Origin of the sequence: Pseudomonas sp. 2725 (genome assembly GCF_050434585.1) — a bacterium.
GTDB lineage: Bacteria > Pseudomonadota > Gammaproteobacteria > Pseudomonadales > Pseudomonadaceae > Aquipseudomonas > Aquipseudomonas jessenii.
In genome coordinates, this window is the sequence record NZ_JBNDIV010000007.1 from 1 (window position 1) to 56,174 (window position 56,174).

Consider the following 56,174-nt stretch of genomic DNA (forward strand, 5'->3'; position numbering starts at 1 on the left):
CTCCACAGCTACAACAACTATCTGTCGCCAATAGCCATGGAGCAAAAAGCGGCATAAACACCGTAACCGGTGTCCGGGATTACTTGACCAGTTCAGCTTGCTCGCGATGAGGCTGGCACATTCAACATTGATGGCGACTGACACACCGCCATCGCGAGCAAGCTCGCTCCCACAGGGAACTCAGGACCTGGCAGGGCTACATCCATCCGCTGAATGTTGCTCATCACAGGAATAAATTTCAAAAAAAGCCGGTGGCTGACTATGGTGGTGGCTGTCTTCGGATCGCCAACAAGAGAACAAAACATGAGCCAGACACCGTCGAATATTCAGCGCGCCGCCGTCATCGGCGCGGGCACCATGGGCCGTGGCATTGTCATGTGCCTGGCCAACGCCGGAGTGGCCGTGCAGTGGGTCGACAACAATCCGCAAATGCTGGAGCAAGCGCTGGCCACCGTGGCGGACACCTATGCCCACAACGTGCGCCAAGGCCGGATTGAGCAGAGCGAAGCCGATGCCCGTGTCGCGCGCGTTACGGCGGCAGATGGTTATGTGGACATCCGCGATGTCGACCTGGTCATCGAAGCGGTGTACGAAAACCTTGAGCTCAAGCAGAAAATTTTCCGCGAGCTCGATGACCTGCTCAAACCTGAGGCGATTCTGGCCAGCAATACTTCGGCGCTGGACATCGATGCCATCGCCGCAGTCACCCGCCGGCCGCAGCAAGTGCTGGGCCTGCACTTCTTCAGCCCGGCGCATATCATGAAGCTGCTGGAAATCGTCCGTGGCGCGCAGACTGCACCGGCGGTGCTCGACGCGGCACTGGCGCTCGGCCAACGCATGGGCAAGGTCAGTGTGGTGTCGGGCAATTGCGACGGTTTCATCGGCAACCGCATGCTCAATACCTATGTGCTCGAAGCGCGAAAAATGCTGCTCGAAGGCGCTTATCCCTACCAGGTGGACGCAGCGCTGCAAGCCTTCGGTTTTGCCATGGGGCCGTTCCGCATGTTCGACGTGGTGGGCGTCGACCTGCAATGGCGCGCCCGGCAACTGTCGGGTGTCGGGCAGGACGCGCCAGAGGTTCAGGTGGATAACCGACTGTGCGAGATGGGGCGCTTTGGTCAGAAGAGTGGTAATGGCTATTACCACTATGAGCCGGGCAGTCGCCAGGCCGAACATGATCCGCAGGTGGATGCGCTGGTGCTGGAAATCAGCGAAAGGTTGGGGTTCCACCGTCGCGAGATTGGCCCGGAGGAGATTCTCGAGCGCTGCTTGCTGGCACTGGTCAACGAAGGCGCGAAGATCCTTCAGGAAGGCATCGCCGGGTCGGCTCACGATATCGATCTGGTCTACCTCAACGGATACGGTTTCCCGGCGGACAAGGGCGGGCCGATGGCTTGGGCGGATCAGCAAGGGTTGGCAGACATTCACCGGCGCTTGATCGACCTTGAGACGCGTCAGGGTGATCACTGGAGTCCGGCGCGGGTGATTGGGGAGCTGGCGGCGGCTGGTAAAGGCTTCGCTGACAAGTGATTGATGCGGCGCCTGCAAGGGCGCCTTCGCGAGCAAGCCCGCTCCCACATTGGATATCGGTTGTACACAAAATCTGTGTTCACCGAAGATCAAATGTGGGAGCGGGCTTGCTCGCGAAGAACGATAACGCGGTTTTCGCCTTAGACTGGCGAACCCACTCCAGGAATCAACGCTGATGCCCCAACGCACCGACTACCCCCACTTCCAGCCCATCACCACCCGCTGGCACGACAACGACGCTTACGGTCACGTCAACAACGTTACCTACTACAGCTTCTTCGATACGGCGGTGAACACTTACCTGATCGAAGTCGGCGGCCTGGATATCCATGACGGTGAGGTGGTGGGGTTCGTGGTGAGCTCCTCCTGTGATTACTTTGCTTCCATTGCTTTCCCGGACCGCATCGAGATCGGTCTGCGGGTGGGCAAGTTGGGCAACAGCTCGGTGCAATACGAACTGGCCGTGTTCAAGCAAGGGGAAGACGAGGCCTGCGCGGCGGGGCGCTTCGTGCATGTGTTTGTCGATCGTGCGTCGAATCAACCCGTGGCGATTCCTGCAGGGTTGCGCGGGGCGCTGGAGCGTCTGGTGGTTCAGTAAGGCAAAAAAAAATCGCAGCCCATGGGCTGCGATTTTTGTTGTACTTACCAGCGAGGCGCTCGAGGCCTTAGTCGCGGTAGTACTTGTGGTGCTTCTTGCGATGGCCATAGGCATGACCGCGGCCCGGATGGCCGTCACGGTAGTAACGACGATCACCATGGCCGCGATACGAACGACGATCGTCGTCGTCATCATGATCGTACTCTTTGCCCATGTAGTTACCCAGCGCGCCACCGGCGCCGCCGCCTGCTGCAGCGCCGATCAAGCTGCCGGTGGTGCCGCCCATGCTGCGGCCGACCACGTTACCGCCTGCTGCGCCCAACGCACCGCCAAGGGCTGCTTCGCCACGGCTGTGTTTGTTTGCGCCGACGGCGCTACCACCCGCGCCACCCAGGGCCGCGCCGATGGTGGAACCTGTGCTGCCGCCTAACGACTGACCGACGACCGAGCCTAGAACCCCGCCCAATGCGCCGCCTACACCGGCTTCGGTGGTGCCGCCAGCAGATGCGATACCGCTGACCAGGCCAAGGGACAACAAGAGAATCGAGGAGAACTTCATGGAGGAACCTCAAGGGGATGACGGCGCGATCCTGAGGCTCTGGAATGGGCGTGACAATCGAAATCCGACGAATAACACGACTTGTATACAATATTGCAAGTTACTGTTTTTTGGACGGAACTTAACGTTTTTTTGCCGGTCTTTTACTACTTCGCAAAGGCCGTTTTCATGAGGAAACGGCCTTTTTTGTGGGCGATTGGAAAGTGCTGGATCCGGAGTTTTTGGTCATTGGTCTGGCCTCATCGCGAGCAAGCTCGCTCCCACAGGGATTTCAGTCGAACGCAGATTATGTGAACAGCAGAAAAAAACTGTGGGAGCGAGCTTGCTCGCGATGGGGCCAGTTCAGACAACGTATTACGCCGACCTGGCCATGATCAACCCGGTCTCACTCGCCGCTTCCAACCGGATCGCCACAAATTTGGATGTCGGCGTATGGCTGTCATCGCCGGTGCTTTCCAGCGGCACCAACGGGTTCACTTCCGGATAGTAGGCCGCCGCTTGCCCGGCCGGGATATCAAACGCCAGCAGCGTGAAACCTTTTACCCGACGTTCAACGCCATCGTCCCAGAGCGAAACGATGTCCGCCTTTTGCCCCGGCTTGAAGCCCAGGCGAATGAGGTCGGCTTCGTTGACGAACAACACATCCCGCTGACCCTTCACACCGCGATAACGGTCGTTGAGGCCATAGATAGTGGTGTTGTACTGATCGTGGGAACGCATCGACTGCATGATCAGGTCCGGCAGTACCCCGGTGGCGCGGGTGCGTTCGTGCACCAGGTCTTTGGGCAGCGCGTTCGAGCGGAAATTGGCCCGGCCCGAAGCGGTGTTCCACTTGCGTGCGCCGGCACTGTTGCCCAGGTAGAAACCGCCAGGGTTCTTGATCTTCTCGTTGAAGTCCTTGAAGCCGGGAATGGTCTCGGCGATCAGGTCGCGGATGCGGCTGTAGTCGGCCACCAGCCAGTTCCAGTCCACCGGGTGGCTGCCCAGGGTCGCGGCGGCGATGCCGGCCAGGATCGCCGGTTCCGAGCGCATCTGGTTCGACAGCGCCTGCAGCTGGCCATTGGAGGCGTGGACCATGCTGAACGAGTCTTCGACGGTTATCGCTTGCGGGCCTTGGGTCTGGATATCGATGTCGGTGCGGCCCAGGCACGGCAGGATCAGCGCGTCCTTGCCGTGGGTCAAATGGCTGCGGTTGAGCTTGGTGCTGATCTGCACGGTCAGGTCGCAGTTTTGCAGGGCCTGGAACGTGCGCGCGCTGTCCGGCGTGGCCTGAGCGAAGTTGCCGCCCAGGCCGATGAAGACTTTAGCCCGGCCTTCAGCCATCGCATGAATCGCTTCGACCACGTTGTGGCCGTTGCCGCGTGGCACCTTGAACTGGAAGCGACGCTCCAGGGCATCGAGGAACGCGACAGGAGGGCGTTCGTTGATGCCCATGGTCCGGTCACCCTGCACGTTGCTGTGGCCACGGACCGGGCACAGGCCTGCACCCGGCCGGCCGATGTTGCCGCGCAGCAGCATCAGGTTGGCGATTTCCTGGATGGTCGCCACCGAATGACGATGCTGGGTGATGCCCATGGCCCAGCACATGATGACGTTCTTGCCCTTGACGTACATGCGCGCCGCTTGCTCGATTTCTACCAGGCTCAGGCCGGACTGCTTGACGATCTGCTCCCACGGGGTGTCGTCGATGACGGCCAGGTAATCCAGCACGTTGACGCTGTGCTCGTTGAGGAAGTCGTGGTCGAACACCGCCGGGTCGCCGGTTTTCTGCGCGTCGCGCTCCCACAGCAGGAGGAATTTCGCCATGCCGCGCATGATCGCCATGTCGCCGCCCAGGGCCGGGCGGAAGAACGCAGTGTTGGTCGGCTCGGAGCCGTTTATCAGCATTTCGATCGGGTGCTGTGGATGCTGGAAGCGCTCCAGGCCCCGCTCCTTGAGCGGGTTGATGCACACCACTTGAGCGCCGCGTTTCACCGCTTCGCGCAGTGGTTCGAGCATCCGTGGGTGGTTGGTGCCGGGGTTCTGACCCCAGACGAAAATTGCATCGGCGTGTTCGAAGTCGTCGAAGGTCACGGTGCCTTTGCCGACCCCGACGCTTTGCGACAACGCGACACCGCTGGCCTCGTGGCACATGTTCGAGCAGTCGGGGAAGTTGTTGGTGCCGTAGGCGCGCACGAAAAGCTGATAGAGGTACGCCGCTTCGTTACTCGCCCGGCCCGAGGTGTAGAACTCGGCCTGATCGGGGCTCGACAGGCCGTTCAGATGCCTGGCGATCAGGGCGAATGCGTCGTCCCAACTGATCGGCTTGTAGCGATCAGTCTCGGCGTCGTAGCTCATCGGCTCGGTCAGGCGGCCTTGGTATTCGAGCCAATAGTCACTTTGTTCCAGCAGCGAAGTGACGCTGTGTTTGGCGAAGAATTTGGCATCGACACGGCGTTTGGTCGCTTCCCAGTTCACCGCCTTGGCGCCGTTCTCGCAGAACATCACCATGCCCTTTTCCGGAGAATCGCCCCAGGCGCAACCCGGGCAGTCGAAGCCGCCGTTCTGGTTGGTCTTGAGCATGATGCGCAGGTTCTTCAGCGCGTTGTCGCTGGTCAACCAGGCCTGGGCCACGCTGATCAGTGCCCCCCAGCCACCGGCCGGGCCTTTGTAGGGCTTGAAGCGAGGGACGGGTTTCTGGTCGGCTTGACGGTGTTGACTCACGCTTGATTCTCCAACGTTGGGCTGTAGACCCGCGGCGCATTCTTCTGTGGCAGATGGATGAGATTGAGGTTGTGGCGACGGGCCCATTGCACGGCAAGGCCCGTGGGCGACGACAGGCTGACCAGGGTCTGGATGCCGGCGCGCAATACTTTCTGGATCAATTCGAGGCTGCAGCGGCTGGTGACAATCGCCAGCCCGCCAGCGGTGGGGATTTTCTGGCGGATCAATCCGCCGATCAGCTTGTCGAGGGCGTTGTGCCGGCCGATGTCTTCGCGGCCCAGCAACAACTCACCTTTGTCGTTCATGAACACTGCCGCATGCACCGCACCGCAATGCTGGCCCAAGGGCTGGAAGGCGCCGATGCGCTCGCGCAGGCCATCAAGCCATTCGACCGGCGGCAACGGGGCGCCGGGCAATACCTGAAGGTCCGGCAACGCCTGCTCGACCGCTTCCACGCCACACAACCCGCAACCGCTGGTGCCTGCCAGTTGTCGGCGCTGCTGCTTGAGGTTCCAGAACGCGCGGTTGGCGATGGTCACTTGCGCGTATTGCGCCGACCCCGAGCCGCTGAGTTGCAGGTCGTAGATGTCCGTGGCGTCCTGGATGATGCCGCTGCCCAGGCTGAAGCCGACGATGAAATCTTCCAGGTCCGTGGGCGTGACCAGCATGACCGCCTGGCTGATGCCGTTGAAGGCAATCGCCAGCGCGACTTCTTCGGCCAGCGCGGTGCTGGCCGATTCGGAGTATTCGAGATTGCTATAGCTGTACGTCTGGCTTGCGGCGGGCGCGGGCGTTTCGAGGGCAGGCGCCGCGCATGCAGGGCGCTTGGTGTTCATGGCATCACCGACGGTTTGATCAGCTTTAAGACTAGGCGCGGCAACTTGTCGCGTCTAATCGCTAATACTGATCTGCCGATAGATGCCGTCGATCAACCGCCAATCAGCGATTGCTGATAGAGGGCAAAACAGGCTTCTGCCAGCGCCGAGCGCGGTGCGCTGCGACGCATGATCAACCCCAGGCGGCCAAGGGTCTGGGCGTTTTCAATCGGCTGCAGGCGCAAATGCTCGGTCAGGCCTTCGAGGCCGCCGTCCAATGGCATCACGGCGCAACACAAGCCGCCGTGCACGGCTTGTAACAGTTGGTGCACGGCATCGGTCTGCAACAACGGCTGCGGGGTCAGGCCACGGCTGTGGAAGTTATGGTCGATGGACTGGCGAAAGTGCATGCCACTGGTGAGCATGCCCAGCGGCAGTTCGATCAACGATTCCCAACTCAATGGCGCTTCGCCAAAGGTGAAGAAGCGTTGATCGTAGAGCAGACCCATGCGGGTTTCGCTGAAGGCCAGGGAGTCGAAGTGTTCGGCATCCAGGCGTTCCAGGTATGACACGCCCAGATCCAGGCGATTGTTCGCCAGTTGCTCGAGGATCTGTTCGGAACTCAGGGCCGAGAGTTCGAAGCGCAGGTTCGGGTGTTCGGCGTGCAAGCGTTGCATCAGTGGCAGCGGATCGAAGCTCGACAACGGCACTACGCCCAGGCGCAAGGTGCCGACCAGATTGCCGCGACAGGCGGCTGCCTCGGCGTACAAGCCGTCATAGGCCGCCAGTACGGTGCGCGCCCAGGCCAGCACCCGTTCGCCCGGTGCGGTGAAGCCTTCGAAGCGTTGGCCGCGATTGACCAGCGGCAGGTCGAGTTCTTCTTCGAGGCTGCGCAGGCGCATGGACAGGGTCGGCTGGGTGATGTGGCAGCGTGCGGCGGCCTGGCCGAAATGGCGGGTTTCGTCGAGCGCGATGAGGAATTTCAGCTGCTTGATGTCCATCTGCGCTCCAGGGGTTGGGAAGGTGCGGATTCTATCGCAAGCGGGGTCATTGGTCGGGTTGGATTCGTAGGTGACGACCGTGGTCTAGGCTCTGATGTCTGGAACCCGAAACCCAAGGAGAGTGCACCATGAGTCTTTTGAGCTTTGTGAAGGAAGCAGGCGAAAAATTGCTGGATTTGCTGACGCCAGGTAACGCCAATGCCAGTGAGCAGTTGAAGGAGCACATCAGCAAGGTCGGCCTGGGCAACCCGAATGTGCAGGCGACGGTCGATGGCGACAAGGTCACGGTGACCGGTGAAGTCGCCAGTCAGGAAGAGAAGGAAAAGATCCTGCTTGCGGTGGGCAACATCGCCGGGGTGGGCAGCGTGGATGATCAGATCACCGTGACCGGACCGGTAGTGAAGGCGGCAGTGTTTGTCACCGTGGTGAAGGGCGATACCCTCAGCGCGATTTCCAAGCGCGTGTACGGCGATGCCAACAAGTACAACAAGATTTTCGAAGCCAACAAACCGATGCTGTCGCACCCGGACAAGATCTATCCGGGGCAGTCATTGCGGATTCCTGAGTAAGTCGTCAAACCGCGTGATGGCCATCGCGGGCAAGCCACGCTCCCACAGGATCTGAGTCGATCACGAAGGTTGCGAACGACGCAGATCCTGTGGGAGCGAGCTTGCTCGCGATAGCAGGCAACTCGGTCTAGAGCCCTGCAATCAAATCCCGATAATCCCCAACCGCCGCGAACTCCGCCGTATCCTTCGGTCCCTTGCGGCTATCCGGCTCTCGCACTGCCAGCAAATGCGCCACGCCAAAGTCCCGTGCGCTGCGCAGGATCGGCAAGGTGTCGTCAATAAACAGGCTGCGCGCCGGATCGAAATCGATATCGGCTTGCAGCGCATCCCAGAACTGCGGATTTTCCTTGGGGAAACCGTAGTCGTGGGAGCTGATCAAACGCTCGAAGTAGGGCGCCAGTTCGATTTTTTCCAGCTTCAACGACAGCGCATCCCGATGAGCATTGGTGATCAGCACCACGCGCTTGCCGGCCCGTTTGATCGCCGCCAGAAAGGTGTCGGCATCCGGGCGCAGGGCTATCAGATGCGCGGTTTCCAGTTTCAGGTCGCGCACCGACAGTTTCAGTTCGGCGCTCCAGAAGTCCAGGCAGTACCACTGCAACTGGCCGGCATTGCGCTCGAACAACGGCTGCAATTCCATCTCGGCCATGGCCCGGCTGACCCCGTGCAGTTCGGCGTAGCGCTGGGGCAGGTGCTCCATCCAGAAGTGGTTGTCGAAATGCAGGTCCAGCAGCGTGCCGTCCATGTCCAGCAGAACGGTATCGATGTCGGACCAGGGTAATGAAGGCATGGCAACGTCTCGGGCAGTAGAAAGATTTCTGGCGTAAACAATCGGGAAAGCCGCGTTATAGTAGCGCGTTCACGCCAAGGAGCTTTGCATGCGCCAGAAACCCACCATACTCGCCCGCGAAATTGTCGCCACCAGTCGATTGTTCTGCGTGGAAGAGCTGAAGCTGCGCTTTTCCAATGGCGTGGAGCGCACGTATGAACGCCTGGTCGGCAAGGGTGCCGGGTACGGCGCGGTGATGATCGTGGCGATGCTCGATGCCGAGCATGCGGTGCTGGTCGAGGAGTATTGCGGCGGCACGGATGAATATGAAATGTCATTGCCCAAGGGTTTGATCGAGCCGGGCGAAGACGTGCTGGCGGCGGCCGAACGCGAGCTCAAGGAAGAGGCCGGTTTTGGCGCGCGGCAACTGGAGCACCTGACCGAGTTGTCGCTGTCCCCCGGCTACATGAGCCAGAAGATCCAAGTAGTGCTGGCTACCGACCTCTACGAAGAGCGTCTGGAAGGCGACGAGCCAGAGCCGATGCGGGTGGACAGGGTCAATCTGCGTGAGCTCTCGGCGCTGGCGCAAAACCCGCAATTTACCGAAGGCCGCGCCTTGGCGGCGCTGTACCTGGCCCGAGACCTGTTGACTCAGCGCGGAGCGTTCCAGCCATGAATTTCCCGCATCCGTTGATGGCGCCGGTCATTGAGCTGGCCTTGCAGGCCGGTGAGGCGATCCTGCCGTTCTGGCGCACAGGCACGGCCGTCACGGCGAAGGCTGATGACTCGCCGGTGACCGCTGCCGACCTGGCTGCACACCACTTGATTCTGGCCGGGTTGACGGCGCTTGATCCGAGCATCCCGGTGCTTTCCGAGGAAGACGCCAATATTCCCCAAGACGTGCGGGCCGGATGGCAGCGCTGGTGGCTGGTCGATCCGCTGGATGGCACCAAGGAGTTCATCAGCGGCAGCGAAGAGTTCACCGTCAACATCGCCCTGATCGAAAACGGTCGGGTGGTGTTCGGTGTGGTGTCGATGCCGACCAACGGGCGTTTTTACGTCGGTGGTGCGGGACTCGGCGCCTGGCGTGGCGATAAAGGTGGCACGCCCGTGGCGATCAAGGTGCGTGATGCGTTAGCGCCCGGCGAGTCGTTCACCGTGGTGGCCAGCCGTCGTCATTCGAGTCCGGAGCAAGAGCGATTGCTGGCCGGGTTGAGCGCCAGCCTTGGCGAGCTGCAACTGGCCAATATCGGCAGTTCGCTGAAGTTTTGCCTGCTGGCCGAAGGGGCGGCGGATTGCTATCCGCGCCTGGCACCGACTTCCCAGTGGGACACGGCGGCGGCGCAAGGTGTGTTGGAAGGTGCGGGCGGGGAAGTGCTGGAATTGAGCGGCGAGCCGTTCAGCTATCCGGCGCGGGCGTCGCTGTTGAATGCGTTCTTCCTGGCATTGCCGGCGAAGGCGGCCTGGCGGGAGAAACTGCTGGAATTGGCACGGTCCTGAGCTCACCTTTACTTTGTGGCGAGGGGGCTTGCCCCCGTTCGACTGCACAGCAGTCGCCAATCAGGCAAAGAGATTTAGCTGAAAATGCGCAATGGTCGGGTTTGGGGCCGCTGCGCAGCCCAACGGGGGCAAGCCCCCTCGCCACAAGTGTTGTGTCAACCGGTTCATCGGTGCAGCACGTACTGTCCGACAAACCTCACCGCATCTTCATCACGACCTTCGTTGACCACCCGTGTATGCAGCGTCAACCGAGCTCGGCTGTATCGCTGGAAGGTGGTCAGGAATTTCTTCCAGATCACCGGGTCCGGCGCCTGACAAATGGCGTTGGCATCCCCCGTCACCGGCAGCGGATAGCTGATCTGCCCTTCCTGAATCACGATGTGCCCGTCGGTAATGCCTTCTTCCTTGAGGCGCAAATGCAGCCAGCCCCAACCGGCCAGGACCGCGCCGCAATACAGGCTGCCGCCGAACATGGTGCTCTTGTGGTTGACGTTGGCTTCCAGCGGCAAGTGCAGACGCAGTTGCTGGTCATGCCAGTCGAGCACTTTGAGGCCCATGTCCCTGGTGAGGGGAATGTCGTGATGGAGAATGGATTCCAGTTGTCGACTGTCGCGGCTCATTCAGGGGCCTCTTGCTTGAAGTGGATGATTGGACGGTAGCTCAATCGAGATCGTCAGGGTGGGCCGAGGCGCCACTGTCGGCGAAACTCAGACCGTGCTTGCGCAGTTTGTCGTGCAGGGTCTTGCGCGGAATGCCGAGGGCTTCGGCGACGCTGCGCACGGAGCTGTGCGAACGTGCCAGTTCGGCGGCGATGAGTGTTTTTTCGAAGTTCTCCACTTGCTCGCTCAAACCGCCGTCGACGACTTCGACCCTGTTGCCAGCGCTGCCTTCCGGCGTACTGTTGTCGAGGGCCAGTTCCAGCCCGAGGGCAAAACGTTCGGCCGCATTTTGCAGCTCGCGCACGTTGCCGGGCCAGGTGTGGCGCAGCAGCAAGGCACGTTGCCCCGGTTGCAGTTCATGGGGCGGCAAGCCGTGGCGGGCACTGGCTTCATCGGCAAAATACTGGAACAGCATCAGCGCATCTTCGCCCCGTTCGCGCAGCGGTGGAATCCGCAGCGGCGCAACGTTCAGGCGGTAATACAGGTCGGCACGGAAACGCCCTTGATCCGCTGCCTGGCGCAGGTCTTCCTTGGTGGCGGCGATGATGCGGATGTCCAGCGGGATCAGTTGATTGCCGCCCAGGCGTTCGACCACCCGCTCTTGCAGCAAACGCAGCAATTTGACCTGCACATCCAGGCTCATGCTTTCGATTTCATCGAGGAACAGCGTGCCGCCATTGGCGAATTCGAACTTGCCGATGCGGCGTTTCTGCGCGCCGGTGAAGGCGCCGGGCTCGTGGCCGAACAACTCGCTTTCGACCACTGATTCGGCCAGTGCACCGGCGTTGATCGCCACGAACGGACCGTTGCGACGGCTGGATAAATCGTGCAGCGCCCGGGCCACGACTTCTTTGCCGGCGCCGGTTTCGCCGAGGATCAGCACGTCGGCCCTGGTTGCCGCCAGGGCACCGATCTGCTCGCGCAGGCGCAGCATCGAAGGTGAGTGGCCAACCAGCCGCGTGCTTAGCTCGTTGCGGTCGCTCAAGGCCAATCGCAGGCTGCGGTTGTCCAGCACCAGCTGGCGCAGGGCCAATGCGCGGCGCACGCTTTCGAGCAGGGCGTCGCTGGCGAAGGGTTTCTCCAGAAAGTCATAGGCTCCGGCGCGCATGGCCTGCACCGCCAGCGGCACATCGCCATGGCCGGTGATCAACAGCACCGGTAGCTCAGGGTCCTGGGCGTGCAGTTCGCTCAACAGCTCAAGACCGTCCATGCCGGGCATGCGGATGTCACTGACCACCACCCCTGGCCAATCACGTTCAAGTTGCGCGGCCAGGCCCTTGGCTTCGGCCAGCGGCAGGATTTTCAGGCCGGCCAGATCCAGCGTCTGGCTCAAGGCCTGGCGCAAATGAGGGTCGTCGTCGATCAACACGACCTGAATGCGGTTGTCGATGGTCATGCACTTCGGTCCTCGGACGGTTGCAGGCTCACGCCCGGTGCGCCTGCGCGCAGCTTCAGGGTAATCAGGGCGCCGCCCTCCTTGTGGTTGGCGAACGACAGTTCACCGCCGAAGGCGCGCATCAGGGTTTCGCAAATCGCCAGCCCCAAACCGAGGCCCTGAGTGCGGGTCTTGGTGGTGTAGAACGGCTCGCTGGCGCGCCCGAGGGCTTCCATGCAAAAGCCGGGGCCGTTGTCGCGAATGTACAGGTTGACGCCATCGGCCGTGGATTGGGCACTGAGCCAGAGTTTACGTGGCGGGCCTTTTTCCGTCAGGGCATCCAGGGCGTTGGCCAGCAGATTGCCGAGTACCTGGCGCAGGCGGGTTTCCCCGGCTTCGACCCACAGGGTGGCGGCGGGCAAGTCGCGGATCAGCTCGACTTCCATGCTGCGTCGACGCTTGGCCAGCAAGGCCAGGGCATCGTCCAGCGCCGGTTGCAGGGCGACGCTTTCCGGGGCATGCCGGTCGCGCCGGGCAAAGGCGCGCAGGTGGGCGATGATCGAGGCCATGCGACCGGTCAATTCGCTGATCAGCTTGAGGTTGCCACGGGCATCGTCGGTGCGCTGGTGATCGAGCAACACTTCGGCGTTTTCCGCGTAGCTGCGAATCGCTGCCAGCGGCTGATTGAGTTCGTGGCTGATGCTCGCCGACATGGTGCCCAGTGCCGACAATTTACCGGCCTGCACCAGATCATCCTGGGCGCGTACCAGTTCCTGCTGGGCCTGTTCGCGTTCCAGCACTTCCTGTTTCAGGCGCCGGTTCAGGCCTTCGAGATCGCTGGTGCGCTCGGCAACCCGGCCTTCCAGTTCGCGGCGGGCCTTGGCTTCGAAAGCAATGCGCTCGAGGTAGTGGCGGCGGCGCTGCATCATCAGGCCAAGCAGCAGCATCAACACCAGCAGCGCTGCGCCACCGATGGCCACCACCGTACGTACCGGGCGGTCGATCAAGGTGCGCGGGGCGAGGATGCTGACGTCCCAGCCGGTTTCGGCGATCTGCTGGGTCTGGGTCAGCCAGGCGTCCGGGTTGAGCTTCAGCGGTTTTGGATCGCGGGTTGGATAGGGCTGGATCGCAGTGATGGCCTTGCTTTCGTCCTCGCTCAACGGGCGGGTCGAGCGGAATCGCCACTCCGGTCGCGAGGTGAGAATGACGACGCCGTTGTGGTCGGTCAGCAGCAGTTGTTCCGGGGTTTTGCCCCACAGGCTTTCGGTGTGGTCGAGGTCGACCTTGACCACCAGCACACCCACGATTTTTTCACCGTCGCGCACGCCAGCGGCGAAGAAATAACCGCGCTTGGCCGAGGTCGTGCCCAGGCCGAAAAAGCGCCCGAGCCGCCCGGCCATGGCTTCGCTGAAATACGGCCGGAAGGAAAAATTGCGCCCGACGAAACTGTCGTGTTTGTCCCAGTTGGAGGCGGCCAGGGTCTTGCCGGTGGTGTCCATCAGGTACATGACTTCGGCACCGGTCTGGGCGGCGATGTTTTTCAGCAGGCGGTTGGCGTTGCCTTGGGTGACGCCATCGTCCGGTGCGCCGAGCACGGCGCGCAGGGCCGGCAGGTCGCCGAGGATCTGCGGCAACACTTCATAGCGATGCAGGGTACCCAGCAGGTTGGCGACGTAGAGGTCGAGGGTCTGACGATTCTGACTGGCCAGCTCGCTGCGGTAGTAACGCTCGGCGAGATGTTCCAGCGGCCACAGCAGCGGCGCCAGGCACAGTGCCAGCAGGGCCAGGCTGCGCCAACGGGGTCTGGGAGGGAGGGTCGGTTTCATGAGCAGCATGCGCCTGTGGGTACAGGCGCATTATGCCTAGGCTTGCGAGCGCAGTCTGCGCACTGTAGGCCAGGTGCGTTTTTGCGCTGAATCTTGCGCCGGGTTTCAGGCGAAGACTTCGGCATCCTTGAGGAATGCAGCGGCCTGGTCCTTTGCCGACAGCTGCGGCGTGCCTTCCAGTTGCCAATCAATAGCCAGGTCCGGGTCATCCCAGCGAATGCTGCGCTCGGCGGAGGGCGTGTAGTAGTCGGTGGTTTTGTAAAGGAACTCGGCAAACTCGCTCAAGACCACGAACCCGTGGGCGAAACCTTCCGGAACCCAGAGTTGGCGATGATTGTCGGCAGACAGGCGCACAGCGACCCATTTACCGAAGTGCGGTGAGCTGCGACGGATGTCTACGGCGACGTCCAGCACTTCACCGACCGTGACGCGAACCAGTTTTCCCTGGGTATTTTCCAGTTGGTAATGCAGACCGCGCAGCACGCCCTTCTGCGAACGGGAGTGGTTGTCTTGAACGAATTCAGTGTCCAGTCCGGTGGCCTCTTTGAAAGCCCTGGCGTTGAAGCTCTCATAGAAGAAACCACGTTCGTCACCAAAGACCTTGGGTTCGAGGATCAGAACACCGGGCAGGTCGGTGGTCACTACATTCATGGCGGCTCTCCAGCATCGTGCGTTTAATGGCCGCCATTCTTGCGCAAAGCGCCGACCGGGGCGAGTGCTCAAGTAAAAATCTACCGGCCTGTTCCAGCCCCTGCAAATGACCATTACCGGTTCCGGGGGGGTTGCGTATCGCCCGAACCAGTGGCGATATAGGCGCCTAATAAAATTTCAGGGGTTGTTGTATGCCGCTCGCCACGTTGATTCATCGCGCCAGTTTGCCCAGCCCGCAGGTGTCTGCGGAGCAAGCGCTAGAGCTGCTGGAAGAATATTACGGGTTCAGTGGCAGGTTGCAGGCCCTTGGCAGCCAGCAAGACCTGAACTACCGCGTCGACAGCCAGCGGGGACGTTTCGTCCTGAAAATCTGCCGTGGCGACTACTCGGTACTGGAGCTTCAGGCACAACATGCCGGGCTCAAGCATCTGGGGGAGCACCCCGATGTACAGGTGCCGCGTGTTATCGCGGCGAAAAACGGTGCAGACCTGCTGTCGCTGGACGTGGGTGGCCAGGCGGTGCACGTTCGCTTGCTCGACTACATCGAAGGCCAGCCACTGACGAGCCTGGGCCATTTCAACCCGACGGTGGTGTCAGGCTTCGGCCGCCTGTGCGGTGAAATGGACTTGGCCCTGGCGGATTTCGACCATCCGGGGCTGGTGCGAACCCTGCAATGGGACGCCCGCCATGCCCACGCCTTGATCGCGCATTTGCTGCCGGTGATCAAGGATGAAGCCCAGCGCAAACTGATCGTCGAAGCGTCCGGGCAAGCCGAGCGGCATTTGCAGCCACTGCAGGACAAACTGCCGGTGCAGGCCATTCACATGGACATCACCGATGACAACGTGGTGTGGCAGCGCGATGCGCAGCGCCATTGGCAGCTGCAAGGCGTGATTGATTTCGGCGACCTGGTGCGCACCTGGCGCATTACCGATCTGTCGGTGACCTGTGCCGCTTTGCTGCATCATGGCGAGGGCGATCCGTTCTGCATTTTGCCGGCAATCCAGGCGTATCACGCGGTCAACCCGTTGCAACACGAAGAGCTGCTGGCGTTGTGGCCGCTGATCGTCGCCCGCGCGGCGGTGTTGGTGCTCAGCGGCGAACAGCAGGTCAGCATCGATCCGGGCAATGCCTACAGCCGCGACAACCTTGTCCATGAATGGGAAATATTCCGTGTGGCCACGTCGGTGCCGTTGGCGCTGATGGAAGCAGCGATCCTCACCGCCGTCGGCCAGAACCTGCCCACCATCGGCAGCGAAGGCTTCGCGCCGCTGTTACCGAGTCTGGTCGGGCGTGAGTTCGCCTTGATCGACCTCGGTGTGCTCAGCCCGCATTTCGAGGCCGGGAACTGGGAGCAGGAGGGTGTCGATCAGCGCCTGCTGGATGAAGCGGCCGCGGCACATGGCTTGGCGGCCAGTCGTTACGGGCAATACCGCCTGTCCCACACCCGCCCGGACAGTGCCGCTGAACCGGACACCTGCCCGTTGCACGTCGAGTTGCGTGTGCCTCAGGGCACGGCGGTCGAAGCGCCGTTTGCCGGGGTGGTGCACCAGTCATCGGCGGGCGTGCTGCAACTGGATGGCCCGCAACTGAGTGTGCGGCTTTGGGGTGTCACGCCGTCGCTGCACAGCGGCGCGGCCCTGGTCAAAGGTCAGGTGCTGGGTTCGGTCAGCGGGCTATTGATCGTGCAGTTGTGCCGTGGCGCGTCGATCGATGCGCCGTTGTTCTGCACGCCATCACGCGCCGCCGCCTGGCAGGCGTTGTGCCCGTCGCCTGCGGCGCTGCTGGGGCTGGCCTGTGATGCCGAAGCCGAACTCGACGGAGCGACCTTGCTGGCCCGGCGCGATGCCAGCTTCGCCCGCACACAAAAACACTATTACGTTGATCCACCGCGCATCGAACGCGGCTGGCGCAACCATTTGATCGACATGCAGGGCCGCTCCTACCTCGACATGCTCAACAACGTAGCAGTATTGGGCCACGGCCATCCACGCATGGCGGCAGTCGCCAGCCGCCAGTGGTCGTTGCTCAACACCAACTCGCGCTTCAACTACGCAGCCGTGGCCGAGTTCTCCGAACGTTTGTTGAAGCTGTCCCCTGACGGCATGGACCGGGTGTTCCTGGTCAACAGCGGCAGCGAGGCCAACGACCTGGCGATTCGCCTGGCGTGGGCCTACAGCGGCGGTCGCGACATGCTCAGCGTGCTGGAGGCCTATCACGGCTGGACGGTGGGCGCGGATTCGGTGTCGACCTCGATCGCTGACAACCCCAAGGCCTTGAGCAGCCGCCCGGACTGGGTGCACCCGGTGACCGCGCCAAACACCTATCGCGGTGAGTTCCGTGGCCCAGACAGTGCGCCGGATTATGTGCGCAGCGTCGAACACAACCTTGCGAAAATCGCCGAGCAGAAACGCCAACTGGCCGGTTTCATCTGCGAACCGGTGTACGGCAATGCCGGCGGTATCTCGCTGCCACCAGGTTATTTGAAACAAGTCTATGCCATGGTCCGGGCCAGGGGCGGTGTGTGCATCGCCGACGAAGTGCAGGTCGGCTACGGGCGCATGGGCGATTTCTTCTGGGGCTTCGAAGAGCAGGGCGTCGTGCCGGACATCATCACCATGGCCAAGGGCATGGGCAACGGCCAGCCACTGGGCGCGGTCATCACCCGCCGGGAAATCGCCGAGGCGCTGGAGGCCGAGGGTTATTTCTTCTCTTCCGCCGGCGGCAGCCCGGTCAGTTGCCAGGTCGGCATGGCCGTGCTGGATGTGATGCAAGAGGAAAAACTCTGGGAGAACGCCCAGGTCGTTGGCGGGCACTTCAAGAAACGCCTCGAAGCGTTGATCGATATTCATCCGTTAGTGGGCGCGGTGCACGGTTCCGGTTTCTACCTGGGCGTCGAGTTGATCCGCAACCGTGAAACCCTGGAGCCGGCCACCGAAGAAACCACCGCACTGTGCGATCGCTTGCGTGAGCTGGGGATCTTCATGCAACCGACCGGCGATTACCTGAACATCCTCAAGATCAAGCCGCCGATGGTCACTTCGCGCCAGAGCGTGGATTTCTTCGTGGACATGCTGTCGAAGGTGCTCGCAGAAGGGCTGTAAACACATCCCCCTGTGGGAGCGAGCTTGCTCGCGATGAGGCCATTCCAGTCACAGATTTTTCGACTGAAAGACCGCTATCGCGAGCAAGCTCGCTCCCACAGGGGGAGAATTTTAGTTCGATTGATATCGGCTTTTAATCGATTGTTTTTGTAACGGTGGATGTAAGGTGCTTTAAAAGCCGATATTTATCGGATATAAAGTCGCCACAGCCCACGGCGTTTACACATACGCTTCCATTTCTGTCAGGTATCAATGTCACTCCGGAGTCCTGAGCCATGACCACGTTGAACAGCACCCCTCGCGCCGACGGCTTCTATATGCCAGCCGAATGGGCACCTCAAACCCAGACCTGGATGATCTGGCCCGAGCGCCCGGACAACTGGCGCCTGGGTGGCAAACCGGCACAAGCCGCTCACGTGGCAGTGGCCAAGGCCATCGCCCGTTTCGAACCGGTGACCGTGGCGGTTTCCGCCGGCCAGTACGAAAACGCCCGTGCCCGTCTGGACGTACCGAATATTCGTGTGGTGGAAATGTCCAGCGACGACGCCTGGGTTCGCGACTCCGGTCCTACCTTCGTTATCAACAACAGTGGCGAAGTCCGTGGCGTGAACTGGGACTTCAATGCCTGGGGCGGTTTTGACGGCGGCCTGTATTCGCCGTGGAACCGTGACTCGCAGGTTGGTGGCAAGATCCTCGAGATCGAGCGCAGCCCCCGCTATCGCACCGAAGGCTTCGTGCTGGAAGGCGGTTCGATTCACGTCGACGGCGAAGGCACCCTGATCACCACCGAAGAATGCCTGCTCAACCGCAATCGCAACCCGCACATGAATCGAGCGGAAATCGAAGCGGTCCTGAGTGCAAACCTGGCTGTGGATAAGATCATCTGGCTGCCGGATGGCTTGTTCAACGACGAAACCGATGGCCATGTGGATAACTTCTGCTGCTACGTGCGCCCGGGTGAAGTGCTGCTGGCCTGGACCGATGATCCGCAGGACCCGAACTACCCGCGCTGTCAGGCGGCGATGAAAGCGCTGCAAAGCAGCACCGATGCCAAGGGGCGCCCGTTCACGGTGCACAAGATGCCGATCCCGGGTCCGCTGTTTGCGACCGAGGAAGAGTGTGCCGGTGTCGATCCGGTTGATGGTACGCAGGAACGTAATCCTACTGTTCGTCTGGCCGGTTCCTACGTGAACTTCCTGATCGTCAACGGCGGCATCATCGCGCCGAGCTTTGACGACCCGCAGGATGGTCCGGCAAAGGAAATCTTGCAGAACCTGTTCCCACAGCATGAAGTGGTAATGGTGCCTGGTCGCGAACTGTTACTGGGGGGCGGCAATATTCACTGTCTTACCCAGCAACAACCCGCGCCGCACAAGGAGTGAGTGAGGTCGTAACAGCTTGAGTTGATTACGAAATCCCTCAGGCTGTCGATCAGCCTCCCGCAATGCACGGAGCCCGCGGCCCTACAGGCCTGCGGGCTTTTTTGTATCTGCCAGGCCACACTTCAGAAACCTTGGCACAGCTCTTGTATCTCCGCTGTTGTAACTCGGGGGAGGGAGGACTTCTATGTTCTGTCATAAACCTTGGATAAGTTAGCCGCTCACAAACCGGGAGAGAGCGCTGAAATGAACGCCGAAGTGAACGTAGTGAGCGACAAGGCGTTGCATCCCCTGGCAGTAAATAGCGAATCGCTCCAGATCCTGGCGCACTGGTTCAAGTCCAATGGAATGCGTCAGATCAGCGATACTGATCCGCGCCGGACAATGATCGAGCGTTACCCTGCTGGTTTATTCAGCGAAGCGGAACTGGATGCGTTGTGGGATGTGATGGAAGGATAAGAAGAACAACAACGGATTGAACAAAAAAAGCGCTGCCGGGATGGCAGCGTTTTTTTTTGCGCGCAGATTCATGCAATCACCGCGATCCCCTGTGGGAGCGAGCTTGCTCGCGATGGCGCCCGACCAGTCAGCATTTATATTGACTGACCCACCGCTATCGCGAGCAAGCTCGCTCCCACAAGGGAATGGTGTGAACCAGTGTTATTGGTTCACACCGGGATAAATGCTGTTTAGAAACTGTAGGTCCCCGTCACCACCAGACTACGCGGTGTCCCCGGCTGGATCTGGAATGCACTGGTTGCCGATTCGTAATACGTCTTGTCGCTGATATTGTTCAGCGCCGCGCGCAAATCCCAATCCTTCTGGCGGAAGCCTGCCAAGGCGTCCCAGCGGCCATAACCCGGCAACACGGTGGTGTTGAGGTTATCGGCATAGCGGTCGCCAACCAAGGTCAAGCCGGTTTCGGCGTACCAGCCCATTTCCGGTTTCCAGGTCAGGAACAGGCTGCCGTTGTGCTTGGCCACGTTGTTGATGCGCTTGCCTTCCAGGCCGTTGTTGTCCTTTTCGATGGTTGCGTCCTGCAGACCCACGCCACCGCGCATGTACCAGTTGCCGGTAATCCTGCCAGCGGCGGTCAGCTCGATCCCGCGAGAGCGTTGCAGCCCTGAAAGCAGGGTAATGGTCGGGTTGTTCGGGTCGCTGGTACGACGGTTGTAGAGCTCCAGCTCATAGATGGCCAGCGTGGTGCTCAGGCGATCGTCGAGCCAGTCGCTCTTCACCCCGATTTCTTTCTGCCTGGTCCGCTCCGGGCTCAGGTCATTGCTGTTACCTGCCGCGCCCGGGGTGATGCCGATCAAACCACCGCCGACCGGCGAGAACGTCTTGCTCCAGGAGGCGTAGAAGGAGTGATTTTGCAGCGGCGTCCAGACCACGCCAACGCGAGGGCTGGTGCTATGACTGTCACTGTCTTCGGAAATGTTGCGCACCTTGTTGGTCGACTCGATATCGAACGTGTCGTAACGCAGGCCGGCGAGCAATTGCCATTGATCGTTCAGGCGCAATTGATCCTGCACATACACCGCACGGCTCTCGACCTCGGTGTGGGTGTTGCTCGACACCACCATGCGCCCGGTATGACGCAAATTGCGGTCCGGGTTGTTCAGGTCCAGCGCCGGCACCGGTGAACTGCCCGGTCCGGAAGTGGCGGCGGTGTACAGCAACGGGTCGCGGCGCTGGCTGCCGATTTCGATACCGGTGAGCAAACGGTGCTCCAGGCCGAAGGTATCGAAACCACCTTCCAGCTCGACGTTGTTGTAGACATTACGGGTGTTCAGGTCCTGCTGCCAGTGCTGGCGCGTGACCTTGTTGGTGGCCGGGACATAGCCGGTCAAGTAAGTATTGTCGAAATCGCTGTCGAGTTTGAACACACCCAGGGTCTGGCGCAGTTGCCAGTTGTCGCTCAGTTCATACGTGAGTTTCGAGCGCAGGGACTGTGCCTTGTCGTCGATGAAATCGTTTTCGCTGCCGTAGGTCGTATCGCGTCCCACGTCTGCCGGGCGACCGTTTACGCCGGGGATGCCACGATCCGGCGTGCGGTTGTAGCGGCTGTATTCGTACTGCACCAACCAGTTCAGGTCGGGGGTCAGCTGCCAGCTCATCGAGGGCGCGAACAACTGGCGATTGCCACTCACACCATCACGAAAGCTGTTCTCGTCCATGTTGCCCATGTTCAGACGCAGGCTGATGTTCTCGGACGGGTCGGTGCTGAGGTCGGCATAGAGGCTGCGCAAGTCCTCGCTACCGCCCTGGGCTTCAATAGTCGAGCGGCGACCGAACTCAGGCAGTTTGCTCACCCGGTTGACGATGCCGCCCTGGCTGCCACGGCCATACAGCACAGCGGCGGGGCCTTTCAAAACGTCGATGCGTTCGATGTTGTGCAGGTCGCGAACGTACTGGCTGTCGTCGCGAATGCCATCGAGATAGAAGTCGTTGCTGGCGTCGAAACCGCGGATGCGCAGGCTGTCGAAGCGTGTGTCGGCGCCGCTGCTGACGTTGGGGATACCGCTGAGCGCCGTGCCCAGGTCGTTGGTGCCGTAATCCATGACGTTCGAGGTTTTGATCGAGTCGATGGCTTGTGGCACGTAGCGCACCGGTGTCGCGGTCCGGGTTGCTGTACTGGTTTGGGTTACGCGCGGGTCGTCGGCTTCAGCTTCGGCGCTGATCGATGTGGCAGGCAAGGTAGTCGGTGCAGCGTAGGAAAAACCGGCAGACAACAAGGCAGAGAGCCCAAAGCTGTAGGGCGCAAGACGAAAAGGGGCAGGCATTGAAGAGCGCATCCGTAGGATTTTAGATTGAAGCGTGTAGGAGGGCGCGGATAGTAATGCTTGTCATTTACTGTCGTTAGTTGTTATTGAGAATTTATCTCATTTGATTGTTTCGAATTGTGTCGGAGTTAATGCAAATGCCGACGCATTCATTCGACCGATTCAAGCAACAGACTGAAAGCCAATCCGGCGTTTTTCCGGAGCCGCTGCGGCACTAACCTGCCGACATCGAATTTTCCTGAATTTCTGTCGGAGCCTTCCCATGATCCTGCATTACATCTACGACCCATTGTGCGGCTGGTGCTACGGCGCCAAACCGCTGGTGCAGGCCGCCCAGGCTGTGCTGCCCGTGATTGCCCACGGCGGCGGCATGATGACGGGGGCCAATCGGCAAAAGGTATCGCCACAACTGCGCAGTTACGTCATGCCCCATGACCGGCGCATCGCCGAATACAGCGGGCAGCCGTTCGGTGAAGACTATTTCGAAGGTTTGTTGCGTGATCACACCGCCGTGTTCGACTCGGCGCCACCCATCGCTGCGGTGCTGGCTGCCGAGCAAATGGGAGGTCGCGGGCTGGAGTTGTTGGGGCGTTTGCAAAGTGCTCACTACGTGGAGGGGCGCCGCATCGCCGACGAATCGGTACTGATTGAACTGGCCCACGGCATGGGGCTGGACCGTCAAACCTTCGAAAGAGCCTTCAGGGTGGCCGACACCGAAGGCCATATCAGGAACAGCCGGGCGCTTTTGGCCAAGGTCGGCGGGCAGGGCTTTCCGACCCTGGCGCTTGAGCACAATGATCAATTCACCCTGATCGATATCGGGCCGTGGCTGGGCAAACCCCAGGCATTTGCGCAGTGGCTGAGTCAGTCGCTGCCCGATCAGGGATCATCCATTTCCGTAGCAGCCTGCGGCCTCGATGGCTGCCGTGATTGAATATTCCTGCTGCGTAAAGCAATTTCTTAGACGATTTTCGCCTATTTTTAGAAGATTCATGAAATTGACACATCGTTAAGGGCGCAGCTACGATTCGGCCACAACGCCTGTGGCCAACCGCCACGATCAAAAATTATAAAAAGGCCCGCCGCGAGAAATCGTGGGCGGGCCTTTTTGTTTTCGTCATGAAAAAAGAGCGCGATAGCGCCGTTTCGGCCGTTCGGCACAGCGCGTATCAACCGGAAATAAGGAAAAGAACAAAATGTTGAACAAGCGAATCAGCCTGATCGCTCTGGGGATGTTGAGTGCGACACAGGCCATGGCGAACGACCAGGCCGAATCCAAGGGTTTTGTTGAAGACAGCAGCCTCAAAGTGCTGCTGCGCAATGCTTACATCAATCGTGACTACAAAGACGGCAACCCGGATAAATCCGAGTGGGGCCAGGCGGCCATCGGCACGTTCTCGTCCGGCTTCACCCAAGGCACCGTGGGCGTGGGTGTGGACGCTTTCGGGTTATACGCTCTGAACCTGGAGCGCAACGAAGACCGTAGCGGCGCGCAAGGCATCGATTTCTTCAAAAAGGGCGACAGCGGCCAGCCGGCTGACGATCTGTCCAAGGGTGGCGCGGCGATCAAGTTCCGCCTGTCCAGCACCACCCTGACCTACGGCGACCAGATGCCGGCCCTGCCGGTGCTGAATTACGACAATTCGCGCCTGCTGCCGGAAAGCTACACCGGCACCCTGATCACCTCCAAGGAGATCAAAGGCCTGCAACTGGATGCCGGCCGCTTCACCGCCGAATCGCGCAAAAGCGCCGAAGGCCGTGACAGTGGTGGCTTGAAGTCGATCAACGTCTTGGGTGGTAGCTACCAGTTTACCGAGCAATTCAAGGCCGCGCTGTACGCTTCCGACGTCGAAGACGTGCTGAAGAAACAATATGTGAACGCCAACTACGTGTTCCCGCTCGACAAGGACCAGTCCCTGACCCTGGACTTCAACGGCTACCGCACCAAGCTGGAAGATTCCTACGTCCGCGAAAACGGTATCACCGGCGACGACAACAAGATCTGGAGCCTGGCGGCCACCTTCATCACCGGCCCGCACTCGTTCACCCTCGCACACCAGCGCAGCACCGGCGACAGCAACCTGGGCTACGCCTACGGCGGCTACCAGAAAGATCAAGGTCGCGTCGGCGACGGTGGAAACACCATCTACCTGGCGAACTCCTACTGGTCCGACTTCAACGCTGAAGACGAACGCAGCTGGCAAGTCGGCTACGGCCTGGACTTCAGCACCTTCGGTGTACCGGGCCTGAGCTACAACGTGGCCTATGTGCGCGGTGACAACATCACCACCTCCACCAGCGAAGGCGGCACCGAGCGCGAGATCTTCAACCAGATCAAATACGTCGTCCAAAGCGGCCCGGCCAAAGACCTCAGCGTGAAACTGCGCAGCTCGGTCCTGCGTGTGTCGCAGAAGTCGAGCGAGTACAACGTCAGTGGCAACGAAGTGCGTGTGTTTGTGGATTACCCGATCAACATCTTCTGATGATGGGTTGTGGTCTCGAGGTCTGATGCAAGGCTGAGAAAAAAGAAGAAGCCCCGACTGGTTCGGGGCTTTTTGTGACTAATTGGAATTTTCCAAACGGCTCTTTCAATGGCAATGGCGATGCCCTTCAAGATTGTCGGAAGTCTCTGAGGGAAAAAGAGGATCCACCTGATTTCTCGTGACGATTCAACAGGCTGAAATAGCAGTTGTTACCGTGAGAGATCACCGAATGAAAGCTCCAGGGGTAAAGGAAGCTCCTGATCAGGAAAGCTGGAAGGATCTAGGTTTGCCGGATCTGCGAGACATATCAATACTCTTGGAAACCAAGGTGGTTCGAGAGCTACCAGGGGCCGTTGATGTCTGCTCCGCTCTAAGGCAGGTAGCGCTAGGTTTTGGATTGCATGAAGGGACTGACACGGTGCTGATCGAAACGCCATATTTACCCGTGACGGTTCGGCGTGAGCATCTACGTCACATAGTGGAAAAACGCCCTAACGCCCGAGAGCGTTTCACTGAATTTGCTGTAGATACGCTGAAGAATCCATTAGAAATCTGGCGGGTTTCCTACAGCGATGACTCCTATCGTCTCGCCTTCATTGGCGCATACCACACAAAGTACCAAATGTTGGCAGTAATCCATGTTGACCGTGGGTATGTACTTTGGAACTTCATGAACTGTGACAAAAAGGCGCTGAACAAGCACCGACACGGCGGGTTGGTTTATCAACGTTACCTATTATCCAAACAAAAAAAGCAGCCTGAGTAGGCTGCTTTTTTTGAGAAGCTTGCTTGATATTGTGCTCCCTCAAGCAAGGGAGAAGAGGTCTCACCCGAGCGCTGATTTTCAGGTCATCAACGGGGTTCCTAACGCCGACTATTGCCACCTGAAGGCAGTCGGTTTCGCGCTCTTGGGCAAATTCTCTGTCACAGATGATGTTTGTGTCAACCCGAGCGGTAGCCTTGTGGTGGTGTTGGTCAGATCGGCGAAGTCGCGCACATCGACATCTGACTTTTTTACGATGGGGACCATTACAAAATGGAGAAATTGATCGAAACAACAGGGGGTAATGATTCCTCGGCGGAAATGCGGATAGCTGGTGTGCGCAGTGAAACGGGCTTGCGCAATGCTTGATGCTCAAACCATTCGCAGGAATATCGACTCGGTTGACGAGGTGATCGAGGTTGCTGTGGGAGGTAACAGAAGGGGATATCGAACAAATCAGTTTCAGAAGGACTTGCTGGAGTTTGTTCGCGATATGAATGAGAGCCGCATCAGCTCTATCGCGCGGGGTAAGCCTTAACAAATGCATTCGCGATTCATCGCGAACGTGTCGTCCGCAGCGACATGTCCCGAAGACGTGTCGCAAAAAGTGGAAAATTGCGACACGTAAGTAATTGGATGACAGAAAAAACGGTATAGAGTCCTACAGTACTCATTACACCGCGTAACGAATGAAGTTCCCGCTCCCACCTTTATCCCTTCCAGCAAACTCCATAAATTGAGCTCCAACGCCTCTCCCATCATCCCGACGGGAAGGTCACTGGAGTTTCCCTCATGCCTTTCGTAACCGTACGCATCACCCGCGATGGCGTTACCTCTGAGCAGAAAGCTCAGGTGATTGCCGAGATCACTGAAACACTGGAACGCGTCCTCAACAAACGCCCTGACCTGACCCACATCGTGATCGAGGAAGTCGACACCGATAATTGGGGTTACGCCGGCATTACCACCACCCAGTACCGCAAGCAACTGGCCGAGGCGGAAGGGCAGTCATGACGTCCTCCGTCACCATCGATTTCATCTCCGATGTGGTGTGCCCCTGGTGCGCGCTGGGGGCGACGGCGCTGGAGCAGGCGATCGAGAACGTGGCCGGGGAAGTCTCGGTCGAGCTGACCTACAAGCCGTTCGAGTTGAACCCGGACATGCCGGCCGAAGGTGAGCAAGCGGTCGAGCACCTGATGCGCAAGTACGGGAGAACAGCCGACGACGTCGCCGCCGGCAAGGCCATGCAAATCGCTCGCGGCGAGGCCATTGGTTTCAAGTTCGATCTGGAGAAGCGCACGCATTTCTACAACACCTTCGATGCGCACCGATTGTTGCTGTGGGCGTTGCAGGAAGGGCGACAAGTCGAGCTGAAGAGGGTGCTGCTACGGGCCTATTTCAGCGAAGGCCAGAACCCGAGCGATCAATCGACGCTGGTGCGTCTGGCGACTGAAGCGGGGCTGGATGCGACAGGGGCGAGAGAGGTGCTGGCGTCCGACGCATTCGCCAGCGAAGTGCGTGAGCTTGAAATGTATTACCGCCAGCACGGCATCAACTCGGTTCCGGCCATGGTGCTGAACGGTCGCCACCTGGTGTCCGGTTCGCAATCGGTCGAGTACTACGAACAGATGTTGAGACAAATGGTGAACGCCCCGGCCGAAGCCTGATTACAGATTTCTACCCCACTTTTAATTGTCAGAGGTCTTCATCATGAGCATTTCGAAAAAAGTCATCGTTATCACCGGCGCATCCCAGGGTCTCGGCGACGGTATGGTCAAAGCTTTTCGTGAACTCGGTTACCGGATCGTCGCCACTTCGCGTTCGATCAAGCCGTCCACCGATCCGGACATTCTCACCGTGGCCGGTGACATCGGCGAGCCGGAAACCGCCCGGCGCGTCATCCGTGAAGCGATTTCCCGTTTCGGTCGCATCGATACCCTGGTCAACAATGCCGGGATCTTCATCGCCAAGCCGTTCACCGCGTACACCGCAGAAGACTACGCCAATGTGCTGTCGGTGAACGTCAATGGCTTCTTCTACATCACCCAACTCGCCATCGCCGAGATGGAAAAGCAGGGCAGCGGCCACGTCGTCAACATCACCACCAGCCTGGTGGACCACGCCATCGACGGCGTGCCATCGGTGTTGGCTTCACTGACCAAGGGCGGCCTCAACGCGGCAACCAAATCCCTGGCCATCGAATACGCCAAGCGCGGGATCCGGGTGAACGCGGTCAGCCCCGGCATCATCAAGACCCCCATGCACGGCGAAGAAACCCACGCAGCACTGGGCAATCTGCACCCGGTCGGACACATGGGCGAGATCGATGATATTGCGCAAGCGGTCGTGTATCTGGACGGCGCCAAGTTCGTCACTGGCGAAATCCTGCACGTAGACGGTGGTCAGAGCGCGGGACACTAAAGGCGCGTTTCCAAACCCCGGAAACAACAAAGCCCCTGCATTTCTGCAGGGGCTTTGTTTTGTATGGTGCAGCACCAGGAATCGAACCCGGGAACTACTGATTACAAGAATCAGGCCTTCAATGTGAGAGCACCGCAGGGGTGTGAGTTTCGCCAACACTCGCCCACGACTGGAAAAGCACGGTGAATCAATTCGCCCTCTACGAGGAGCGCTTCACCAGACCGTACATCTAGATTATGATCGCGCTGCCGCCTGACCGTAATCCTCTAAACTACGGGCCATTCCCCCGATCGCTACCCGATTCTACCTCGTTTGGCAGCAAATGCCGCGTTGGGCCTCCCGCACTGGCACCAATTATCCCAAGCGTATTGCGAATACTAGAAAAGATGATCTTTATAAAAAATAATAAACTTTTCTCCTGCTTATACTTGCTGGCAGTCATCATAACCATCGGCGTGGTGTACTCACTGGGCTTCCGGGAAGCGGCAAGCCAGATTGCGATCGCGCCCGAGCGCCTGAGAAACTTCACGTTCCCCATCTGGGAGCAACACGCTTTTTCGCAGCACGGTTTCCTCGTCTTCTATTCGATGGAGGACTATGCAAATAAGATCGCGTATTCCAACCACTCCACTGCTTATCTGTTCTACATGTACGCCCTCTATAAAGTGGAAATGTATGTGCAGGCATTACCGATGAGAGTGACAGGGGCTTTCCTGAACATCATTTCATTGGCAGGCGTTACGTTCTTTTTTCTGTCCCGCCTGGTGGAAAAGCGCCTGGCATTCGGTCAGGGCCTGCTGATTCTGTTATCGGTCGTATTCATGGTGTCGATGCCGGGATTCTGGATTTCTTCGGCCAGATTCAACGTCGACAATACGTTCCCATTGATATTTGCGTTCCAGGCGCTGGCTGCGTTCTTGATCTGGAAAAATCGGGAACGATCCGGAGCGGTCATGACAGTGATCGTGTTGTTTGCCGTGTTTTCTCCGATCTCGGCGGCGTTGCTGGGCGCCGCCTTGCTGGTTTGGGCATGCCGCAGCGACGGTCTCGACAGACGGATGTGTCGTCTGGCATTGGTGGCCCTCGTTGCGGCCGTTGCCTTCTATCTGCCGTCCCCACTGATATCGAAGGCACTGGGTTTCACCTCGTCCAACAGCGGCTGGCTGTTTCGCGCTGGTCTGGATGGCGACACCACTTATTTCACCAACATCGTGAAGTCGGTACTTGTTCCGCAGTTCCCGCGGCCATTTCCGACCATTGCCGTGCCGATCCTGTTCCTGGTAGCCCAGTTGGCCTGTTTGCGCATGATCAAACGGCGTGAACCTGCCGGCGTTGCGGCACCGGCGGGGACCTCCCCGTTGGCCGGCGTCAGCATGTTCTACTACCTGCTTTTTTCGCAATACGTGATGACCAGCCTGCTGTGGCCGCAGGCCGTTGCCATTCATCCGTACCTGTATGACTACCTGCTGATGGCACCGGTTTTCGTCGCGATTGTTCTGAATTTTGCGTTCAAGCCCTCACCGGCTGCGTTGCGTTTCTGGGCGCTGGTGCTGTTGTTCTGCATTTCCTTCCATCTCCAGCAGGTCGCGCAGGCAAAATGCCAGGGGTGTTACTACCCGGGCGCCTGGGACGCGAGCATCAAGCAGCCATGAAGACCGTCGCCATTCTTCAGTCGAACTACATACCCTGGAAGGGCTATTTCGACATGATCGCTGCGGTCGATGAGTTCATCCTCTACGACGACATGCAGTTCACCAAGAACGACTGGCGCAATCGCAACCTGATCAAGACGCCGCAAGGCGTCCAGTGGCTCAGCGTGCCTGTCGGGCAAGGCATCAGTCGCCGCATTCGCGAAGTCGAGCTGGCCCCTGCCTGGCAGGCCAGGCACTGGAAAACGCTGCAGAGCAACTATCGGCGAGCGCCTTTCTTCGATGAGGTCGCCCAGTGGCTCGAGCCGCTCTATCTGGTGGAGACCCACACGGGTCTGTCGTCGATGAACCGGAAGTTCATGGAAGCGATTTGCCGATACATCGGTATTGAAACCCGCATTACGAATTGCTGGGACTATGTGTCTGCCGGCGACAAAACCCGGACTGCCCGCCTGGTGGACCTTTGTCAGCAGGCCGGTGCGACGCACTACCTGTCGGGGCCGGCGGCAAAGGACTACATCGAGGCGCCGCTGTTCGACGCCGCCGGCATTGCGCTGCAATGGTTCGATTACGCCGGCTTCCCCGAGTATCCGCAACTCTGGGGGGAATTCACCCATGGCGTCACCGTCCTGGATCTGCTGTTCAATTGCGGCAAGGATGCGCGCCGTTACATGAGGCATGTCAAAGCATGAGGCTGTCCATCGTCGCCACGCTTTACCGCTCGGCCAAGTTCGTCGAGGAGTTCCATCTCCGTGCAAGCCAGGCGGCACAACAACTGGTCGGAGACGATTACGAGATCGTACTGGTCAACGACGGCTCGCCCGATTCAAGCCTGGAACTGGCCGTCCAGTTGAGCGAAGCCGATCACCACGTGGTAGTCGTCGATCTCTCGCGCAACTTCGGCCACCACAAGGCCATGATGACGGGCCTGCGACATGCCCGCGGTGAACGTGTCTTCCTGCTCGATAGCGACCTGGAGGAAGATCCGGCATGGTTGCTCTCGTTCAGCGAGCAGATGGAGCGCGAAAAGGCCGATGTGGTCTACGGTGTCCAGCAGCAGCGAAAAGGCAAGCACTTCGAACGCTGGACCGGGCAGGTGTTCTACAAACTCTTCCGTTTCCTCAGCGGACTGGATATGCCCGACAATATCGTCGTCGCCAGGCTGATGTCGCGCCGCTATGTGGATGCGCTGATTCAGCACGACGAACGCGAGTTGTTCATGGCGGGTCTGTGGGTCATCACCGGTTTCGATCAGCGTGCGCAGGCCATCGACAAGCGCAGTCGCGACGAGACGACCTACACGCTGGGAAAGAAAGTGGCACAACTGGTCAATTCGATTACTGCCTTCAGCAGTGCACCGCTGGTGGGAATCTTCGGCGTGGGCTGCGCGATCTTCCTGCTGTCGGCCGCCTACACGAGCTTTCTCGTCGTCAACTGGCTGCTCCTGGCGAACCCACCCAGCGGCTATACGTCGCTGATGGCTTCGATCTGGCTGCTCGGCGGCCTGATCATCGCATTCGTCGGCGTGGTCGGGATTTATCTCGCCAAGATCTATTCCGAAGTCAAGCAGAGACCCTACACTATTGTCCGGCACGTCTACCGTCAGGCTGAGGCGCGGAGTATCGAATGAAAAAACTCATTATTTTTGGTCTCACCGACGCCGCCGAGCTCGCACTCTATTATTTTTCCAACGACTCCGGCTATCAGGTCGAGGCGTTTGCCGTCGATCCCGCCTACATGCCGGCCGACAAGAGCTTCAAGGGATTTCCGGTGGTGGCATTCGATGAAGTCACCCAGATCTACCCGCCAGACCGGTATGTCTTTTTCGTCGCGCTCGGCTATTCCAAGCTCAACCAGATCCGTAAGGAAAAATATCTGGCAGTCAAGGAGCTGGGCTACGAAATGGTCAGCTACATCAGTTCGCGAGCCTCGGTGCTGACAGAGGACATCGGCGAGAACTGCTTCATCCTGGAAGACAATACCGTTCAGCCCTTCGTGCGCATCGGCAACAACGTGACCATGTGGAGCGGCAATCACATCGGACATCATTCGCGTATCGAGGACCACTGTTTCCTGGCCTCGCACATCGTCGTATCCGGCCGTGTGACGATCGGGGAAAGCTGTTTTCTCGGCGTCAACGCAACCCTTCGCGATCACGTCACCATCGGCGAGAAATGCATCATCGGCGCCGGCGCGCTGATTCTTGGAGATGTCGCTGCCGAAGGCGTGTACGTTGGACAAGCCACCGAACGGTCGCGCGTGCCGAGTACCCGCGTCAGGAACATCTGAAGAACCTCATAATTGGCGTGAAGACATCCCATGTGGAAAAAACTAGGAAAGATATTCTGCGCAGAAGGGCAGAGCGATTGGTTGTATTCTCACGCGATGATTCCCATTGCCGAGCAGGTGGATGGCGACCTGTATCGCATCTATTTCTCATCGCGCGACAAGACTAATCGCGGACACGGCGGCTTCCTCGAGATCGACATGCGGGACCCGACCAAGGTCTTGCGCGTCCATCCGGATCCGGTCCTCGAACCGGGCGACCTCGGATGTTTCGACGACAGTGGCGCCTTGCCCAATTCGATCGTCAACGTCGGTGGCCGCAAGCTGCTGTACTACACCGGGATCAACCTGGGCGTGACGGTGAAGATCCGCAATTCCATCGGCCTGGCCGAATGGAACGAGGCCACCCAGCGCTTCGAGAGGCTGTTCCGCGGCCCCGTCATCGACCGCACCCGCGATCTTCCTCACTTTGTCGCCACCCCCGAGGTGCAGTTCGAGGCCGGACGATTCAGGGCTTGGTTCACCTCCTGTGTGCGCTGGGAGCAAGGCCCTTCGGAAGCGAAGCACTTCTATCATCTCGAGTATGCTGAGTCCGCCGACGGGATCGAGTGGGAGCGCAACGGCACGGTTGCCATCGAGTTCCGTGACGAACACGAGTACGCCCTGGGTGTGCCGCGCGTGCTCAAGGATGCGGACATGTACCGGATGTGGTTCTGCTCCCGGGCCACGAAGGACTGCCCCACCTACCGGATCCGCTACGCGACCTCGTCCGATGGCGTGCAATGGACGCGACACGATGAGCAGGTGGGAATCAACGTATCGGAATCGGGTTGGGATTCGGAGATGATCTGTTACCCGTTCGTCTTCGATCATGCCGGTCGACGCTACATGCTTTATAACGGCAACGGCTATGGCAAGACGGGTTTCGGGATTGCTGTCTGGGGAGACGAGTGATTCTAATGCAGCGCTGGCGGCCCGTGATCAGGCCCATTCTCCGTTACGCAGTCGTCGGCGTCGCCTGCAATGCCATCGGTTATGCGGCCTACCTGGCATTGACGTGGCTGGGCATCCCATTCAAGCTGGCCATGAGCTTCCTGTACGTGCTTGGCATCTGCATCAGCTTCCTGGGCAACCGCAACTGGGCGTTCGAGCATCGCGGCAACGTCGTGGGGACGGCATGGCGCTTCGGCCTGGCGCACGCTGCCGGCTACTTGCTCAACCTGGCCTTGCTAACCGTGTTTGTCGACAAGCTGGGATATCCTCATCAGTGGGTCCAGGCCGCTGCCATTTTCGTTGTAGGAGGTTTCTTGTTCGTCGTCTTCAAGCTATTCGTCTTTCGTCATGATCAACCGGATGGGAACCAGGCGTGAAGATCTGTTCTGAATGCGAGACGCCGTACGCCTCGGAGCAATGGACATGCGTCCAGTGTGGACATCAGGTGGCTCGAAAGAACGGTTTTGCCGCGTTTGCGCCAGAACTCGAGGACAAGCAGGAGGGCTTCAAGGCCGACTTCTACGAGACCTACGCGCATCTTGAAAGCGGCCATTTCTGGTTCCGGGCGCGTGGCAGGTTGATTACATGGGCGCTGATGAAGTATGCGCCGCGCATGCGTTCATTTCTGGAAATCGGGTGCGGTACCGGCTTCATTCTGAGTCGGGTCGCCGTGGCGTTTCCGAAGGCCAGGTTGCTTGGCAGCGAGATGTTCTCGACCGGGCTGAAGTTTGCCTCCTCTTGCTTGCCCGGTGCGGAGTTCGTGCAGATGGATGCGCGCGATATCCCTTACATCGACGAGTTCGATGCTATTGGCGCGTTCGATGTCATCGAGCACATCGAGGCGGATACCGTGGTGCTCCAGCAGATGCACCGTGCCCTGAAGCCCGGGGGAATCATGCTGTTGACCGTGCCCCAGCATCAGTGGCTGTGGAGCCAGGTGGATGAATATTCCTGCCACGTGCGGCGCTACGATGCCGCCGACCTGCATCGCAAGGTGGAAGAGGCGGGGTTTTCCGTCGTGCGTAGCACATCGTTCGTCTCGTTACTGCTGCCGGCGATGATGATTTCACGCGGCGCCAAGAAGCAACAGCGGGGCGACACGAGCGAGACCGCCGAATTAGCGGTACCCAAGGCGCTCAATGTGCTGTTTGGTTTCGTGATGTGGCTGGAGTGTTTGCTCATCAAGGTGGGAGTGAGTTTTCCGGTCGGTGCTTCCAGGCTGCTTGTCGTCCGGAAAAAGAGTTGATGCCCCCCGACTTTGCATAACGACGTGAGTCTAGTTCGACCCGATTAAAATTTGCGTGCGAAGGCTCAAATGATGGAAGACAAAACGATCCAGTTCAATCGCCCCTACATGACGGGGAAAGAGCTTTATTACATCGCTGAAGCCAAGTTCGGCAATATCCTCGCCGGTGATGGCCCGTTCACCAAGCGGTGCCATGAGTGGATGATCGAACGTACCGGTTCGAGCAAGGCTTTGCTGACCCACTCGTGCACGGCAGCGCTGGAAATGTCCGCGTTGTTGTTGGACATCCAGTCCGGCGACGAGGTCATCATGCCCTCGTTCACGTTCGTTTCCACGGCCAATGCCTTCGTTTTGCGCGGCGGCGTTCCCGTGTTCGTCGATATCCGTCCGGATACCCTGAACCTGGATGAGACGCTGATCGAGGCGGCTATCACGCCGCGCACCAGGGCAATCGTGCCGGTTCATTATGCGGGCGTGAGTTGCGAGATGGATACGATCATGGAGATCGCCCAGCGTCACAACCTGAAAGTGGTCGAGGATGCGGCGCAGGGGGTCATGGCCGCTTACAAGGGGCGGGCTCTGGGCAGTATCGGGGACTTCGGCGCCTTCAGCTTCCATGAGACCAAGAACGTCATTTCGGGCGAGGGCGGCGCATTGCTCGTCAATGATCCTGCGTATGTGTTGCGCGCAGAAATCATCCGCGAAAAAGGCACTGACCGTAGCCGTTTCTTCCGCGGCGAGGTCGACAAATACACTTGGCAGGAAGTCGGGTCGTCATTCCTTCCAGGGGACGTGACTGCCGCGTTTCTCTGGGCGCAGTTGGAAGAGGCCGAACACATCACGCAGGCGCGGCTTGCCATCTGGCAGCGGTATCACGAATTGCTGGCGCCGCTGGAAACCAGCGGGGCGCTGCGCCGTCCTATCGTGCCGGCCGACTGCCAGCACAACGCGCACATGTACTACGTGCTGCTGCCCGCAGACATGCCGCGACAACCGGTGCTCGATGGCCTCAAGCGAGAGGGAATCAATTCGGTCTTCCATTACGTGCCCCTGCACTCCTCGCCGGCTGGCCAGCGTTACGGCCGTGTCCATGGCGCCATGGACAACACGGTGAACCTCTCGGAGCGCTTGCTGCGACTGCCGCTGTGGGTAGGTATGTCGGTCGAGCAGCAGGAACGTGTGGTGGAAGTCTTGCGGGACGAACTGTGTCGCTGATTCGACAAGCACTCTTGCCGGAGTTCGGCACGATCCCGAGTCCGAGTTTTATCGCAGCAGCTTTCGGCTCGGCGCGTTCTTTGTAGCCCAGGAAGGCCAAGCACTCCGCCAGTGTGCGTGTTTGTCGCGTGGGGAACCGTCTTGGGCAAGTTGGTTTTCGTTCAGTTTGAACAACAGGGAGGGTGCAGCGAGTTGCCAGTCAAAAAGGCCGCCGCCAGCTCCAATCAACTGAGACGCTGTGACCAAATCCGATATGAAACCCCAGAAACGAAAAAGGCCCACCGTAAGGTGAGCCTAAGTCGTTGTTCTATATGGTGCCGGCACCAGGAATCGAACCCGGGACCTACTGATTACAAGTCAGTTGCTCTACCATCTGAGCTATACCGGCGTGTCAGGGCGACGATTATAGCGATTGGTTGGCTTCTGTAAACCCCTGAATTATGACTATTTTTGCGCTGGCTTCAGGTCAGGCGCGCAGCAGGGTTTTCTTGAGTTTCTGGATGGCTTGCCAGGTTCGACTGTTTTGCATCGCGCGCAGCTGTGCTTCGGCCTGTTCGGCGCGTTGCAGGGCGGCGGCGAGTTGGTGTTCGATGTCGCCGACAGGGTGGCTGAAGTTGTGGCCTTTGCAGAACTGGAACTCGTCCAGGTTGCACGGCGGGATGTCGAAGGCGGGTTTGAGGTTCAGGTGTTCTTCGGCGAGGTAGTAGGTGTTGATGCCGTCGAACAGGATGGAGTGGTAGCCGGCGTCGGTGACGAGGGTTTCCCAGGCCTGGTCGCGGGCCCAGGGGGTTTCGATAAGGATCACCCATGGCCGCCATTGGCTGAAGTCCATGCCGCGCAGGACGGTTTCTTCGTGGCCTTCGACATCGATTTTCAGGAAGTGAATGGCGCGGCCCTGGGCGTGTTCTTCGCAGATGGAGGCCAGGGTGCGGGACTTGATCGTTTGGCTGCGCACGTCCATGCCGGCGTCTCGGTGCAGTTTGGCCATGGCCGGGTCCAGGGTCGAAAGGCCGGTGCCGGCGATGCCGTAGAAGGTCAGTTCGTCAGCACTTTCCCCGGCCGCACACTGCAGGTTGGTGTCTTTGGGGCGTTGCTGGCTCAGGGCTTCGAAATAGTTGGGCATCGGTTCGACGTTGATGCCGGTCCAGCCGTTGTCGTAGAACGCCTTGGTGACGGAGTCATGGGTGGGATCGTTTGCCCCGACGTCGATGTAGAAGCCGTTCTCGACGGTTTTGAGGGCGCGCCACAGGCGTATGTCTTCGAAATTCTGTGCGTAGGAAATGAACGTCACTGGCGCATCCTGTCGGAGGAATGTTCTTGTTCGTGGCCGCGCTGCCGGCGCCCTTGCGTGTGTGTATATCAAGAGTAATGAAAGGGTGCAATTTCCCCTGTCTGCGATCCGGGATTAGGCATTTATGTCGTTTTGATTAAATGCTTATGCACAATGCCATTGGCAGCGCACTGGGTTTAGGTCGAAATTGTGGATCCGTTCTCGTTTGTTCGCAAATACCTGTTTTTTCGATTTTTTATGCGAGTGTATAAAAAATGAACAGTGTGGATTTAGCCCTGAAACAGGCGTGGATATTGGATCCACGATTATTTCATCAACAGAGTTATCCACAGGTCGGATGTATTTAAGCGCGTTCGGCCAGGAGCAGGAAATTACGCGGCGTGAGCGGAGTTTCGCAGAAGGTGCCGACACGGACGCTGTAGCCCTGCTCGGTGAGGAAAAGTGCCCGGTCAAGGACCAGCCAAAGCTCCAGTGGGCGTCGGAAAAGTCCGCGTAGTAGTTCAAGGTTGCGCACTTCGGCCAGTCGCTGCCAACCGGCGGCTTCGAGGGCTGGCCAATCTTGCGGGCCGATTGTGGATAACTCTTTGAGAGTGGCGAGATGATGGCAGTAATCGGCGAAGGGTTTGTCCAGCCAGGCGCTGGGCAGGGAAGGGGTTGGCAGGTACTCGTCAATGCCGCGTAGTTGCCGTTGCAGCAAGTCGAAGCCCAGGCGCCGGGCCATGGAGGTGTCGCGTTGACGTCGCACGCGGGCACCGGCGGTAACGGTTTCGCTCATGGGCAACGCGAGGTCGTCGAGGGAAAGCTGTAAGCCGGAGCCTTGGGCGGCCGAGGAAATCGGTGAGTATTGGGCAAGACTGATCCGGTTGTAGCAACACGGCGCGATGGCGAGCTGTTTGCAGCCTGTGACGCTGGCGAGTTGAATCAGCCGCACATGCAAATCACCGCAGGCGTGAAGCGCGACGGGCGTGTGATACGCACCCAGTAAACAAGCTGCGTCTGCCGCGAGCACATCTTGTTCGATATGCAGCGCATGCAGGTGATGGCGCTGGCTGAGTGCCTGGCCGCTGGTTACCAGTGCCGGGTCGTATTCCAGGCACGTCAGTTGTTGCCCCGGTTGCAGTAGGCGGCGGCCCAGATGTCCTTTACCCGAGCACCAGTCCATCCAATGCTGCGGTGTTTCGGAAAACTGCAACCGACTGGCGAAGGCTTCGATCTGTTGCCATTTGCGCCCCGGTACATCGACGTTCAACCGATGACCCGCCGCCTCGAGTGTGCGAGTCGGCAACTCATCCACGGCACTCAAGGCAGCGGACATTGTTGCCAGGGAAGCAAAGGGCTCCGGTGCATTCAGAAGGGCAGGTTGGTTGTGAGCGTTTTCCGCGTCTTCCAGCGACCGCTTGCGTAGCCATTCGGCCAGAGCAGGGTAGTACGCTTCCCAGGGAAGATGCCGATGAGTGAACGGTCGGGGTTTCCACAGTGCCTGATGCTCTGTCAGAAAAGCATCCAGCGCGGTGAAACGGGCGAGCAGGGCCTCGCCCGTCAACACGCCGCTATCAACGTCCTTGGCAGGCATCGACGCGCAACCAGCGCTCCAGCAGCTTGAAGCCACGCACCAGCACGTAAGCCATTACCAGATAGAACATGCCCGCGGCGAAGAAGATCTCCACCGGCAGGTAGGTCCGGGCAATGATGGTGCGGGCCATGCCGGTCAATTCCAGCAGGGTCACGGTGCTGGCCAGGGCGCTGGCCTTGAGCATCAGGATCACTTCGTTGCTGTAGGCCGGCAGGCCGATGCGCGCGGCGCGCGGCAGCATGATGTAGAACAGCGCTTTTGGTTTGGACATGCCCAGTGCCCGTGCCGCCTCGATCTCGCCCGGTGGAATCGCCTGGATGGCGCCCCGCAGGATTTCCGCAATGTAGGCCGCCGTGTGCAAGGTCATGGTCGCCGTGGCGCACCAGAACGGATCGCGCAGGTACGGCCACATCGAACTGTTACGGATCGCGTCGAACTGCGCCAGGCCGTAATAGACCAGGAACAGCTGAACCAGCAACGGCGTGCCCCGGAAAAAGAAAATGTAGCCGTAGGGAAATGCCCGCACCCACCACAGGCGCGACGAGCGGGCGATGCCCAGTGGAATGGCCAGCAGCAAACCGGCGATCACGGCGATGGCGACCAGTTCCAGGGTCAGGGTTGCGCCCTGGGCCAGTTTCGGCAGCCACTTGATGATGACTTCCCAGTTCATTGGGTGCTCCTCGCGAAGCCGCGAGCGGCACGTTTTTCCAGGAAGTGCATGCCGGTCATCGCCAGCACCGTCAGGCTCAGGTACATGAACGCGGCCACCATATAGAAGGTGAACGGTTGCTTGGAGACGGTCACGCCGATTTGCGCATGACGCATGATTTCTTCCAGGCCGATCACCGACACCAGCGCGGTGTCCTTCATCAGGATCATGAACAGGTTGCCCAGGCCCGGCAGGGCAATGCGCCACATCTGCGGCATGATCAGCTTGGTGAAGATGCGCCATTTCGACAGGCCCAGGGCCACGCCGGCTTCACGATGGCCTTTGGGGATGGCGAGGATCGCACCGCGAAACACTTCCGTGGCGTAGGCGCCGAAGCACAGGCCAAGCGCAATCACACCGGCGGCGAAGGCGTTGAGTTCAAGGTCGGGGTTGCCGAAGAACTCGCCCAGGGCACGCATCAGGTTGACCGTGCCGAAGTAGATCAACAGCACCCAGAGCAATTCCGGGATACCGCGAACCAGGGTCGAATAAGTGCCGCCAAGCCATTGCAGCGGCTTGTACGGGGAAGTCTTGGCCAAGGCGCCGAGCAGACCGAGTACCAGCCCCAGGCACAAGGCCGAGAGTGCCAGTTTCACAGTCATCAGCGCGCCAGCGGCGAGCGCCGGGCCGAATCCGTAGAGGTCGATAATCATGGATTTCTTTTCAAATCGCGGCAGGCAAGGCCGAGAACCGGCGCCATCAGGCGCCGGTCAGGCAGGTCAGTATCAATAGATGCTGAACGGGAAGTACTTGTCGTTGATCTTCTTGTAGGTGCCGTCAGCGACGATTTCTTTCAGCGCGGTGTTCAGCTTCTCGCGGATCGGGTCTTTCTTGCGCACGGCAATACCGATCTTGTCGCTCTCTTCCACTGGGTCACCCTTGAACTCGTAGCTACGGCCAGCGTCGCTTTTCAGCCATTCGTAGTTGACGTACTTGTCGGCCAGGATGCCGTCCAGGCGGCCGGAAGTCAGGTCGAGGTAGGCGTTTTCCTGGGTGTCGTAGAGCTTGATGGTGATGTCGTCACCATAGTTGTCTTCCAGGAAGGTGCCGGCCAGGGTCGCGCGCTGGGCGCCGATGATCTTGCCTTTGAGCGCGGCCTTGTCGGTTTTGAAGTCGATGTCTTTCTTGGCGATGAACTGCAGCTTGTTGGAGTAGTACGGGTCGGTGAAGTCCACCGCTTGCTTGCGCTCGTCGGTGATCGACATCGAGGAGATCAGGAAGTCGAACTTCTTGGCGTTCAGGGCCGGGATGATGCCGTCCCAGTCGGAGGTCACGACGGTGCACTCGACTTTCATCTTGGCGCACAGGGCGTCGCCGATCTCTTTGTCGAAGCCGACGACATTGCCACTGGCATCTTTATTGTTGAACGGCGGGTAAGCCGCTTCGATGCCCATCTTCAGGGTTTCGGCCATTGCACCGGCGCTGAACGCCAGGGTGACGGCGGCAGCCAGGAAGACCTTTTTGTAGTTCTGCATGTGGGTAGCTCCGTTAGCGGTTGCTGGACATGAATTGTTTGCAGCGCGCCGAAAGCGGGTTTTCAAACACCTGCTGTGGCGATCCTTGCTCTTCTACCAGGCCCTGGTGGAGGAACACCACTTCACTTGAGACCTGACGGGCGAAGCCCATTTCGTGGGTCACGAGCAGCATGGTGCGGCCTTCTTCGGCCAGCGCGCGGATGACATTAAGTACTTCCTGGACCATTTCCGGGTCAAGCGCCGAGGTGGGCTCGTCGAACAGGATGACCTTGGGCTGCATGGCCAGGGTGCGGGCGATGGCCGCGCGTTGTTGCTGGCCGCCGGACAACTGCGCCGGGTAGGCATGGCGCTTGTCGGCGATGCCGACCTTGGCCAGCAGGGCTTCGGCCACTTCGATGGCTTCGGCCTTGCTCTGGCCGAGCACGCGGCGCGGGGCTTCGATGATGTTGTCGAGCACACTCATGTGCGGCCACAGATTAAAGTTTTGAAATACAAAACCGATTTCGCTGCGCAGGCGATTGATCTGCTTGCCGTCGGCGGCCACCAGTTCACCGTTCTTCGCGGCCTTGAGCTTGAGTTCTTCGCCAGCGACCAGGATCTGGCCCTGATGCGGGTTCTCCAGCAGGTTGATGCACCGCAGGAACGTGGACTTGCCGGAGCCGGAGGAACCCAGGATCGAGATCACATCGCCGTCGCGGGCGGTCAGCGAGATGCCTTTGAGCACCTCCAGCGAACCGTAGCGTTTGTGCAAGTTGCGGATTTCAAGCGCGGGCGTGGCCTCAGCCATGTGCGTTCCTCATATATGTTGCGCTCCTGCTGTTGGCGGCCTTCCTGGCGAGGCGGCCAACCTAGCATAGCGTTTCAATGGCAGCCAACAGCGCTACGGACGGTAATCGGCTGGTGTGTGGCAGGTTGTCGCATCGACGCAGCAGACTGTCGCCCCATCAACAACCGAACAGCCGTTTGAACCTTGCCTGTCGATAAAAAGCGCGGTGGCTGCCGCAAAAAAAGGCGCGATGTTGCCAGCTTTGACAGGGTGTTGGAAGCGCTATCCGGCCAAATGCACCGCTTGTGCACTTTTAATGTGCGCGGAGCCCTTTTCAGGTGTGTTTCCGGTGCGCTGATGTATTCGCAAAAGTGGGTCGCAGGGTAACGCTTTGGCAAAGTGCCATTAAATTCAAAGGGTTGCGATGACCGTCCGGTCGAGGCGAGATCGCCGGGCTAGAGGGTTTTGAAATATTTTGGCGCAATTATTGCGTGCAGAATCCAGAACGCCCTGTTGGCTTCTTTTTACGAGAAGGTCCGCCGAACGGGATGCACGCATTCGCTTCTCCTTACAAAGGTAGTTTTAATGAGCAGTACCCAAAGCTCTAATGGCCTCGAACAGGGGCTCAAACCGCGCCACGTGACCATGCTGTCGATTGCCGGGGTTATCGGCGCCGGCTTGTTCGTTGGCTCGGGTCACGCCATCGCCGCTGCAGGTCCGGCTGTTCTGTTGGCTTACGCCGCCGCCGGCATGTTGGTGGTGCTGGTGATGCGCATGCTCGGCGAAATGGCCGTTGCCTCGCCGGACACCGGTTCGTTTTCGACTTACGCCGACCGCGCGATCGGTCACTGGGCCGGCTTCACCATCGGCTGGTTGTACTGGTGGTTCTGGGTTCTGGTGATCCCGTTGGAAGCCAACGCTGCCGCGACCATCTTGCATGCCTGGTTCCCTGGCGTGGACATCTGGGCCTTCGCCCTGGTCATCACGATGCTGTTGACCGTGACCAACCTGTTCAGCGTGAAGAACTACGGTGAATTCGAGTTCTGGTTTGCCCTGATCAAAGTGTTGGCCATCATCGGTTTCATTGTTCTGGGCCTCATGGCGATCTTCGGCTTCCTGCCGGGCAGCCAGGTCAGCGGCGTTTCCCATTTGTTCGACACCCAGGGCTTCCTGCCAAACGGCATGGGCGCGGTGTTGGGTGCCATCCTGACCACCATGTTCTCCTTCATGGGCACCGAGATCGTGACCATCGCGGCCGCGGAATCGAAAGATCCGGGCAAGCAAATCTCCAAGGCCACCAACTCGGTTATCTGGCGGATCGGCTTGTTCTACCTCGTGTCGATCTTCATCGTCGTGGCTCTGGTGCCTTGGAACGACCCGGTACTGGCAAGTCTGGGCTCCTACCAGACTGTACTTGAGCGCATGGGCATCCCTAACGCCAAGATGATCGTCGACATCGTGGTGTTGGTCGCTGTGACCAGCTGCCTGAACTCGGCGCTCTACACCTCGTCGCGGATGTTGTTCTCCCTGGGCAAGCGCGGCGATGCGCCGGCCATGTCCACCCGCACCAATAAAAGTGGCACGCCATACTGGGCGGTGATGCTGTCCACTGGCGCAGCGTTCCTGGCAACATTCGCCAACTACGTAGCTCCGGCTGCGGTGTTCGAATTCCTGCTGGCCAGCTCCGGCGCCATCGCATTGCTGGTGTACCTGGTGATTGCAATTTCGCAACTGCGCATGCGCAAGCAGCGTATAGCGCGCGGGGAGAAAATTGCCTTCAGCATGTGGCTGTTCCCGGGCCTGACCTACGCGGTGATCGTCTTCATCGTCGCGGCCCTGACCATCATGCTGTTCCAGGAAGCCCATCGTGTGGAAATTCTCGCGACCGGCTTGCTCAGTGCTCTGGTGGTAGCGGCCGGCTTGCTGGTGGCTCGCCGTCGCAAACTGGAAAAGCGTGGCGCGGTAGTGCTGAACTGATCCATACCGCGTAACGCAAAACGGCCGCTGTCAGTGATGACAAGCGGCCGTTTTTGTTTGAGTCGTAACCCTTACTCGGCTTTTTCTTCCGGCGCTTCCAGCGACTCGCGGTAGACATCCAGTGCGTCACCGAAGTCAGCAATGAACTGCGGTTCGCTCAGCCACGCCTGGGCGGTCTCGCGGTCCATGCCGTCGGCCCACATGCGGTAGTCGATCAGCATGTCGGCGGCCAGGTGGGTGGCGGCCATGCCTTCGTCGTCGGCGTTTTCCATGTCCAGCAGTTCTGGATGGTCGATGATGATAAAGGCCAGGTTCGTCAGCAGCACAGAGAGCATTTCGCTGCGGCTGACGGCTTCCGCGTCACGCATTTTGCTGAACATCGCCAGGGTGTATTCCGGGATCGGCTCGGCGAGGTGGCCAAGATCATCGTCCAGCGCGGCGGGTTTGCGGCCGTGGATATTGATCTGCTTGGCTTTGGCTTTTGCGCGCTTGGCGCGTTTCTGTTGCTTGTTCAGGGAGGCCATGGGAACTCAGTTCGGTTTCTGTTGGGTTTGCGCGGCAATGGCGTCGGACGCCGCCACGTAGTCGGCCTGGAAGGCCGGTGATTCGATCCACGCCAGGGCGCCGGCTTCGTCGGTTTCGGTCGACCATTGGCGATATTCGATCAGCGCGGCAAGGATGAAGTCCATCGCGCCTTCCTCGCCTTCCTGCTCGTACACCAGCTCCAGCAACGTGTCTTCGAGGAAGGCCGTGCACAGGGCTTGCTGGCTGATCTTTTCGGCGTCGATCATTTTCTTGAACAGTTCGGTCAGGTCCACCGACTCGAAGTCGATGCGATCGTCGTTCGGGTCCAGTTCCACCGGCGCGGCAGTCCGCTGGGTGCGGTTCTGCTTGGCCTTGGCCTTGGCGCGGGAGGCGCGTTTTTGCTGCTTGTTGGCGGAGGCCATGGGCGTCGTTCCGTAATTCGTTGAAAGGGGCGGGTGGCTCAGCTGCGTGGCACCGTTCGCCCGGGTGTGCCGGGGACCAGTTCGCCGTTTTGCAACCAGGCCAATGCAATGGGCCATAGTGTGGCTTGGTATGCGCTGCGAAAAAAGGCGAAATGTCCGACTTCTTCTTCGCCGATGTCTTCAGGATGGATACGCAGGTGAGAGTTTGTGCTGCCGGTGAAGTAGCCGAGCAGGCGTTCGATGGCCGGGACCGTGCCGTAGGGATCGTCGCTGATGCTGATGGCCAGAGTTTGCGCGGTGACGTCGGCAAAGGGCAACTGCCCGGCGGTTTTGCTGATTGTGCGGCCGCTGGAGCGTTTCTCGTAGCGGGCAGTGGAGAGGCTCCAGTCACGGACCACGCCGGCGGGTGTATCTTCCAGCCAGCCGAGCCGTTTGCCCGGAAAGTAGCCGCACAGCATCGTCACCAGCGGCATCACCACATGCCACTTGCCGAACATCCGCCAGCGATGAGCGGGCGCATAGTCGCGCCAGTAGGCGAATTGCGCACCGACCGTCACCAGACGCCGGATCAGGTGCCCGGACGCCCCCAGACCCGCTGCACAGCCGCCAAAGCTGTGGCCGACCACATCGATAGGCTGTTGGTGGAACTCACGCTGTGCGCGCTTGAGCATCGCCTCGAAATCCAGCGTTCCCCAATCGGTCCACGAGGCTTGAAGACCCTTGAGCGATGCCGGCCGCGACTCGCCGATGCCGCGGTAGTCATAGGTGATGACATCGAAGCCGTGGACGAACAGGTAGTCGGCGAAGCGCGAGTAGTGGCGACAACGGACCGAGGTGGCGGCATTGATGATCACGACCGGACGAGCGGCGTCCCGAGAAGGGTGTCGCCAGGTGAAGCCGCCGAGGATGAAACCGTCCGAGGCGGTTTCCTTGAACGGTTTGCCGGGCGTGGTATCCGGCAGCGGCAACTCGTTGCGACTGGGGGCCAGTGGAGGCGTGTCCTGCAAATTCATCGGTGTCAGTCCTTTGCGGGTAGCTGCCAACGATAGTCTTGATGCCGTTGATGAACAATCCATTGGCCTCAACGCAGTGGTTGATCGAGCAGTCGTTCTTCAAGTGCCATCCGCTCCCGATCCAGTGCATTACGGAGTTCCTCTTCGCTCGGCAGGACAAGCTTGTACTTGCTGGCGAGCAGTTGCTCGTTTCCTTCCTGCACTGAGTAATGCACCACGGACTCATCCTTTTGCGCACAGAGAATGATGCCGACGGTGGGGCTGTCCTGCGCGCTGCGTTTCAGGTCGTCGTACATACTCACGTACATATCCATCTGCCCCAGGTCCTGATGGGTCAGTTCACCGCGCTTGATATCGAAGATGACGAAGCACTTGAGCAGGTAGTTGTAGAACACCAGGTCGATGTAGAAGTCTTTGCTGTCGGTGCTGATGCGTTGTTGGCGGGCAATGAATGCGAAACCCTTGCCCAGTTCCAGCAAGAAGCCCTGCAATTGTTCGATCAGCGCTTGTTCGATCTCGCTTTCCTGAAGCTTGCCGGCATTGGGTAAACCAAGAAACTCCAGTACCACCGGATCACGGATGAAGTCCCGAGGGCTGGCCCTCATGTTTTGAATGTGGATGGCGGCCTCCTGCTTGACGCTGCCGCGATCGCGGTTCGCCAGCAGGCGTTCGTAATACAACGTATTGATCTGGCGCTCCAGCGCTCGGCTTGACCAGTTTTGGGTGGCTGATTCGTTCATGTACCAGAGACGAGCGCTGTCGTTGTCGACCCGAAGCAGGTGGCGGTAGTGGGTCCAGCTCAATTCGTGACGCAGTGCGTCACGAATTGGAAAGGCTTGATAGAACAGACGCATGTACCGAAGTTGGAAGCGTCAAATCCCTTTCCGAACTCCGCAGTCAGCGTTTTGGCCAAGGTTGACGGTAACTCTTTGCCATACCTGACCCGTCGCGCGCCGTTCTGTTCGAACTCAACGATGTGCCGGCCAATCTGCCAACAGGTTTGCACTTGCACGGTATCGGCCGCCCGAAGCACTTTCTGACGTGCCTGATGGATCAATTTGCCAAGGTTGCCAAGCAGTGATGCGAGATAGGGGTCGTGAGTGTCGTTGGGGGTGGGGGCCGTCATGAGGTCTTCCGCAGCAGGTTGAACAGCGAAAGAGAATGACAAGAGAGCCCCTTCGAAGATGCCGGGAGTTGCTGAGAAACAGGCAGGAAATACCGGGCTCTTCGGCAGGACGGGTCTAAATCCGGGCGAGGGCTGAGGAACAAATGGCGTAGTACGTTTCGTACTCAGGCCAAATCAATCTAAAACCCCTCCCTGCGACTGGAAATCCAAAGGATGTAACGATTGGGTTCCGCAGAACCCGGGAGTCGTCATCATGAAATACCTCCATACACTCCTGTTGCCCCTCACCGCTGCAGGCATGCTGATGTTTCCAGCGATGACACCTGCCGCCAGCCTTGAGCCCATCGACAGCCAGGGGGTGCAAGTGCAAAGCCAGGAGCAAAACGGCATCACCTACCTGTCCGGCGGTATCGGCGAGGATGAGTCCAAGGCCATCCAGCAGACCACTGGCTACAACCTGCACATGACGTTCTCTGTCGGGACGGGAAATGAATACACTTCTGACGTGAATGTAGTTATTCAGAAAGCCCCGGGGCAGACCGTACTGACGCTCAATGACGCCGGTCCGCTGGTTTACGTGAAACTGCCTGCCGGTAAATATACGGTCATTGCGACGCGTAACGGCGAAACACGGCAGGACGTTGCCGATGTTGGCAATGGTGCAGCCCGTAACCTGGTTTTCCACTGGAATGATGCGAGTTAACGAGAGGCTCTGAACCCTGAGTCCTGCGACTCAGGGTTTATCGTGATTAACACCCGCATACGCTTGGATGAGTGCAACGCGTAAAGGGTTGGTTTCTACGCTCAGCAGCTTGATGGCCAAGGCGCAGCAGACCTCGATCAACATGGGTTTGAATGGGCCAGATGACTTCAAAACGTTCCGGACTTACCGAAGGAGTATTGGAGCGGTGGCTGGAGTTGCAAGCCAAATGGTTCGCCATTCCCACTGATCCTGCTACCGCAAGAAAAACAAAAGGCTACCCAAGATAGCCTTTTGTTATGCCAGTACGATCACCCTCTATCAGGCAATCAGGTCGGCAGTTTGCAGGTTGCTCACCCCCACCAATTGAATTTCGAACTCGGCGGCAGTGTCGGCGTCGGTGCTGCCGTAGAGGATGCCGCCGGCGAACCGTAGCTGCCCTGCGGCATTGCTGCTGAAGGCGCTGGAGCCGATGAAGCTGAACGCATCGTTGGCCGCCGTCGCCAGGTTGGCGTCCAGGGTCGACAGGTCGATCTTGTCGCCTTCGATGGTCTTGAAGTCGCCAATGACATCGCGCAGGGCGGCGCCCAGGCCCATTTCACTCAAGGCATTGAAGTCGAATTTGTCGGCCCCGGTGCCACCGTAAAGCTTGTCCAGACCCGTGCCGCCGATCAGCAGGTCGTTGCCGGCTCCACCGGTGAGCGTGTCGTTACCGGCACCGCCGGTGAGGGTGTTGGCAAGCGCATTGCCGGTCAGCTTGTCGTGATAGTTGCTGCCCGTGAGGTTTTCGAAGTTCAACAGGGTGTCGGAACCGGAACCACCGGTGGCTTGCACGGTGGTCAGCCCCAGGTTGGCCGTGACCGCCGCAGTGGCGTAGGCATAAGACGCGGTATCGATACCGGCGCCACCGTTGAGGATGTTGTTGCCGGCCCCGGCGTCGAAGACGTTGTTGAGGCTGTTACCGGTGCCGTTGGCAATGCCGGTCGACAGCAGGCGCAGGTTCTCGACGTTGTCACCCAGGGTGTAGGCCCCAAGGAAGCTGTAGACGCTATCGGTGCCGCCGGTGCTGGCCGTGGCATTGGTTTCGCTGACGACATCGCCGGCATTGTCGACGTAGTAGCGGTCGGAGCCATCGCCGCCGATCAGGCGGTCGGCACCGGCGGCGCCATTGAGTGAGTCATTGCCGACACCGCCGTTCAGATGATCATTGGCGCGGCCACCTGTAAGCGTGTCGTTGCCCGCGCCACCGTCGATGATCACGCTGCCGGCGCTGGTCCAGGTCAGGGTGTTGGCCGAGGCATCGCCTGTCAGGCTGGAAACCTTGTTGCCGCTCGCGTCAAAACGCTGGGTATAAACGTCAACTTGCCCATTGACCACCGTGGATTCCCAGGCAACCACATAGCCGCCATCGGCCAATGTAGTCACCTGGGAGAACAATTGATTGCCGGTGGTGACGGTGTTGATGCGGGTTTCGGTACCCACCTTGACGCCGCTGGCATTGAAGAGTTGGCAGAAGATGCCATTTGCATCACCGGTGCCTTGGCCTGCCCAGGTCACCAGATAACCGCCATCCGTCATGGCGGTGACGTTAGGTTCTTCCTGATTGCCTGCGGTGGTGGTGTTGACCCGGGTTTCTGCACCCACTTTTACGCCAGCGGCATTGAAAAGCTGCGCGTAGATGTCGCCAGGGGCATCGGTTTCGTCGTTGCCATCGCCATCATCGGGAGCCGATTGCCAGGTGACGACGTAGTTACCGCTACTCAGAACCTTGACGACGGGGTCTGTCTGATCGTCGGCCACCCTGGTATTGATGCGGATTTCTCCGCCCGATTTGCTGCCGTCGGCCTTGAACCGCTGACCGAAGATGCCGGATGTATCGCCTGTTCCGTTACCTTCCCAAACCACCATCATGCCGCCATCGGCAAGGCCGGTGACAGTAGGGCCATCCTGGTCGTACTGAGTGGTGGTAGAGACGCGTGTTTCTACGCCCACCTTTGCCCCGCTGGCGCTGTAGCGTTGCAGGTAACCGCCCCAGCCGCTGCCGTCCTGACCGTACGAAGCCCAGGACACCACAAAACCGCCGTCCTTGAGCGCGGTGATCTGCGCACTGTCCTGCATGCCGCTTCTGGTTGTGTTGACGATTGACTCACTTCCAACCTTGACGCCATTGGCGTTGTAGATCTGGACGGCGATGTCCGACATATCGTCGAAGGTATCCGATTGCCAGGCGACTATGTAGCCGCCGTTGGCCAATGCGGTAATGGTGGGATCTTCCTGTGCGCTGTTTGTAACGCTATTGACGAGGGCTGGCCCGCCTACCTTCACGCCACTGGCGTTATAGCGCTGGGTGTAGATGTAATCGGTGGTGCTTGTTCCCTGATCGCTCCACGCCACGATGTAACCGCCATCTTTCAGAGCCGTGAGGGAGGGCTCGGAATGATAGCCAGTCGTAGGATTGACGCGGATTTCGCCCAGGGTTGGCATTTGCAAATTCCTTTTACGCAAAGAGAAGGCGGGAATGACCGGCAGTTTACAGGGCAAAACGATGGCGTCAAACTGCCATCACTCAGGCGATCAGAGCGGTAGCTTCGGGCTGCTGGCCCCTGCCAGCTGTGTTTCGAACCAGGTGGCCGAGTCGGCGTCGCTGGATGTGGCTTGGGCGAGTTCTCGGCGATAGCTTCAAGAATCTCGAAAGCTGTTTTTTTGAGAGGAGGGTGTGGGAAAGGCTGGGAGGATGGGTCTGGGAAAGTATTAAGGAGACTGGTCCGGAAATGGTCCGGCGGCCATCAAATCGCAGGCAATAAAAAACCCCAAGGAATCATCTTCGCTTGGGGTTTTTCGGTATTTTGGTGCCCAGAGACGGAATCGAACCGCCGACACGGGGATTTTCAATCCCCTGCTCTACCGACTGAGCTATCTGGGCAACGGGGCGCATTAAACGGGTTTTTCAGGGGGTCGTCAAGCAAGTTTTCAAAAAAATTTTAATTATTACCGTCGCTTACGTTCCGACCCCCGATAAATCGGGGTTATTCCGACGGCGGCACGTAGCCTTCAGCCTTGGCGTAATCCTCGCCGGAGAAGTACTTGTCCATCTCGCCCTGAAGATATTTGCGATCTTCGGCGTTCATCATGTTCAGGCGTTTTTCGTTGATCAGCAGGGTCTGGTGCTTTTGCCAATCTGCCCAGGCCTTGGCCGAGACGTGGTCAAAAATGTCCTGGCCTTTGGCGCCCGGGAACGGTGCGCGCTCCAGGGCAGGCAATTCTTCTTTGTACTTGCGGCACATGATGGTGCGGGTCATGACGACTCTCCTGCGTTCAATACGGCGGCCGCGCGTTCGAGCAAGGTTTTGACCGGGGCGGCAAGGCCCAGGCGCGGCGGGGTGGCGAGGTTATACCAGAGCCAGTCAGCCTCGGCCACGTGATGGCCGCTCTCCTGGACCTGAACCAGCCAGGGTTCGATGGATAACTGAAAATGGCTGAAGGTGTGCACCAGGCTTGGCAATGCCTGTTGTGTGCCCAGTTCCAGCGAATGCTGCGATGCCAGGTGCGGCAGGTCGTCGAGGTCGTCGAGTTCCGGCAGGCTCCACAAGCCGCCCCACAGGCCCGTGGAGGGGCGACGGTAAAGCAGAATGGCGCCTTCGGCGTTGGCGAGCATCGGCATCAGCGTGCGCTTCTGCGGGATGGTCTTGCGCGGCTTGGGGATCGGGTAGCGGGTTTCCAGGCCAAGCATGTGCGCCTCACAGCCCTTTTCCAGCGGGCACAGCAGGCAGCTCGGTTTACTGCGGGTGCAGAGCGTGGCACCGAGGTCCATCATCGCCTGGGTGTAGGCGTTGACCCGATCGTGCGGCGTAAAGCGCTCAGCGTTGGCCCAGAGCTGTTTGGCGACCTTCGGCTCGCCGGGGTAGCCCTCTTGCGCGGTAAAGCGCGCCAGCACCCGTTTGACGTTGCCGTCGAGGATCGGCGCGCGCAAGCCCATGCTGATGCTGGCAATGGCGCCGGCGGTGGACAGGCCGATCCCCGGCAGATCAGTGAGTTTTTCCACGTCCCGGGGAAATTCGCCGCCGTACTGCTCGACGACGATCTTCGCGGTCTTCTGCAAATTGCGCGCGCGGGTGTAGTAACCAAGGCCCGTCCACAGGTGCAGCACTTCGTCTTCCGGCGCGCACGCCAGCGCCTGGACCGTCGGCAACGAGGCCATGAAGCGGTCGAAGTAGTTCAGCACGGTGCTGACTTGGGTCTGCTGCAACATGATTTCCGAGACCCACACCCGATACGGGTTGATGTCCTGCTGCCAGGGCAAATCGTGACGGCCGTGGCGGTCGAACCAGTCCAGCACCGCCGTTGAAAACTGCTCGGCTCTCATCGCTTGAACATTTCCTTGAGCGCGTCTTTCAGTTTCGGGTCGACTTTGTCGCCCCATTTCTCCTCGATTTTTTCGCTGATCCTGTCGCCAGCCTGTTTGGCCGCGACCTGGCCCATGCGGTCGTTATCCAAACGGCAAGCCTTGGCGCCCAGCTCCAGCGGGCCGCGGCAGCGCAGCGGCCACTCGATGCCGACAAACTTGTCGCCCACCTGGCAAGCAGGGTCCGGCATGGCGCTGGTATCGCCTTCGACGATGATGCCGACGCGGTAGTCCATGCCCAACACTCGCAGATCGATGTCACCGTCACCGTTGACGGTCATGCCCGGGATGCGCACTTTCAGGTCCGGGTTGCTGGCCACGCCGTTACGCAAGGTCAGGTTGCCCTTGAGCTCCTGGAACGGTGTGTCCTTGCCCCGGGGCTCGCCGCTGAGGGTTTTGCGGTTGAGCGTGGCGATGCCTTTGCACAGCTGTTGCTCAAGGTTGGCGTTGAGCAGCACGCCATTGTTGATGACGAAACTGGCATTGCCGTTGAGGGTATCGATCAACGCTTTCTGGCTGTTGCCGCTGCCGGTCAGGCTGCTGTTGAGCGTGACCAGGCCTTTGACGGGCGGGTTCTTGCCTTGGCTTTCGAGGATTTTTTCCGCCGGTACCCGGCTGATCTTCGTCTGCAGTTTCAGCGCCGGCACTGGCTGGCGCACATCGAGCGTGCCGGTGGTTTCGAAGTTGCCCTCGTACAGATCGCCGCGCAGGTTGGCCAGTGTCAGCAGGCCGCCCTGACCGATGGCCTTGAGCGCAGCGTTATGAATCGGCAATTTTTGCAGGGTCAACTGGCCGAAGGTCAGGTCGGCGTCCACATCGAGCTTGCTCAAGCGTTCCACGGGCAACAGGCGGTCGCTGCTCCAGGCGTCCTTGGTCGGCGCGGGTGGCAACGGAGTGCTGCCGGCGCCGGCCATGGCATCGGCTTCGGTGCTGGCGACTTCGGCCTGGCGCACTTGTGTCGCGCTATTGGCCTCGGCGGATTTCGGCGGCAGGTAGCGGTCGACGTTGAAGGTGTCGGCCTTGAGTGCTGCGCGCAGCGATTGCTTGGCGAAATCTTCGACGGCAATGCGGCCGCTGAAGGTGCTGTCGTCGACTTTCAGGTTGATGTTGTCGAGCGCCAGGCTGGTGGGTGTTGCTGCCAAACGGCTGACCAGTTCGACCTTGCTCAGGCTGCCTTCGGCCATGGCGGGGAGTTTCTGGCCGATGCTATCGACGAATTTCGCCAAGTCGAACTGGGCGATCGAGATGCCGCCACTGACTTGTGGAGTCTTGTCGAGGTCGTTGACTTTCAGTTCACCCAGTGCCCGCAGCTGGTTGGCGGAGATCTTGATGCCGGTCCACTCGGCGACATTGGCGGCCTTGTCCAGCACCAGCTGGCCCTGGGCGGAGAACGTCATGGTCTTGCCTTGCAGCGGGTCGCCGGTCACTTCACCGGACAATTTCATGTCTTCGAGCTGATAGCGCTGCAGCGCGCGTGCGATACGCACCTCACCATTGAGCTCGGTTCGAACCCGCAGTGCCGGCTGGTTGGCGGACAGGAAAGCCGTGAGCTTGAGCGGAATGTTGACGGAGTCGTGAACCGCACCGGTGCTCAACTGAATACTTTCGGCGCTGAAGCTCTTGCCGGTTCGTTCGTCGGTGTACTCGACCCGTGCGTTGTTCACGGTCAGGCTGTCGATGTCCAGGCGGATCGGCTGAGGCGGTTTTTCCGCCGCGACGCTGGCTTCGGGCGCCGGTTCGCCAGCGGCTGGCGGGGTGCTGGTCGCGCCGGTGTTGGCCGGTGCCGGCAGCTTGCCGACGTCTTCCCAATTGCCGTGGCCGTCCTTGTCACGGTTCAGGCGCAGGTTCAGGCCCTCGACACGTACGTCGCTCATCTGCACTTCACGGCGCAGCAGCGGCAGTACGCGTACCGACAGGCCTAGCATCTGCAAGTCGGCAAACGGTTCGGTCGGTTTGACCATGGTCGCGACGCTGGCGTCGTGCAGTTCCAGGCCCAGCCACGGGAACAGGCTCCAGCCGATATCGCCATTGAGCGTCAGCTCGATGTGGGCCTTGTCGCGGGCAATCTGGCGGATCTCGTCTTTGTAGTCGTTGGGATCGAAGAGGTGGGTCAGGGCAAAGCCCAGCGCCACAATGATCAGCAACAGCCCGAGAAGTACCAGACCCAGGATTTTGCCGAACGCTTTCATGGGCGAGTCCTTGTAATTAGTCGAATTCAAAATTTAGCCGAGGAGTATAGCGCCCCCGAACAGACGACCGGTCAGTGATCACGCCGGCAGCACATCCAGTGGCAGTTTCAGCTTGGCGGCCAGCGCCTGAGCCTCCAGATGCCCGGCAGGCGCCAGCAGGCGCAGGGGCATGCCCGATTGCGCGGCCATTTTCTGGGCTTCGGCAACCAGTCGCTCGGCAACACCACGGCGACGGGTAATTTTTCGAACACATATTTGGGACAAGTGCCAGGCGTCTTGGTGCCTTTGCAACCGGGCCGCGCCCAGCAGGCGATCGTTGAAGCGTCCGGCGATCAGTGTGCCGTCGCGCAAACAGTCTTCAATCAACTGCACGGCCCCGGAAAAAGGGGCGAACAGCCAGTCCGGGGCGTCGCAGTAGATCTTCTGCAGATCCTGCCGATCCTGGGCAGTGGCTTGGTTCAGCGGCTCGACAATGATCGGCATGGTGATTCCTGTGAGGTCATGAAGCGATAGAGATCAGATGACGTACAAAAGGTGATGTCAGTTTGGTTTTTCTGTCACTTGCAAATGGTAACCTTTGCCCGTTCGTCCGTCCTTCTGCGACCTGTTGTCGCACAACAAGGTGCTCTACAAAAAACGGTCATGCCTGCGTGCATAAAGGCCGGGAGTGAGCTGTGGCTGGCGAACCATACAAATAATTGGGGGATACACAATGACCACGAGCATCACGGCGGACGGCTTCAGCGCCGACCAGCCTGCGTTCCTGTCCAAGGAGCGGATCATCGCCAAGCCCGGTTTCAACCGTTGGCTGGTGCCACCGGCCGCGTTGGCCATCCACTTGTGCATCGGCATGGCCTACGGTTTTTCGGTGTTCTGGTTGCCGCTGTCCAAGGCGCTGGGCATCTCCTCTCCAGTGGCCTGCGCACCGGACATGAGTTTTATCGCACAAGTCTTTTCGTCCCAGTGTGACTGGCCGATCTCGATGCTCGGCTGGATCTACACCCTGTTCTTCATCTTCCTGGGTTGCTCGGCGGCCATCTGGGGTGGCTGGCTGGAGCATGCCGGACCGCGCAAGGCCGGTGTCGTATCGGCACTGTGCTGGTGTGGCGGCCTGCTGATTTCGGCGCTGGGGGTGTATACCCACCAGATCTGGCTGATGTGGATCGGCTCCGGGGTCATTGGCGGTATCGGCCTGGGCCTGGGCTACATTTCGCCGGTGTCGACCCTGATCAAATGGTTCCCGGACAAGCGTGGAATGGCGACCGGCATGGCGATCATGGGCTTCGGCGGCGGCGCAATGGTCGGCGCCCCGCTGGCGGCGGCTCTGATGGGGCATTTCGCCTCGCCAACCAGCGTCGGCGTCTGGCAGAGCTTCCTGGTGATGGCTGCCATCTACTTCGTGTTCATGATCGGTGGCGCACTGTCCTACCGCGTTCCGCCAACCGGCTGGAAGCCAGAAGGCTGGACGGCCCCGGCGAAAAAAGCCTCGAACGCGATGATCACTCATCGTCATGTTCACGTGAATGTGGCCTGGAAGACGCCGCAGTTCCGTCTGGTGTGGCTGGTGCTGTGCCTGAACGTATCGGCTGGTATCGGCATCCTCGGCATGGCGTCGCCGCTGTTGCAGGAAGTGTTCGCTGGCAAGTTGCTGGGCAATGACCTGGCGTTCGGCCAACTCGACGCTTCGCAACTGGCTTCGATCGCCGCCATCGCTGCCGGCTTCACCGGTTTGCTCAGCCTGTTCAACATCGGCGGGCGCTTTTTCTGGGCTTCGTTCTCGGATTACCTGGGTCGCAAAAACACTTACTTCGTGTTCTTCGCCCTGGGCTTTGCCCTGTACGGACTGATTCCGAACCTGGGTCACCTGGGCAGCATCGCGCTGTTCGTGGCGGCGTTCTGCATCATCCTGTCAATGTATGGCGGTGGCTTCGCGACTGTTCCGGCGTATCTGGCGGACCTGTTCGGTACGCAAATGGTCGGTGCGATTCACGGTCGTCTGCTGACGGCGTGGGCTGCTGCCGGTGTGCTCGGTCCGGTGCTGGTGAACTATCTGCGTGAATATCAACTGAGCATCGGCGTCGAGCGTGCGGCGGCTTACGACATCACCCTGTACATCCTCGCCGGCCTGCTGGTGCTGGGTTTCCTGTGCAACCTGCTGGTGCGTCCGGTGGCGGACAAGTACTTCATGACCGACGCCGAACTGGCCGCCGAACAGGCGCTGGGCCATGACAAAGGCGCCGACAGCAGCACCGTGCTGGAGTGGAAAGCCGCGCCGGGCACCAAGCCGCTGGCAGTTGCGGCGTGGCTGGTGGTGGGCATTCCGCTGGCGTGGGGTGTCTGGGTGACCTTGCAGAAGACGGCGGTGCTGTTTCACTAACACCAGTTTCAACCCGAAACCTGTGGGGGCGAGCTTGCTCGCGATAGCGGGCTGACAGTCAGCAAAAATGTTGAATGTGATGGCCCTATCGCGAGCAAGCTCGCTCCCACATTTTTTTGTGGTGTGCCAAATGGCTTGTATGGACATGTACATCGACGGCACCCCCGAATTCATTCCGTCAGCGATATCACCTCTCGTGTTTCTGTTTCGGCCCCGCACGCCTATAATGGCTGCCTTTTTCGCCCAATGATTTTGCGGAGCTGGTGATGGCCGAACGTAAGGCGTCTGTCGAGCGCGACACTCTGGAAACCCAGATCAAAGCCTCGATCAACCTCGATGGCACCGGAAAGGCCCGATTCGATATCGGTGTTCCTTTTCTTGAGCACATGCTGGACCAGATCGCCCGTCACGGGCTGATCGACCTGGATATTGTCAGCAAGGGCGACCTGCATATCGATGACCACCACACGGTGGAAGACGTCGGTATCACCCTCGGCCAGGCGTTTGCCAAAGCCATCGGCGACAAAAAAGGCATCCGTCGCTACGGCCACGCCTACGTGCCGCTCGATGAAGCGCTGTCGCGGGTTGTGATCGACTTCTCCGGCCGTCCAGGCCTGCAGATGCATGTTCCGTACACCCGCGCCACCGTCGGCGGCTTCGACGTTGACCTGTTCCAGGAATTCTTCCAGGGCTTCGTCAACCATGCATTGGTCAGCCTGCACATCGACAACCTGCGTGGCACCAACACCCAC

The 56,174-nt window shown here is 59.6% G+C and carries 50 protein-coding genes, 2 tRNA genes and 2 pseudogenes (1 of these 54 running past the window's edge); 26 read left to right on the forward strand and 28 right to left on the reverse strand.

Features of this window, described 5'->3' with window-relative positions:
- Positions 1-303: 303 nt before the first annotated feature.
- Together ABIE16_RS20115 and ABIE16_RS20120 are read left to right on the forward strand one after the other, a co-directional pair.
- Positions 304-1,530, forward strand: coding sequence for a 3-hydroxyacyl-CoA dehydrogenase NAD-binding domain-containing protein (locus ABIE16_RS20115; RefSeq protein WP_429521790.1), 1,227 nt, complete (start codon positions 304-306; stop codon positions 1,528-1,530).
- A 175-nt stretch (positions 1,531-1,705) separates the two neighbouring features.
- Positions 1,706-2,128, forward strand: a complete 423-nt coding sequence (locus tag ABIE16_RS20120; protein WP_007972849.1) for an acyl-CoA thioesterase — start codon at positions 1,706-1,708, stop codon at positions 2,126-2,128.
- Between the two features lie 67 nt (positions 2,129-2,195).
- Here the strand turns inward: ABIE16_RS20120 and ABIE16_RS20125 are convergent, their stop codons facing one another.
- The 4 genes from ABIE16_RS20125 to ABIE16_RS20140 form a co-directional block, all read right to left on the reverse strand.
- The gene (locus ABIE16_RS20125) at positions 2,196-2,687 is read right to left on the reverse strand and encodes a glycine zipper domain-containing protein (RefSeq protein WP_057712453.1); all 492 of its coding nucleotides are present in this window, start codon (positions 2,685-2,687) and stop codon (positions 2,196-2,198) included.
- A gap of 354 nt (positions 2,688-3,041) precedes the next feature.
- Positions 3,042-5,390: an FdhF/YdeP family oxidoreductase gene (locus ABIE16_RS20130; protein WP_429521791.1), complete on the reverse strand. Its 2,349-nt coding sequence runs from the start codon at positions 5,388-5,390 to the stop codon at positions 3,042-3,044.
- The gene (fdhD, locus tag ABIE16_RS20135) at positions 5,387-6,226 is read right to left on the reverse strand and encodes a formate dehydrogenase accessory sulfurtransferase FdhD (protein ID WP_223465543.1); all 840 of its coding nucleotides are present in this window, start codon (positions 6,224-6,226) and stop codon (positions 5,387-5,389) included. The genes ABIE16_RS20130 and fdhD overlap by 4 nt, the downstream gene beginning before the upstream one ends.
- A 92-nt stretch (positions 6,227-6,318) precedes the next feature.
- The gene (locus ABIE16_RS20140; protein ID WP_057712450.1) at positions 6,319-7,206 is read right to left on the reverse strand and encodes a LysR family transcriptional regulator; all 888 of its coding nucleotides are present in this window, start codon (positions 7,204-7,206) and stop codon (positions 6,319-6,321) included.
- 128 nt (positions 7,207-7,334) lie between these two features.
- On the opposite strand from ABIE16_RS20140, the gene lysM reads away from it, so the two are divergent.
- Positions 7,335-7,775 (forward strand): peptidoglycan-binding protein LysM, encoded by a 441-nt coding sequence (gene lysM, locus ABIE16_RS20145; protein ID WP_007972838.1) that lies wholly within the window; start codon positions 7,335-7,337, stop codon positions 7,773-7,775.
- 127 nt (positions 7,776-7,902) lie between these two features.
- Here lysM and yrfG read toward each other — a convergent pair whose 3' ends face one another.
- Entirely contained in the window at positions 7,903-8,565 is a 663-nt protein-coding gene (gene yrfG / locus ABIE16_RS20150) for a GMP/IMP nucleotidase (protein ID WP_150755608.1), read from the reverse strand.
- Between the two features lie 88 nt (positions 8,566-8,653).
- On the opposite strand from yrfG, the gene nudE reads away from it, so the two are divergent.
- Positions 8,654-9,220: an ADP compounds hydrolase NudE gene (gene nudE / locus ABIE16_RS20155; protein ID WP_090452543.1), complete on the forward strand. Its 567-nt coding sequence runs from the start codon at positions 8,654-8,656 to the stop codon at positions 9,218-9,220.
- A complete protein-coding gene (cysQ, locus tag ABIE16_RS20160; RefSeq protein ID WP_057712446.1) occupies positions 9,217-10,044 on the forward strand; it encodes a 3'(2'),5'-bisphosphate nucleotidase CysQ in 828 nt (275 codons plus the stop codon). The genes nudE and cysQ overlap by 4 nt, the downstream gene beginning before the upstream one ends.
- A 164-nt stretch (positions 10,045-10,208) precedes the next feature.
- Here cysQ and ABIE16_RS20165 read toward each other — a convergent pair whose 3' ends face one another.
- The 4 genes from ABIE16_RS20165 to rfbC form a co-directional block, all read right to left on the reverse strand.
- Entirely contained in the window at positions 10,209-10,664 is a 456-nt protein-coding gene (locus tag ABIE16_RS20165; protein WP_218495330.1) for a YiiD C-terminal domain-containing protein, read from the reverse strand.
- 40 nt (positions 10,665-10,704) lie between these two features.
- Positions 10,705-12,099 carry a sigma-54-dependent transcriptional regulator gene (locus ABIE16_RS20170; RefSeq protein WP_349734766.1) on the reverse strand — a complete coding sequence of 465 codons (1,395 nt, stop codon included), beginning with the start codon at positions 12,097-12,099 and terminating at the stop codon, positions 10,705-10,707.
- Positions 12,096-13,904, reverse strand: a complete 1,809-nt coding sequence (locus ABIE16_RS20175; RefSeq protein WP_090457724.1) for a sensor histidine kinase — start codon at positions 13,902-13,904, stop codon at positions 12,096-12,098. The genes ABIE16_RS20170 and ABIE16_RS20175 overlap by 4 nt, the downstream gene beginning before the upstream one ends.
- A gap of 105 nt (positions 13,905-14,009) precedes the next feature.
- The gene (gene rfbC, locus ABIE16_RS20180) at positions 14,010-14,555 is read right to left on the reverse strand and encodes a dTDP-4-dehydrorhamnose 3,5-epimerase (RefSeq protein WP_429521792.1); all 546 of its coding nucleotides are present in this window, start codon (positions 14,553-14,555) and stop codon (positions 14,010-14,012) included.
- 191 nt (positions 14,556-14,746) lie between these two features.
- Here rfbC and ABIE16_RS20185 point away from each other — a divergent pair, with 191 nt between their 5' ends.
- From ABIE16_RS20185 to ABIE16_RS20195, 3 genes are all read left to right on the forward strand, one after another.
- On the forward strand, positions 14,747-17,659 hold the full coding sequence (locus ABIE16_RS20185) for an aminotransferase (protein ID WP_429521793.1): 2,913 nt from the start codon (positions 14,747-14,749) through the stop codon (positions 17,657-17,659).
- Positions 17,660-17,934: 275 nt separating this feature from the next.
- On the forward strand, positions 17,935-19,041 hold the full coding sequence (gene aguA / locus ABIE16_RS20190; RefSeq protein WP_057712442.1) for an agmatine deiminase: 1,107 nt from the start codon (positions 17,935-17,937) through the stop codon (positions 19,039-19,041).
- A 243-nt stretch (positions 19,042-19,284) separates the two neighbouring features.
- Positions 19,285-19,497 carry a hypothetical protein gene (locus ABIE16_RS20195; protein WP_057712441.1) on the forward strand — a complete coding sequence of 71 codons (213 nt, stop codon included), beginning with the start codon at positions 19,285-19,287 and terminating at the stop codon, positions 19,495-19,497.
- Between the two features lie 230 nt (positions 19,498-19,727).
- Here ABIE16_RS20195 and ABIE16_RS20200 read toward each other — a convergent pair whose 3' ends face one another.
- Positions 19,728-21,821, reverse strand: a complete 2,094-nt coding sequence (locus tag ABIE16_RS20200; protein ID WP_218495327.1) for a TonB-dependent receptor — start codon at positions 21,819-21,821, stop codon at positions 19,728-19,730.
- A 262-nt stretch (positions 21,822-22,083) separates the two neighbouring features.
- Between ABIE16_RS20200 and ABIE16_RS20205 the strand changes: the two genes are divergently transcribed.
- The 14 genes from ABIE16_RS20205 (at position 22,084) to rffA (ending at position 34,877) form a co-directional block, all read left to right on the forward strand.
- Positions 22,084-22,755 carry a DsbA family protein gene (locus ABIE16_RS20205; protein WP_218495326.1) on the forward strand — a complete coding sequence of 224 codons (672 nt, stop codon included), beginning with the start codon at positions 22,084-22,086 and terminating at the stop codon, positions 22,753-22,755.
- 262 nt (positions 22,756-23,017) lie between these two features.
- Positions 23,018-24,304, forward strand: a complete 1,287-nt coding sequence (locus ABIE16_RS20210; protein ID WP_429521794.1) for an OprD family porin — start codon at positions 23,018-23,020, stop codon at positions 24,302-24,304.
- Between the two features lie 178 nt (positions 24,305-24,482).
- Positions 24,483-25,070, forward strand: coding sequence for a PBECR2 nuclease fold domain-containing protein (locus ABIE16_RS20215; protein WP_429521795.1), 588 nt, complete (start codon positions 24,483-24,485; stop codon positions 25,068-25,070).
- Positions 25,071-25,859: 789 nt separating this feature from the next.
- Entirely contained in the window at positions 25,860-26,081 is a 222-nt protein-coding gene (locus ABIE16_RS20220; RefSeq protein WP_090452556.1) for a tautomerase family protein, read from the forward strand.
- Positions 26,078-26,734: a DsbA family oxidoreductase gene (locus ABIE16_RS20225; RefSeq protein WP_057712437.1), complete on the forward strand. Its 657-nt coding sequence runs from the start codon at positions 26,078-26,080 to the stop codon at positions 26,732-26,734. Before ABIE16_RS20220 ends, ABIE16_RS20225 begins: the two co-directional genes overlap by 4 nt.
- Before the next feature lie 43 nt (positions 26,735-26,777).
- Complete coding sequence (locus tag ABIE16_RS20230) at positions 26,778-27,488, forward strand: SDR family NAD(P)-dependent oxidoreductase (protein ID WP_057399229.1); 711 nt, start codon at positions 26,778-26,780, stop codon at positions 27,486-27,488.
- 428 nt (positions 27,489-27,916) lie between these two features.
- A complete protein-coding gene (locus tag ABIE16_RS20235) occupies positions 27,917-29,140 on the forward strand; it encodes a hypothetical protein (protein ID WP_429521796.1) in 1,224 nt (407 codons plus the stop codon).
- On the forward strand, positions 29,137-29,829 hold the full coding sequence (locus ABIE16_RS20240; RefSeq protein ID WP_429521797.1) for a WbqC family protein: 693 nt from the start codon (positions 29,137-29,139) through the stop codon (positions 29,827-29,829). Before ABIE16_RS20235 ends, ABIE16_RS20240 begins: the two co-directional genes overlap by 4 nt.
- Positions 29,826-30,767 carry a glycosyltransferase family 2 protein gene (locus ABIE16_RS20245; RefSeq protein ID WP_090452563.1) on the forward strand — a complete coding sequence of 314 codons (942 nt, stop codon included), beginning with the start codon at positions 29,826-29,828 and terminating at the stop codon, positions 30,765-30,767. Before ABIE16_RS20240 ends, ABIE16_RS20245 begins: the two co-directional genes overlap by 4 nt.
- Positions 30,764-31,426, forward strand: coding sequence for an acetyltransferase (locus tag ABIE16_RS20250; RefSeq protein WP_429521798.1), 663 nt, complete (start codon positions 30,764-30,766; stop codon positions 31,424-31,426). The genes ABIE16_RS20245 and ABIE16_RS20250 overlap by 4 nt, the downstream gene beginning before the upstream one ends.
- Before the next feature lie 30 nt (positions 31,427-31,456).
- Positions 31,457-32,377 carry a hypothetical protein gene (locus tag ABIE16_RS20255; protein ID WP_429521799.1) on the forward strand — a complete coding sequence of 307 codons (921 nt, stop codon included), beginning with the start codon at positions 31,457-31,459 and terminating at the stop codon, positions 32,375-32,377.
- A 5-nt stretch (positions 32,378-32,382) separates the two neighbouring features.
- The gene (locus tag ABIE16_RS20260; protein WP_090452568.1) at positions 32,383-32,793 is read left to right on the forward strand and encodes a GtrA family protein; all 411 of its coding nucleotides are present in this window, start codon (positions 32,383-32,385) and stop codon (positions 32,791-32,793) included.
- A gap of 68 nt (positions 32,794-32,861) precedes the next feature.
- Positions 32,862-33,662 (forward strand): class I SAM-dependent methyltransferase, encoded by an 801-nt coding sequence (locus ABIE16_RS20265; RefSeq protein WP_429521800.1) that lies wholly within the window; start codon positions 32,862-32,864, stop codon positions 33,660-33,662.
- A gap of 72 nt (positions 33,663-33,734) precedes the next feature.
- A complete protein-coding gene (gene rffA, locus ABIE16_RS20270; RefSeq protein WP_429521934.1) occupies positions 33,735-34,877 on the forward strand; it encodes a dTDP-4-amino-4,6-dideoxygalactose transaminase in 1,143 nt (380 codons plus the stop codon).
- A 312-nt stretch (positions 34,878-35,189) separates the two neighbouring features.
- On the opposite strand, the gene ABIE16_RS20275 is transcribed toward rffA, so the two are convergent.
- The 7 genes from ABIE16_RS20275 to ABIE16_RS20305 form a co-directional block, all read right to left on the reverse strand.
- Positions 35,190-35,265: transfer RNA gene (locus ABIE16_RS20275), tRNA-Thr, on the reverse strand.
- Positions 35,266-35,343: 78 nt separating this feature from the next.
- Entirely contained in the window at positions 35,344-36,168 is an 825-nt protein-coding gene (locus ABIE16_RS20280) for an FkbM family methyltransferase (protein ID WP_090452580.1), read from the reverse strand.
- A gap of 343 nt (positions 36,169-36,511) precedes the next feature.
- Entirely contained in the window at positions 36,512-37,741 is a 1,230-nt protein-coding gene (locus tag ABIE16_RS20285) for a methyltransferase (RefSeq protein ID WP_429521801.1), read from the reverse strand.
- A complete protein-coding gene (locus tag ABIE16_RS20290) occupies positions 37,722-38,411 on the reverse strand; it encodes an ABC transporter permease (protein ID WP_057712426.1) in 690 nt (229 codons plus the stop codon). The genes ABIE16_RS20285 and ABIE16_RS20290 overlap by 20 nt, the downstream gene beginning before the upstream one ends.
- Positions 38,408-39,103: an ABC transporter permease gene (locus ABIE16_RS20295; protein ID WP_057712425.1), complete on the reverse strand. Its 696-nt coding sequence runs from the start codon at positions 39,101-39,103 to the stop codon at positions 38,408-38,410. The genes ABIE16_RS20290 and ABIE16_RS20295 overlap by 4 nt, the downstream gene beginning before the upstream one ends.
- Before the next feature lie 72 nt (positions 39,104-39,175).
- A complete protein-coding gene (locus ABIE16_RS20300) occupies positions 39,176-39,925 on the reverse strand; it encodes an ABC transporter substrate-binding protein (protein WP_015093061.1) in 750 nt (249 codons plus the stop codon).
- Between the two features lie 13 nt (positions 39,926-39,938).
- Positions 39,939-40,712 (reverse strand): ABC transporter ATP-binding protein, encoded by a 774-nt coding sequence (locus ABIE16_RS20305; RefSeq protein ID WP_007972784.1) that lies wholly within the window; start codon positions 40,710-40,712, stop codon positions 39,939-39,941.
- Positions 40,713-41,276: 564 nt separating this feature from the next.
- Between ABIE16_RS20305 and gabP the strand changes: the two genes are divergently transcribed.
- Positions 41,277-42,668 (forward strand): GABA permease, encoded by a 1,392-nt coding sequence (gabP, locus tag ABIE16_RS20310; protein WP_218495315.1) that lies wholly within the window; start codon positions 41,277-41,279, stop codon positions 42,666-42,668.
- 71 nt (positions 42,669-42,739) lie between these two features.
- Here the strand turns inward: gabP and ABIE16_RS20315 are convergent, their stop codons facing one another.
- The 4 genes and pseudogenes from ABIE16_RS20315 to ABIE16_RS20330 all read right to left on the reverse strand — a co-directional run bounded on the left by ABIE16_RS20315 (position 42,740) and on the right by ABIE16_RS20330 (position 45,754).
- Positions 42,740-43,192 (reverse strand): hypothetical protein, encoded by a 453-nt coding sequence (locus tag ABIE16_RS20315; RefSeq protein WP_057712423.1) that lies wholly within the window; start codon positions 43,190-43,192, stop codon positions 42,740-42,742.
- A gap of 6 nt (positions 43,193-43,198) precedes the next feature.
- Entirely contained in the window at positions 43,199-43,615 is a 417-nt protein-coding gene (locus ABIE16_RS20320; protein WP_429521802.1) for a hypothetical protein, read from the reverse strand.
- A gap of 38 nt (positions 43,616-43,653) precedes the next feature.
- The gene (locus ABIE16_RS20325) at positions 43,654-44,628 is read right to left on the reverse strand and encodes an alpha/beta hydrolase family protein (protein ID WP_429521803.1); all 975 of its coding nucleotides are present in this window, start codon (positions 44,626-44,628) and stop codon (positions 43,654-43,656) included.
- A gap of 68 nt (positions 44,629-44,696) precedes the next feature.
- Positions 44,697-45,754 (reverse strand): annotated as a pseudogene (locus ABIE16_RS20330) (PDDEXK nuclease domain-containing protein).
- A 253-nt stretch (positions 45,755-46,007) separates the two neighbouring features.
- Here ABIE16_RS20330 and ABIE16_RS20335 point away from each other — a divergent pair.
- A complete protein-coding gene (locus tag ABIE16_RS20335; RefSeq protein WP_057712419.1) occupies positions 46,008-46,457 on the forward strand; it encodes a hypothetical protein in 450 nt (149 codons plus the stop codon).
- Positions 46,458-46,487: 30 nt separating this feature from the next.
- Here ABIE16_RS20335 and ABIE16_RS20340 read toward each other — a convergent pair.
- The 7 genes and pseudogenes from ABIE16_RS20340 to ABIE16_RS20370 form a co-directional block, all read right to left on the reverse strand.
- Positions 46,488-46,607: pseudogene (locus ABIE16_RS20340) on the reverse strand (TSUP family transporter); the annotation flags it as partial.
- Positions 46,608-46,775: 168 nt separating this feature from the next.
- On the reverse strand, positions 46,776-48,938 hold the full coding sequence (locus tag ABIE16_RS20345) for a calcium-binding protein (protein ID WP_429521804.1): 2,163 nt from the start codon (positions 48,936-48,938) through the stop codon (positions 46,776-46,778).
- A gap of 363 nt (positions 48,939-49,301) precedes the next feature.
- Positions 49,302-49,377, reverse strand: a tRNA-Phe gene (locus ABIE16_RS20350).
- A gap of 103 nt (positions 49,378-49,480) precedes the next feature.
- Positions 49,481-49,753, reverse strand: coding sequence for an oxidative damage protection protein (locus ABIE16_RS20355; protein ID WP_057397205.1), 273 nt, complete (start codon positions 49,751-49,753; stop codon positions 49,481-49,483).
- Positions 49,750-50,817 carry an A/G-specific adenine glycosylase gene (gene mutY / locus ABIE16_RS20360; RefSeq protein WP_429521805.1) on the reverse strand — a complete coding sequence of 356 codons (1,068 nt, stop codon included), beginning with the start codon at positions 50,815-50,817 and terminating at the stop codon, positions 49,750-49,752. Before mutY ends, ABIE16_RS20355 begins: the two co-directional genes overlap by 4 nt.
- Positions 50,814-53,045, reverse strand: coding sequence for an AsmA family protein (locus tag ABIE16_RS20365; protein WP_218495280.1), 2,232 nt, complete (start codon positions 53,043-53,045; stop codon positions 50,814-50,816). Before ABIE16_RS20365 ends, mutY begins: the two co-directional genes overlap by 4 nt.
- Before the next feature lie 78 nt (positions 53,046-53,123).
- On the reverse strand, positions 53,124-53,528 hold the full coding sequence (locus ABIE16_RS20370; RefSeq protein ID WP_429521806.1) for an acetyl-CoA sensor PanZ family protein: 405 nt from the start codon (positions 53,526-53,528) through the stop codon (positions 53,124-53,126).
- Between the two features lie 229 nt (positions 53,529-53,757).
- Between ABIE16_RS20370 and ABIE16_RS20375 the strand changes: the two genes are divergently transcribed.
- Both ABIE16_RS20375 and hisB read left to right on the forward strand, forming a co-directional pair.
- Positions 53,758-55,422 (forward strand): OFA family MFS transporter, encoded by a 1,665-nt coding sequence (locus tag ABIE16_RS20375; RefSeq protein WP_429521807.1) that lies wholly within the window; start codon positions 53,758-53,760, stop codon positions 55,420-55,422.
- A 266-nt stretch (positions 55,423-55,688) separates the two neighbouring features.
- A protein-coding gene (hisB, locus tag ABIE16_RS20380) for an imidazoleglycerol-phosphate dehydratase HisB (protein WP_003218037.1) crosses the window boundary here: on the forward strand, positions 55,689-56,174 show its 5' portion. 108 nt of this gene lie beyond the right edge of the window; 486 of the gene's 594 nt are visible here — the first part of the coding sequence; it begins with the start codon at positions 55,689-55,691; its stop codon lies beyond the right edge, outside the window.

Excerpts from the sequence above, each read along its gene's own strand:
- ABIE16_RS20115 (WP_429521790.1), top strand. The coding sequence starts at position 304 with ATGAGCCAGACACCGTCGAATATTCAGCGCGCCGCCGTCATCGGCGCG.
- ABIE16_RS20120 (WP_007972849.1), top strand. The coding sequence starts at position 1,706 with ATGCCCCAACGCACCGACTACCCCCACTTCCAGCCCATCACCACCCGC.
- ABIE16_RS20125 (WP_057712453.1), bottom strand. The coding sequence starts at position 2,687 with ATGAAGTTCTCCTCGATTCTCTTGTTGTCCCTTGGCCTGGTCAGCGGT.
- fdhD (WP_223465543.1), bottom strand. The coding sequence starts at position 6,226 with ATGAACACCAAGCGCCCTGCATGCGCGGCGCCTGCCCTCGAAACGCCC.
- ABIE16_RS20140 (WP_057712450.1), bottom strand. The coding sequence starts at position 7,206 with ATGGACATCAAGCAGCTGAAATTCCTCATCGCGCTCGACGAAACCCGC.
- lysM (WP_007972838.1), top strand. The coding sequence starts at position 7,335 with ATGAGTCTTTTGAGCTTTGTGAAGGAAGCAGGCGAAAAATTGCTGGAT.
- yrfG (WP_150755608.1), bottom strand. The coding sequence starts at position 8,565 with ATGCCTTCATTACCCTGGTCCGACATCGATACCGTTCTGCTGGACATG.
- nudE (WP_090452543.1), top strand. The coding sequence starts at position 8,654 with ATGCGCCAGAAACCCACCATACTCGCCCGCGAAATTGTCGCCACCAGT.
- cysQ (WP_057712446.1), top strand. The coding sequence starts at position 9,217 with ATGAATTTCCCGCATCCGTTGATGGCGCCGGTCATTGAGCTGGCCTTG.
- ABIE16_RS20165 (WP_218495330.1), bottom strand. The coding sequence starts at position 10,664 with ATGAGCCGCGACAGTCGACAACTGGAATCCATTCTCCATCACGACATT.
- ABIE16_RS20170 (WP_349734766.1), bottom strand. The coding sequence starts at position 12,099 with ATGACCATCGACAACCGCATTCAGGTCGTGTTGATCGACGACGACCCT.
- ABIE16_RS20175 (WP_090457724.1), bottom strand. The coding sequence starts at position 13,904 with ATGAAACCGACCCTCCCTCCCAGACCCCGTTGGCGCAGCCTGGCCCTG.
- rfbC (WP_429521792.1), bottom strand. The coding sequence starts at position 14,555 with ATGAATGTAGTGACCACCGACCTGCCCGGTGTTCTGATCCTCGAACCC.
- ABIE16_RS20185 (WP_429521793.1), top strand. The coding sequence starts at position 14,747 with ATGCCGCTCGCCACGTTGATTCATCGCGCCAGTTTGCCCAGCCCGCAG.
- aguA (WP_057712442.1), top strand. The coding sequence starts at position 17,935 with ATGACCACGTTGAACAGCACCCCTCGCGCCGACGGCTTCTATATGCCA.
- ABIE16_RS20195 (WP_057712441.1), top strand. The coding sequence starts at position 19,285 with ATGAACGCCGAAGTGAACGTAGTGAGCGACAAGGCGTTGCATCCCCTG.
- ABIE16_RS20200 (WP_218495327.1), bottom strand. The coding sequence starts at position 21,821 with ATGCCTGCCCCTTTTCGTCTTGCGCCCTACAGCTTTGGGCTCTCTGCC.
- ABIE16_RS20205 (WP_218495326.1), top strand. The coding sequence starts at position 22,084 with ATGATCCTGCATTACATCTACGACCCATTGTGCGGCTGGTGCTACGGC.
- ABIE16_RS20210 (WP_429521794.1), top strand. The coding sequence starts at position 23,018 with ATGTTGAACAAGCGAATCAGCCTGATCGCTCTGGGGATGTTGAGTGCG.
- ABIE16_RS20220 (WP_090452556.1), top strand. The coding sequence starts at position 25,860 with ATGCCTTTCGTAACCGTACGCATCACCCGCGATGGCGTTACCTCTGAG.
- ABIE16_RS20225 (WP_057712437.1), top strand. The coding sequence starts at position 26,078 with ATGACGTCCTCCGTCACCATCGATTTCATCTCCGATGTGGTGTGCCCC.
- ABIE16_RS20230 (WP_057399229.1), top strand. The coding sequence starts at position 26,778 with ATGAGCATTTCGAAAAAAGTCATCGTTATCACCGGCGCATCCCAGGGT.
- ABIE16_RS20240 (WP_429521797.1), top strand. The coding sequence starts at position 29,137 with ATGAAGACCGTCGCCATTCTTCAGTCGAACTACATACCCTGGAAGGGC.
- ABIE16_RS20245 (WP_090452563.1), top strand. The coding sequence starts at position 29,826 with ATGAGGCTGTCCATCGTCGCCACGCTTTACCGCTCGGCCAAGTTCGTC.
- ABIE16_RS20250 (WP_429521798.1), top strand. The coding sequence starts at position 30,764 with ATGAAAAAACTCATTATTTTTGGTCTCACCGACGCCGCCGAGCTCGCA.
- ABIE16_RS20255 (WP_429521799.1), top strand. The coding sequence starts at position 31,457 with ATGTGGAAAAAACTAGGAAAGATATTCTGCGCAGAAGGGCAGAGCGAT.
- ABIE16_RS20260 (WP_090452568.1), top strand. The coding sequence starts at position 32,383 with ATGCAGCGCTGGCGGCCCGTGATCAGGCCCATTCTCCGTTACGCAGTC.
- rffA (WP_429521934.1), top strand. The coding sequence starts at position 33,735 with ATGGAAGACAAAACGATCCAGTTCAATCGCCCCTACATGACGGGGAAA.
- ABIE16_RS20285 (WP_429521801.1), bottom strand. The coding sequence starts at position 37,741 with ATGCCTGCCAAGGACGTTGATAGCGGCGTGTTGACGGGCGAGGCCCTG.
- ABIE16_RS20290 (WP_057712426.1), bottom strand. The coding sequence starts at position 38,411 with ATGAACTGGGAAGTCATCATCAAGTGGCTGCCGAAACTGGCCCAGGGC.
- ABIE16_RS20295 (WP_057712425.1), bottom strand. The coding sequence starts at position 39,103 with ATGATTATCGACCTCTACGGATTCGGCCCGGCGCTCGCCGCTGGCGCG.
- ABIE16_RS20300 (WP_015093061.1), bottom strand. The coding sequence starts at position 39,925 with ATGCAGAACTACAAAAAGGTCTTCCTGGCTGCCGCCGTCACCCTGGCG.
- ABIE16_RS20305 (WP_007972784.1), bottom strand. The coding sequence starts at position 40,712 with ATGGCTGAGGCCACGCCCGCGCTTGAAATCCGCAACTTGCACAAACGC.
- gabP (WP_218495315.1), top strand. The coding sequence starts at position 41,277 with ATGAGCAGTACCCAAAGCTCTAATGGCCTCGAACAGGGGCTCAAACCG.
- ABIE16_RS20315 (WP_057712423.1), bottom strand. The coding sequence starts at position 43,192 with ATGGCCTCCCTGAACAAGCAACAGAAACGCGCCAAGCGCGCAAAAGCC.
- ABIE16_RS20320 (WP_429521802.1), bottom strand. The coding sequence starts at position 43,615 with ATGGCCTCCGCCAACAAGCAGCAAAAACGCGCCTCCCGCGCCAAGGCC.
- ABIE16_RS20325 (WP_429521803.1), bottom strand. The coding sequence starts at position 44,628 with ATGAATTTGCAGGACACGCCTCCACTGGCCCCCAGTCGCAACGAGTTG.
- ABIE16_RS20335 (WP_057712419.1), top strand. The coding sequence starts at position 46,008 with ATGAAATACCTCCATACACTCCTGTTGCCCCTCACCGCTGCAGGCATG.
- ABIE16_RS20345 (WP_429521804.1), bottom strand. The coding sequence starts at position 48,938 with ATGCCAACCCTGGGCGAAATCCGCGTCAATCCTACGACTGGCTATCAT.
- ABIE16_RS20355 (WP_057397205.1), bottom strand. The coding sequence starts at position 49,753 with ATGACCCGCACCATCATGTGCCGCAAGTACAAAGAAGAATTGCCTGCC.
- mutY (WP_429521805.1), bottom strand. The coding sequence starts at position 50,817 with ATGAGAGCCGAGCAGTTTTCAACGGCGGTGCTGGACTGGTTCGACCGC.
- ABIE16_RS20365 (WP_218495280.1), bottom strand. The coding sequence starts at position 53,045 with ATGAAAGCGTTCGGCAAAATCCTGGGTCTGGTACTTCTCGGGCTGTTG.
- ABIE16_RS20370 (WP_429521806.1), bottom strand. The coding sequence starts at position 53,528 with ATGCCGATCATTGTCGAGCCGCTGAACCAAGCCACTGCCCAGGATCGG.
- ABIE16_RS20375 (WP_429521807.1), top strand. The coding sequence starts at position 53,758 with ATGACCACGAGCATCACGGCGGACGGCTTCAGCGCCGACCAGCCTGCG.